Genomic DNA, 53,583 nt, shown 5'->3' on the forward strand with positions numbered 1-53,583 from the left:
CCGTCACCGCGGCGCCCGCGCCCAAGCCGGCACCGCCTGCGCCTGTGGTCGCCTCCGTCGTAGCGCCCGCGCCGACCGCGGTGGCGCAGACGATCCGGGTCGACCTCGACAAGCTGGATCGCCTCGTCAACCTGGTCGGCGAGCTGGTGATCACCCAGGCGATGCTGGCTCAGCGCCTGTCCGAGAACAACATGGCGGGCATCTCCGAGCTCACCGACCTCGATCACCTGACGCGCGAGCTGCAGGAATCGACCATGGCGATCCGCGCCCAGCCAATGAAGACGGTGTTCAGCCGCGTGCCGCGGATCATCCGGGAGCTTGAGGGCGAGACCGGCAAACGCGTCCGCCTCGACATCGAGGGCGAGATGACCGAGGTCGACAAGACCGTGGTCGAGCGGATCGGCGAGCCGCTGACGCACCTCATCCGCAACGCGGTCGACCACGGGCTGGAGACGCCCGAGGAGCGGATCGCCGCGGGCAAGCCGGCCGAGGGTGTGGTCACGCTGTCGGCGGCGCACCACTCGGGCCGCATCGTCATCACCGTCAGCGACGACGGTCGCGGCATCGACCGCGCGCGCGTCCGCGCCAAGGCGATCGAGCGCGGCATCATCCTGCCCGACGCGGTGCTGAGCGACGAGGAGGTCGACAATCTGATCTTCGCGCCCGGCTTCTCCACCGCGGCGACGGTCTCGAACATCTCGGGGCGCGGCGTCGGCATGGACGTGGTGCGCAAGAACGTCCAGGCGCTCGGCGGCCGGATCGGCATCCAGTCCAAGTTCGGTTCGGGCTCGAGCTTCTCGCTCAGCCTGCCGCTGACGCTCGCGGTGGTCGACGGCATGATCGTCACCGTCGGCGACCAGACCTTCGTCATCCCGCTGAGCCATATCGTCGAGAGCCTGCGCCCTACCGACGGCGCGGTGACCGCGATCGGCGTCGACGGATCCGTGCTCGACGTGCGCGGGTCGTACGTGCCGATCTATCCGGTGGCGGAGCAGCTCGGCCTCGGCGGCGGCGAGCGCGATCCCGCCAATGCGGTGCTGATCGTGGTGGAGGCCGATCACGGCCAGGCCGCGCTGCTGGTCGACTCGATCCAGGACCAGCGCCAAGTCGTGGTGAAGAGCCTCGAGGCCAATTACCAGGCGATCGACGGACTCGCCGGCGCGACCATCCTCGGCGATGGCCGCGTCGCGCTGATCATCGACGTCGACGCGCTGACCGCGCACCGCGTCCGCACGCCGCGCCCGGTGCTGGCACACGCGGCATGATCCCGGCGATCGCCCTCCCGAGCGAATCGTCGCTCAAGCGCGAGTTCCACTTCGTGCCGGCGGATCATCAGGCGATCGCGCGGATGGTCTATGACGAGCTCGGCATTCTGCTGCCCGACGGCAAGGCGCAGCTGGTGTACGGCCGGGTCGCGCCGCGCGTGCGCGCGTGCGGGCTCGACAGCGTCGGCGCCTATATCAAGTTGATCGAGCAGGACGCGGACGAGCGGCTGCGCATGTTCGACGCGATCACGACGAACCACACCGCCTTCTTTCGCGAGGCGCATCATTTCGAGGATTTCGTCGAGCGGCTGTGGCCCAAGCTGTCGCAGCGCGTGCTCGGCGGCGGGCGCGTGCGGCTGTGGTCGGCGGCCTGTTCGAGCGGCGAGGAACCGTACAGCTGGCTGATGGCGAGCTTCGGCACCGATCGCAACCTGGCGCAGCGCGTGCTGCGCGCCGACTTCAAGCTGCTCGCCACCGATGTCTCGCCCAGCGTGCTCGCCACCGCGCGCGCCGGCATCTATCCGGCGGCGACGCTGCGCACGGTACCGCCGGCGCTGCGTAGCGCGTGGCTGAGCGGGCCGAGCGAGCGCCAGACGGTCGATCCGATGCTGCGCGACGCGATCGCCTTCCGCCCGCTCAACCTGCTCGGCAATTGGCCGATGCGCGGTCGCTTCGACGCGATCTGCTGCCGCAACGTGATGATCTATTTCGACGAACCAACAAAAGCGCGGCTGCAAGCACGGCTCGCTGACCATCTGGAGACGGGCGGCATGCTCTACATCGGCCATTCCGAGCGGCTCGCCGACGAGGTCGCGCACCGCTTCGAGAGCGTCGGGCGCACCGCTTATCTGAAGGTGGCGGCATGAGCGTCCGCACCCTCGTCGTCGACGACTCGCTCACGATGCAGGCGTTGATCCGGCGCACGCTGTCGACCGATCCTGCGATCGAGGTCGTCGGCACCGCCGGAAGCGCCGAGGAGGCGCGCGCCAAGATCAAGGAGCTCGACCCCGACGTCGTCACGCTCGACATCGAGATGCCGGGCATGAACGGGCTCGACTTTCTCGAGCGGCTGATGCGGCTGCGCCCGACTCCCGTGGTGATGCTGTCGACGCTCACCTCGGATGGCGCGGAGGCGAGCATCGCCGCGCTGGAGCTGGGCGCATTCGAATGTTTCGACAAGCTCTCGCTGCGGCGTGAGGGCGACGCGATCCGGCTCCCCGCGCTGGTGCGCGCTGCCTCGGGCACGCGCCGCCGCCTCGCGCCGCTGCCGCCCAAGGCCGAGACGATCGACGGTGACTATCGTCCGCGCGACAACGCGCTGATCGCGGTCGGCGCCTCGACCGGCGGGGTCGAGGCGCTGATCGAGCTGCTGACCGGCTTCCCCGCCAATTGCCCCCCGACCGTCATCGTCCAGCATATGCCGGCGAGCTTCACCGCGAGCTTCGCCGCGCGGCTCGACCGGCTGTGCCGCCCGAGCGTCGAGGAGGCGCGTGCCGGCGCGCCGCTCCAGGTCGGCAAGGTCTATCTCGCACCGGGCGGCGACCGCCATCTCGAGATCGCGGGCAGCGGCGGCAAACGCCACTGCCGCCTGCTCCAGGGCCCCAAGGTGAGCGGGCATCAGCCCTCGGTCGACACCCTGTTCCAGTCGGTCGCGCGCTGCGCCGGCGCCGACGCGGTCGGCGCGCTCCTCACCGGCATGGGCGCCGACGGGGCCGAGGGCATGCTCGCGATGCGCACGACCGGCTCGGTGACGATCGGGCAGGACGAGGCCACCAGCGTCGTCTACGGCATGCCCGCGGTGGCGCATCGTATCGGCGCGGTGGTACAGCAGCTGCCGCTGCGTCGCATCGCGCCGCGGCTGCTGCAAGAGTGTCGCGCATGAACAGCCTCACGCTCCGCGACGGCTTCCGTCGTCTCACCGTGGCGCAGGGCGAGACCAAGGTCAGCGACCGTGAGGACGTGGTGCTGACCACCGTTCTGGGTAGCTGCGTCGCTGCTTGCTTCTATGATCCGGTCGCCAAGGTGGGAGGCCTTAACCATTACCTGTTAGCCGAGGGGAATGTGTCCGATCCCGCCTCGATGCAGCGCTACGGTGTCTACGCCATGGAAGTGCTGATCAACGCCATGCTCTCGATGGGCGCGGTGCGGTCGCGCATGAAGGCGCGTATCTTCGGAGGGGCGACGATGCGCTCGGGCTTCCGCGACATCGGCGGCGACAACATCGCGTTCGCACGGCGCTTCCTGCGCGACGAGAAGATCTCGCTGGTCGGCGAGGACGTCGGCGGCAACGGCGCGCGACGGGTCGAGTTTCGCGCCGCTCTGGGTCTCGCGCGCTGTCGCGTCGTCACCGAGGGCGCGCCGCCGCCGCTACTGCGGGTCGCCCCCGCCCCCATTTCCGCGATCGCCCATGTCGGCGACGTCGAGTTCTTCTGATTTCCAGCATTGCCCAGGAGCCCTTTCCCGTGACCAAGACGATCATGACCGTGGACGACTCGCCCAGCATGCGAATGCTGCTGCGGGCGGCGCTCACCGATCTCGGCTACAATGTCGTCGAGGCCGAGGACGGGGTGCACGCGCTCGAGACGTTGCAGAATTTCGAGCCCGAGGAGGAGCCCGACCTGCTCATCACCGACATCAACATGCCGCGCATGGACGGTTTCGGATTGATCGAGCAGGTCCGCGCCGACGGTCGCCGCTCGCTGCCGATCCTGGTGCTCACCACCGAGAGTTCGGACGAGAAGAAGCAGCGCGCGCGCGACGCCGGCGCCACCGGCTGGATCGTCAAGCCGTTCCACCCCGAGAAGCTCGCCGCCGCGATCCGACGCGTGCTGCACTGATCCCCAGCGTATCCGAGGAATCACCCATGTCCCGTCAGCTCATCACCTTCCAGCTCGGCGACCAGCATCTGGGCGTCGACATCATGGCGATCCGCGAGATCCGCGCCTGGTCGCCCGCCACGCCGCTGCCCAACGTGCCGAGCCATGTGCGCGGCGTCGTCAACCTGCGCGGCGTGGTGCTGCCGGTGCTCGACCTGCGCCACCGGCTCGGCTGGGGGGTGACCGACCCGACCGCCCGCCACGTCATCATCGTCGTGCGCATCGGCGAGCAGTTGCAGGGCATTATCGTCGACGCGGTGAACGACATCGTCACGGTGCAGACCGAAGACATGCAGCCGCTGCCCGACATGGGCGACGCCGCGGCGTCGCAGTTCCTCGACGGCCTCGCGACGATTGACCAGCGGCTGATCCTGGTGCTCGCACTCGAGCGGCTGGTCGAGCGCAGCGTGATGGCGGACGCCGCTTGATCGAAGTGATAAAAGTTACGTTTACGCTTTTCGCCTAGGACGCGGTCATGGCTGGAACGAAAGTATTGGTGGTCGACGATTCGTTGACCATGCGCGCGCTGATCTCGGGCGCGTTGGAGCGGATCCCGGGCGTGGAGGTGGTCGGCATGGCCGACGGCGCCGCCGAGGCGCGCGCGCTGGTCGCCTCGACCTGGCCCGACGTAATGACGCTCGACGTCGAGATGCCCGGCATGAGCGGGCTCGAATATCTCGCCGAGATCATGGACACCAAGCCGATGCCGGTGATCATGTTCTCGACCCGCACCCAGGACGGCGCCGCGGAGTCGATCGAGGCGCTGCGTCTCGGCGCGATCGACTGTTTTCCGAAACCGCGCGTCGCCGCTCCGGCCGAGCTCGACGCGATCATCGCCAAGCTCGCCAAACGGCTGAAGGCGGCCAAGAAGGCCGACATCAAGCCCAAGGCGCCGCCCAAGACCGCGAAGGCGCCCGCGATCGACTGGAACGGGCGACTGTTGCTGGTCGGCGGCGACGCGTCGAGCACCAAGTCGATCTTCGACCTGTTCTCGACCTTCCCCGCCAATTGCCCGCCGACCGTGGTGGTGCAGCATCTCGGCCCGGGCCTGGTCGAGAGCATGGCGGCAAAGCTCGCCGAGCAGGTCGCGCCCAAGGTCGTGGTCGCCGCGGACGGGATGAAGCCCGAGCAGGGCACGATCTATCTCGCCCCGCACGGCGACGCGCATCTCGTGATCGACAGCTGGCCCAACGGCACGCTTCGGCTGCTGCCGCGCGATCCGGTCGCCGGCGAGCGCCCCTCGATCTCGCTGCTGTTCGCCTCGGCCGCCAAGGCGGCGGCGAGCAACGCGGTGGGCGTGCTATTGCTAGACTCCAACGAGGATGGTGCCGGCGGGCTCAAGGCGCTCAACGCCGCGGGCGGTTACGCCTTCTCGCCATCGGACGAGGGCGGCTACACGCTGGCGCGCGGGATGGTGTCGCAGCCGGTCGCGAGCGACGCGCTGGTCACGAGCGTGCTCAAGATGTGCTCGAAATGAGCGCGGGCGCGATCTCGCGACCGCTCGCGCTGGCGCTGGCCGAGGAGCTGGTGTTCGCCTCGAACGAACTCAACGAGCTCGCTTATGATCTCGGCAGTAACGGCGAGACGCTGCGCCGCCACATGGCGAGCATCCAGCGCATCGACTATGTCACGCAGATCCAGCTCGCGGTCGCCACGCTCCTCCGCGTCGACGGCGCGTCGGAGGCTGATCTCGGCGCAGTGACCCTGCAGGACATGGTCGACCGTCTCCGCGCGACCTTGGCCTCGCTGCAGCAGCAAGCCGCCGCGGCCTGACGGGAGCGGCGAGAACCGGGCTCTAGTCGATCGCGATCACGCGGTCGCCGAGTCGCTCGGCCTCGCCGCGGTCGTGCGTGACCATCAGGATCGGGACCGCGCGGGAGTCGCGCACCCGCTCGATCGCGCGCGCTGCCTCCTCGCGCCGCGCCGGATCAAGCGAGGACAACGGCTCGTCGAGCAGCAGGAAGGCGGCGTCGCTCAGCAACGCGCGTCCGATCGCCACCCGGCGCGCCTCCCCGCCCGATAACGTACGCGGCCAGCGGTCGAGCAGGTGGCCTACGTCGAGCATCACCGCCACCTCGGCCAACCGCGTCGCGTCGCGCGCGCCGTACAGCAGGTTGGTACGCACCCGGCGGTGCGGGAACAGTCGCATGTCCTGAAAGACATAGCCGGCGCTACGCTGCTCCGGCGGCAGGTCGATACCCATCGCGGAGTCATATAACGTTCGCCCGTCGACTCGAACATGCCCGTGCAGCGGCCGCAGCAGCCCGGCGATCATGTCCAGCACGCTGGTTTTGCCAACGCCCGACGGACCGACGAGCATTGTGAGCCCCTCGCCCACCACGAAACGCGCGCCGACGGTGGCGCCACCCCGCGCCGCGGTTACGTCGACGTCAAAGGACACGGACGCCCCGCCCCGCGCGCCGCACCAGCCACTCCGCCGTCACCAGCGCCGCGAGCGACAGCGCGACCGATGCCGCGGCGAGCCGCCCGACCGCAGCCTCCCCGCCGGGCGTCTGCAGCGCCGCGTAGATCGCGAGCGGTAGCGTCTGCGTCTCGCCCGGCACGTTGGAGACGAAGGTGATGGTCGCCCCAAACTCGCCGATCGAGCGCGCGAAGCCGAGCACCGCGCCTGCCGCGATCCCCGGCCCGGCGAGCGGCAGTGTCACGGTCGCAAAGGTCCGCCACTTCCCCGCGCCGAGCGTGCGCGCGGCCTGCTCGAGCCGCCGGTCGACCGCCTCGAGCGACAGCCGGATTGCACGCACCATCAGCGGCAATGCCATCACCCCCGCGGCGATCGCCGCGCCGCTCCAGCGGAACAGCACCGAGACCCCGAACCAGCGCTCAAGTGCGCCGCCGATCGGACCGGCGGGCGCGAAGGCGAGCAGCAGCAGCCAGCCGGTCACTACCGGCGGCACCACCAGCGGCAGGTGGATCAGCCCGTCGAGCAGCACCTTGCCCGGAAATTGCCAGCGCGCCAGCACCCAGGCGAGCGCGACAGCGAGCGGCAGCGTCGCCAGCGTCGCGGTGCCCCCGACCAGCAAGGTCAGCCGCACGATCGCGGCAAGCTCGCTCACCGCGTTGCGAAGCCGCGGCGCGCCAGGATCGCCTGCCCCGCACGCGACAGCAGGAAGCGGCGAAAACCCTCGGCCTCGCGCGGCGCCGGGCCGTTGGCGAGGCGCGCCAGAGGATAGACGATCGGCGGATGGCTCGCCGCGGGGAAGACGCCCGCGATGCGCACCTTCGTAGAGGCGCGCGCGTCGGTAGCGTAGACGATGCCGTAGGGTGCCGCCCCCCGCTCCACCAGCGCCAGCGCGGCACGGACGTTCTCGGCACGCACGATGCGACCGCTTACCGCGTTCCAGGCGCCGAGCGTCCGCAGCGCGGCCTCGCCGTACCTGCCCGCGGGCACCGCCGCTGGATCGGCCATCGCCAGCGGCGCGGCACCGAGCCGGCGCGCCAGCGCGGCGCCGCGCATCGCGCTGATGTCGGGCGTGCCGGCGCGCGCCACCACGACCAGCCGGTTGCGCGCGAGGATCGCGCGTGTGCCGGAGATGATTCGGCCGCGGCGCTCAACCTCGTCCATCCAGTCGCCGTCGGCCGAGGCGAACAGGTCGGCGCGACCACCCGCGCTGATCTGCCGCGCCAAGGCGGAGGAGGCAGCAAACGATAGCACCGGCCGTGGATGCCCCTGCCGAGACCAGGCGTCAGCGGCGTCCGTCATCGCCTCCTGCAGGCTGGCGGCGGCGAGCACGAGGGGGGCGGCACGCTCCTGCGCCATCGCAGGGCCGGCGAGCAGCAGCAGGAGCAGCGAGAGAAGGACACGCATGAGCGTGCCATCGCACCGCATCCGCACGGATACAACAAGCGGACTCGCGCCGCCGCGCTGTTGACTCATCTCGCCGCGAGCGACGGAACGCGCGCGGGCGATGGGCGCTCACCCCCTATGCGCATGCACCGCCCCGCCTCGTCGCTGATCGACCGGCTCGTCTATGACGACGAGGCGTACACGCTCCTCGTGACCTTCCGCAAAGGCGGCCGCTATCTGTATCGCGACGTTCCGCGCGCGACCTATGACGCGCTGGTCGCCGCACCGTCGACAGGCAGTTACTTCAACGCCGAGCTGCGCGATCGCTTCGCCGGCGCACCCGCAGACGGGCGACGACGCTACCCACTCGACGAGCGCGCCGCCTGAGCGTCAGTTCTCGTCGCCCATGCGGAGCGCCGCGATAAAGGCTTCCTGCGGGATGCTGACGCTGCCGTATTCGCGCATCTTCAGCTTACCCTTCTTCTGCTTTTCCAGCAGCTTGCGCTTACGCGTCGCGTCGCCGCCATAGCATTTGGCGGTAACGTCCTTGCGCATCGCGCTGATCGTCTCGCGCGCGATCACCTTGCCGCCAATCGCGGCCTGGATCGGGATTTTGAACAAGTGGCGTGGGATCAGCTCCTTAAGCCGCTCGCACATGCCGCGCCCGCGCACCTCGGCGGTGCCGCGGTGGACGATCATGCTGAGCGCGTCGACCGGCTCCTCGTTGACGAGGATCGACATCTTGACGAGATCGCCCTCGCGGTAGCCGATCTGGTGATAGTCGAAGCTGGCATAGCCCTTCGACAGCGACTTGAGCCGATCGTAGAAGTCGAACACCACCTCGTTGAGCGGCAGCTCATAGGTCGCCTGCGCGCGCCCGCCGACATAGGTGAGGTTCTTCTGGATGCCGCGGCGATCCTGGCAGAGCTTCAGGATCGAGCCGAGATATTCGTCGGGGACGTAGATCACCGCCTCGATCCACGGCTCGCTGATGCTCTCGATCTTGTTGGGATCGGGCATGTCCGCCGGGTTATGGAGCTCGATGTGTCCGCCGCCGTGGGTCAGCTCGATCTGATAGACGACCGAGGGTGCGGTGGTAATCAGGTCGAGATCATACTCACGCGTCAGCCGCTCCTGGATGATCTCCAGATGCAGCAGCCCGAGGAAGCCGCAGCGGAAGCCGAAGCCGAGCGCGGCGCTGGTCTCCATCTCGAAGCTGAACGAGGCGTCGTTCAGTCGCAGCCTGGAGATGCTCTCGCGCAGCTTCTCGAAGTCGTTGGCGTCGACCGGGAAGAGACCGCAGAAGACGACCGGCTGGACTTCCTTGAAGCCGGGCAGGGCCGCGGTCGCCGGGCGCTTGGCGTCGGTCAGCGTGTCGCCGACGCGTGCCATCGCCACGTCCTTGATCTGCGCGGTGATGAAGCCGATCTCGCCCGGGCCCAGGTCGGTAAGCTGCTCGATCTTAGGGCGGAAGCAGCCGACGCGGTCGACCAGATGCTGCGTCCCCGCCTGCATGAAGGTGACCTGCTGGCCCTTTCGCAGCATCCCGTCGATCACGCGCACCAGGATAACGACGCCGAGATAGGGGTCGTACCAGCTGTCGACCAGCATCGCCTTGAGCGGCGCGTCGGCGTCGCCCTTGGGGGCCGGGATCTTGCGCACGATCGCCTCGAGGATGTCGGCAATGCCGATGCCGGACTTGGCGCTGGCGAGCACCGCCTCGGAGGCGTCGAGGCCGATGACATCCTCGATCTCCTGGCGCACCTGCTCGGGCTCTGCGGCGGGAAGGTCGATCTTGTTGATCACGGGCACGATCTCATGGTCGTGCTCGATCGACTGATAGACGTTGGCGAGCGTCTGCGCCTCGACGCCCTGCGCCGCGTCGACCACCAGCAGCGCGCCCTCGCAGGCGGCGAGGCTGCGGCTCACCTCATAGGCGAAGTCGACGTGGCCCGGCGTGTCCATCAGGTTGAGCGTGTAGGTCACGCCGTCCTGCGCCTTGTACGAGAGGCGCACGGTTTGCGCCTTGATCGTGATCCCGCGCTCCTTCTCGATATCCATGTTGTCGAGCACCTGCTCGCTCATCTCGCGATCGGTGAGGCCACCGGTGGCCTGGATCAGTCGGTCGGCGAGGGTCGACTTGCCGTGGTCGATATGGGCGATGATCGAGAAATTGCGGATCGTGTCGAGCGGGGTGGCCATGATCCGCGGGTGCCTAGCGCAGCGTGACCGGCCGCGCCAGCCATTCGGCGGGCATCCCCCGTCTCACGCCGCGGCGTGGATGGCGTCCAGCGCGTTGAGGTAGCGACGGCTCCCCTCGCCGCTCACCAGCGCCCAACGCACGCCGCGGCGCTCCAGCTCGCGCCGGGAGAGATCAAAGAAGCGTTGCCGCGCCGCACGATTGCCGAACAGCCGCGTGCCGTCGGGCTGCCATGGCAGGTCGATGTCGAACAGCAGGTAGAGGTCCGCCACATTGTTCCAGCGCGCGAACCAGGGATCGCGGCGGCCGAACATCATGTCGGCCCAGACCGCGCTCATCAGCGGATCGGTGTCGAGGATCACCGGGTGCGCGCCCGAGTCGACCGCCTTGCGCGCCTTCATGTCCTGCGTGTGTGCGATCACCACCAGGTCGGCCATCGTGAGATCGGTGCCGTAGCGCTCGCAATAGGTCCGGCCGAATTCGGCGACGCAGACCGAATCGAACTGCTTGGCCAGCCGCGGCGCCATCGTCGACTTGCCCGTGCTCTCGGGACCGTGGAGGCAGATCGTGCGCAGCGTCACGCCGGCACCGCCAGCACCGGCGCGTGGTGGCGTGCGCGGCGCCACTCGACCAGCCCGATCACCGCGAGCGCAAGATAGACGAGGTAAAGCGCGGCGAAGAGGTACAGCTGCTTGGCGAGGTAAAGCGGCACCGAGGCGAGATCGACCGCGATCCACAGCCACCAATTCTCGATCTTGCGCCGCGCCATCAGCAGCTGCGCCACGACGCTGGCCGCGGCGATCGCCGCGTCCCACCAGGGATAGCTCGCGTCGGTGAGACGGTGCATCGTCGCGCCCCACAGCACCGCCGCCGCGACGATCGCGCCCGCCCAGCCGAGCCGCGCCGGTGCGCCGAGCCGCTCCACTGTCACCTCGCCCGCGCGCCGTCGCTCGCGCCGCCACGTCGCCCAGCCGTAGATGTTGGCGACGACGAAAAAGCCCTGGAGCAGCGCGTCCGAATAGAGCCGCTGCTCAAACACCACTGCGCCCAGCAGCGTCACCGCGCCGATACCGGTCGGGAAGGTCCACACGCTGCGCCGTGCCGCGAGCGCGACACAGGCGATTCCCAGCAGCGTGGCGACCCATTCGATCAGCGACATGGGATCGGTCTTTCCACGCTCGCGCGACGCCGCCAAGAGGCTTGCGCACGTTCACGTACAGCAATCGTCGTGAAGGCGCGAATAGCCGCTTGCGCGCCGACGAACCACTGATATAAGCCGCGCCCTGTCACCGGCTCTGGCCGGACGGCACCCTGGTCGGGGAATAGCTCAGCCTGGTAGAGCACTGTGTTCGGGACGCAGGGGCCGGAGGTTCGAATCCTCTTTCCCCGACCAATTATCTCCTTGTGAGATCAGCTTAAAAGTAAACAGCGAGATACGGGCCGAGGGTTCAATTGGGTCCCATGGCTTGAGCTGCACTTGCGGGTGTTAAGGAGCCGCTACGGTTCCGATCATCGCGCTTCCGGCCGGATCCGCACCATCATTCAGGAAGCTAGGCCGGCCCATCGCGACGCATGGCGGCGCCCGCCAGACCAAATCCCAGGACCATCGTCCTCCAGGTGGACGGTTCGGGGGCGCTCGCCGTCGAGAGGGTAAGCGACGACAGGCGCAAGCGACCGTATGGCCCTTCGCCACTCTCGTCGAACGTGAACGAACCCTCGCAGCGCACCGCGCGCTTGCAGAGGTAACCGTCGGGTGACCCATCGAAGAGACTGGTCGGTGCACCTGACGCGAAGCGTCCGGCATCGGACGACAGGCTGCTGCTCTCGCTTAATCAAGCTGCGCCGGACGTGGTCCCGACCGCCACGCCAGTGCTCGGGCATAAGCCTCGGCACGTTTGCGGGCCTGCAGCACAGGCCGGACCCGTTACGGGAACAAAGCGGGTGCGATACGGTTGTTCTCCCCACGACGAGCGACAGATGTCCTGTCCCGTTATGAGGTTAGCCATGAAGAGCACGACGCTGAGCCTGTTCCGCACCAAGCCCGCCGCTAACGCCACCAAGCGCATCAACGATGATCCGCGCACCGGTCTGACGCCGGTCGAAGCGGCGATGCTCGAGCGGGCGGTCAGCGCCCGCGCCTAAGCGTCGCCTCCGTCACATCGTCGCGGCCGCGCCATTCCAAGTGATGGCGCGGCCGTTTCGCGTCAGGCCAAGACGCGTGCCGACCGCCGTTGCATCCGCCAGCAGGTGCGCGCCACCGCCGTTAGCGTGAAGCCAAATCCGATGGCATAGCCGGCAGCGATGATCATCCCGCGTCCCTCCATCGCACCCGAGTGCGTCGAGACAGTTGATCCCACATCAGGGTAAATTTTCTCTGACCGTCTCGCGCGGCACCGACGCCGGGCTGGTGCGTATTCTCCCCTCACCCCATCGAGGAGCCTCGCGTGAGCGGACCCAAGCTATTCGAACCATTCGAGGTCGGCGGCCTGTCGCTGGCCAATCGGATCGTCATCGCGCCGATGTGCCAATATTCGGCCGAGAACGGGTGCATGACCGACTGGCACCTGATCCACCTCGGCCAGCTCGCGCTCTCGGGTGCGGCGCTGCTGACGATCGAGGCCACCGCGGTCGAGCCTGACGGTCGCATCACCTACGCCGACGTCGGCTTGTGGGACGACGGGACCGAGGCGGCGATGGCGCGCGTGCTCGAGACGGTGCGGCGCCACTCGGACATGCCGATCGCCATCCAGCTGGCGCATGCCGGGCGCAAGGCGTCGACCGACCTGCCGTGGCACGGCGGTGCACAGCTCGCGCCCGATCACGCCAACGGCTGGCAGACGCTCGCCCCCTCACCGCTCGCCTTCGCCGCGGCGGAAAACCCACCCGCCGCGCTCGACCGCGATGGCCTGGCGCGGATACGCGACGCCTTCGTCGCGGCGGCGCGCCGGGCGGCCCGGCTCGACATCGACGCGGTGCAACTGCACGGCGCACATGGCTACCTGCTCCACCAGTTTCTCTCGCCGCTGTCGAACCGGCGCGACGACGAATATGGCGGCAACCTTGAAAACCGGCTGCGCTTTCCGCTCGAGGTGTTCGACGCGGTCCGCGCTGCCTTCCCCGCCGAGCGCGCGGTGACGATGCGGGTCTCGGGCAGCGATTGGGTCGAGGGCGGGTGGGACGCCGAGCAGACGATCGCCTTCGCCCAGGCGCTGGAGGCGCGCGGCTGCGCCGCGATCCACGTTTCGAGCGGCGGGCTCGATCCGCGCCAGAACATCCCGGTCGGTCCGAGCTACCAGGTGCCGCTGGCGCGGGCGGTCAAGCAGGCGGTGTCGATCCCGGTCGTCGCGGTCGGGCTGATCACCGACTATGAGCAGGCCGAGGCGATCGTCGGTACCGGCGACGCCGACCTGATCGCGCTGGCGCGGACGATCCTCTACGACCCGCGCTGGCCGTGGCACGCCGCGGCGCATCTCGGCGGACGGGTGAAGGCGTCCGACCAATATCTGCGCTCGCAGCCACGCCAGTACCGCTCGCTGTTCGATGTCGAGGGCAGCGCGGAGAGCTGAACAGGTGCGGGGCGGTGAGGTCCGCCCCGCTAACTTCGCCGCGCCCGCGCGTAGATCGAATCGAGCAGCGCGGCGGTGCGCACGAAGCGCTCCGCGCCGTCGTCGAAGCGTGCGCCCCCTGCGAGCCGCTCGGCCCAATCGACCGCGGCGCGGCCGCCCCAATCATCGGGCGGTAACGCGAGCGTCTCGCGCGCCGTGCCGCGGAAATGCTCCGCCGTGAAGTCGTAGAAGGAGCCGCCGACGTTGCGCAGCGCCGCGCCGCCCGCCGCGCCGTAGAAGGCCGCCTCGATCACCGCGTCCTGCCCGGCGTGGAGCCGCCAGGAACAGGCCAGCCGCAGCGTCACGCCGACGCCCAGCCGCACCGTGGCGACCGCATAATCCTCCACGGCGCCGTCGCCCAACGGCGCTCCGCCGGCGTAGAGCGCGGCGTCGGTCACCTCGGCGTCCGGAAAATCGGTGAGCCACAGCGCCAGGTCGGCGAGATGGATGCCAAGGTCCATCACGCAGCCGCCGCCCGATTGGGCCTTGTCATAGAACCATGGCTTGTCCGGGCCATAAGCGTTGTGAAAGGTGAGATCGATCGCGAACAGGCGGCCGAGCGCGTCGCGCGCGAGCAGCTCGCCGATCTGGCGCACCCCCTCGGTGAAGCGGTAGGACAAGTCCAGACCGAGCAGCCGATCGGCCGCGCGCGCCGCGGCGACCACCGCCGCGGCCTCGCCCGCGTCGCGCCCCAGCGGCTTCTGGCAGAACACCGCCGCGCCCGCCGCCAGCGCCTCGATCGATTGAGCGGCGTGGAGCGCGCTGGGCGTCGCGATCACCACCCCGTCGAGACCGAACGCCAGCAGCTCGTGCAACGTTGCCACCGCGCGCATCCCCGGCGCGAGCGCCAGTGCCTCGCGCAGATTGTCCGTCCCCGGTTCGCACACGGCGACCGGCTCGATGCAATCGGTCGCGATCATCGCCGCCATGCGGTGCCGACCGATCCAGCCGGTCCCGAGGAAGCCGACGCGTGGCTTGGCCGCCCTACCCAAGGTCGATCACCGCCTTGACGAAGCCGTGCGGCTTGTCGCGCGTCGCGGCGATCGCGTCATTGAGCGCGCCCAACGGAAAATGATGCGTCAACAGCGGCGCAAGATCGATCCGTCCGCTCGCGACCGCCTCGACCGCTTCCTCCAGCCCGCGTCGGTTGACGCGCGGGTCACGCTCGTGCGCGTTGATCACGTCGATCCCTTTCCAGTTCCAGTCCTGCATGTTGACCTGGCGCGGTCCGTCCTGGTGATAGCCTGCCACGATCAGGCGCCCGCCGAAGCCGGTGATCGCCGAGGCGAGATCGAGCGGCCATTGCTTGCCGACTGCCTCGATCACGCGCGCACACAACGCCTCGCCGGTGAGCTCCTTGACGCGCTCGATGATCGCCCAATGATCGTCCATCGCGATCGTCTCGGCGGCGCCGTAGCGGGTCGCCAGCGCGAGCGACTCGGCACGCCGCGAGATCGCGATCACCCGCGCCCCCGCATCGCTCGCCAGCTTCGTCAGCACCGCGCCGAGAAAGCCGATGCCGACGATCGCCACGGTCTGGCCGGGTTCGATCGCGCTACGACGAAAGATGTTCATCGCGCACGCCAGCGGCTCGCCCGGGAAGGCGCGCCCGTCGAGCCCGGCTGGGAGCCGCACCAATTGATCGACCGCCGCCACGTCATAAGGCGCGAAGCTGTGTCCTGACAGCATCGTCACTCGGTCGCCGAGGGCGACATCGCTGACGCCCTCGCCCAGCGCGTCGACCACGCCCCAGCCCTCATGCCCCATCCCGCCGGCTTCGCTGGGGTAGGTCGACCACGGCTGCCCCTCCCACGGTTCGACGTTCGACGCGCACACGCCGCAGCCCTCAAGACGTACGCGCACCTCGCCCGTGCCCGGCCGCGGCACCGGTGCCTCGCGCAGCTCGAACCGTCGCGGCGCCATCAACACCGCCGCGGCCATCATGCTTCCATTATCGTACGACAATCGTTGGACTTTCCATGAATGAACCGCATGATCTCAACGGCGCGCTCGCCACTAACATCCACCGCCTCGCCGCGCGCCAGCGCCGCGTCGAGGCCGAGGCGCCGTGGTCGGAACGGCTGGCAGGGCGGATCACCGCCTTCACCGGGTCGATGATCTTCGTCGCGCTGCACCTGACCTTCTTCGGCGGCTGGATCGTGTGGAACCTGTGGCTGTCGCCCAAGTTCGACCCAACCTTCGTCGTGCTGGCGATGATGGCGTCGGTGGAGGCGATCTTCCTCTCCACCTTCGTCCTCATCAGCCAGAACCGCATGGCCGCGCAGGCGCAGGCCCGCGCCGACCTGGACCTCCACATCAACCTGCTTGCCGAGCACGAACTGTCGCGACTCACCGCTCTGGTTCGGCAGGTCGCCGAGCGGGTCGGCGTCGAGCCGCCGGACGATATCGCCGAGATCGAGCGCGACGTGCGCGCCGAAGACGTGCTCGACACGCTCGACCGGGTTACGCCAGCGCCGCCTGACGCGTGACGTCCGCGGGCGCGTAGCGGTCGATCATCCACGCGCAAAAATCCGCGAAAGCCTGCGGGTCGCGCGCCGCGCTCGTGTGATGCGGCTGGATGCCGAGATGCTCGGGCGTGAAGCAGAAGGTGACCGTCGTATCAAAGTCGGCGAGCGCCTCCATCTGCCGGTCGAACCAGTCGACTGCGTTGGGGCGAAAACTGTCAGCCCAGCTCAGTCCGGTGCGCAGCTTCTTGGTGCCCAGCCGCTTCATCCACTTGACGGCATCATCGAGCCGCGGATCCTCGAAGTGGAACCATTGCATCAGCCCCATCTCGTCCGCCACCTTGGCGTAGCTGTCGAGCGCGGGCTTGGGCGTGCCGTCGGCGCGGATCAACCCCATGTAGAAGTGGCGATAGTAGCTCGATCCTTCCGCCTCGCGATGGCGCGTGGTGGCGCCCCATTCCTGCGGAAGGTCGAACAGCGAATACCAATAGACGCGCGGCACGCGCCCGATCAGCAGCTCGGCCGTCTTCTCGACGCCGAACACCTGCACCTCTTCCGCGCCGAAGGAGCCGACGCCCACCTCGGTGACCCACACCGGCTTGTCGGTGACCGCCTCGATCTCGGCCACCTTGGCAGGCCAGTCGTGGATCGACCACAGGTTCCAGTCGAGCGGGAAGCCGTGCACCGCGAGCACGTCGACCGCGTCGAGGCAGCCGTGCGCCTCGAGCCGCTTCACCCAGAGCGGGTCGATCGGCGACATACCGCCGAGCACGCGGGTCACGTCGGGGTTGACCGACGCGATCGCCGCGCCGGCGCGCGACACGGTATCGGCGAAGATGCTCCAGTCGGGATCGACCTCCGGGTCCCAGTGCGACTTGTTGTTGGGCTCGTTCCAGATCATCGCGGCTTCGATCACGCGCTCATTCCCCTCACGCTCGTGGCTGGGCCGGATAGACGGCGGCGGGCCCATGCTGCGCATAGGGCACGTCGGCGACGCGGCAGAGATAGACGTCGTCCTGCGGGTGCATCACCACGGTGAAACCCGAGGCGCGCAGCATCGCCTCCGAGCAGGCACGGTTGGGCGCCCACCAATTGGTCCAGTCGCCCGCAAACCTGCGCTCGATGAAGTGCATCTTCGGATAGGCCGGTTCGTCGAAATAGGGCGGTGGCGTATAGGTGCCGGGCAGGAAGAAGGGATGGTCCTCCGGCACGTCGCTCAGCCCGGTCGACCCCTGCTGCATTGTCTGGAACAGCATCAGGTCGCGCGCGACATGCTCGCGGATCAGGTCGAGGGCGAGCAGTGGATGGCGTAGGTGGTAGAGCACGCCCATGAAGATCACCAAGTCGAAGCGCTCGCCCAACGTCGCCACGTCATAGACCGACAATTGGCGGAACTCGACGCTGTCGCCGAACCCGAGCGCCTGGGTCGCGAGTCGCGCCTGGGCGAGATAGCGCTCGTCCCAGTCGATTCCGACCACGCGCGCCGCCCCTCGACGCTTCATCTCGACCGAATAGAAGCCGGCGTTGCAGCCGATGTCGAGCACCGACTTGCCGGTGAGATCCGCGGGCACGCAGCCGGCGAATGCAGCAAACTTGTCGCGCGGATAGTCGCCGAGGAAATGGTCGGGTGCGGTGGTCAACCCGCCGCCGAGATCGATATTGTGAAACCATGGCGCTAGCGCGTCGACCCGCTCGCGCAGCCCCTCCCCGGCAGATGGCATTCTTTCCCCTTCACCCGTTCGTTACGCCAACGAACGAATATAGAAGATGTTCCATCTACTTAGCCGCCAAGCGCAATCCCGTCCGCCACGGTGCCGGCCGATCGCCCGCGACGAGCCGGACAAAGCAGCGACCGCCGCGCGCGCGATAGCCGCGGCACAGCTGGATCGCGTCGCCGCGAGCAACGCCGCCGACCGACAGCCGGTACAGCGAGCTGCTCCGGTCCGCGGGGATGCCGGTGGGGCGAAGACGGCCGAGCACGGGCCAGCGCCGCAGCGCACCGCGCCAGCCGTCGCGCGCCACCGCGGCATTCTCATAGGCGCCGAGCTGGAGATAATAGCCGCCGGGCGTGAGCGGCCGCGGGCGCGTCGCGACCGCGGGCCGTGAGGCCGGAACGACCGCGGGCCGTGAGGCCGGAACGACCGCGGCGGGCGGCACCGGGCGCGACACCAGCGGCGGCGCCGCGGGCGGGACGATCTGCGACACGAAGGCGGGCGGCGGCGGGGCGGCCACCGCGATCGTCGTCGCGACCGGCGCAGGCGCGACGAGCGCGAGCGCGAGGGGGAGTCCGGGGTCGCTGGCCGGCGTGATGCCGAGCAAGGCGGCGACCTGATCCGACGACGCGCGCGGTTGGGCCAACGCCGCCCAGGTGGCGAGCCGGCGGTCGACCGCCTCGACGGGCAGGTCATAGGCGGCAAGCGCGCGGGCCTGCGGCCACTGGCCCGCGAGCGCGAGCGTGAGCGCGAGGTTCTGCCGTGTCTTGGCATCGGCCTCGGGCAGGCGCGCGGCGGGCATCAGCACTTGCAGCGCACCCGGCAGGTCACCCGCAAGCGCGAGCGCCAGCCCGCGGTCGGGCGCGGCGATCCCGCCGGCATGCGCGGCGAGCGTGCCACGCGCGCGATCCCATTGGCCGAGCGCGACCTGGGTGAGTGCGAGGTTGAGCGCGGCGGCGTGATCGTCGTCACGAAGCGTCAGCGCGTCCTCGAACGCACGCGCCGCCGAGGCGAAGCGCCCCGCGCGCAGATAGGCGACGCCGAGCAGGCGACGATGCTCGCCGTCCGCTGGCGTGTCGGCCACCGCCATCTCGCTCTCGCGCACCGCCCGATCCCAGCGGCGCTTGACGAGCGCTTTGCGCGCGCGTTCGGCATGACGCGCGGCGTCGGTGGCGCGCACGCGACCATCGCTCGTCGCCGCCGCGGGCAAGACCACCCCGGCCAGGCTGGCGCCGAGCAGCGCGAGGCTGAGCGCGCCGATCATTGCGACGCGCCTCATGCCGCGTCCACCGCGAGCCGGTCGAGCGCCGCGGTGAGCAGCGCCTGCGCCGAGACGCCGCGCGTCGCCGCTGCCCGGCGCAACCACTCATGGCGCTCGCCGTCGAGCCGAAGCGTGAAGGCGACGCGCTTTCCCGGCGGCGGCGCCACCGCACGCGCGTCGGGCGCCGCCCCGAGCTCCGCCGCCAGCCGCTCGCGCGCGGCGAGCACCGGCGGCAGCGCGGCAGACGCTCCCTCCCCCATATCGCTGCGGCCGAGCTCGTCGCCGGCGCGCGCCAGCGTGGTGAGCGTGTCGCCGCAGCGCGTCGCCGGGCGCGCCTCGCCCTTGCGCGCGAGCAGGCCTGGGCTGAGCGCCGCCATCGGCTTGGTGCCGCCCATCAGGCCACCACGCGGCGGCCGAAGCCTGCCCCCTGCGGTCGCGTCGGCGCCGTACCCGGCTTGGGCGCGGCGAAGACGGTGCGGCGGAAGTTCTTTTCGAGCCGGTCGGAGACATAGCTCCACAATTCGGCGATCTCCGCGGCGGAGCGGCCCGCGGGATTGACCTCCATCACGGTACGCCCGTCGATCATCGAGGCGGCGAAGTCGGTGCGCTGGTGGACCGTGGTCGGCGCCACCGTGCCGTGCTGCGACAGCGCGATCGTGGCGTCCGAGGTGATCCGCGCTTTGGGCGTGGCGGCGTTGACGACGAAAAGCAGCGGCTTGCCCGAGCGCTCGCAGAGATCGACGGTGGCGCCGACCGCGCGCAGATCGTGCGGGCTCGGCCGGGTCGGGATCACGAGCAGCTCGGCGACCTGGACGACGATCTGGATCGCCATGGTGATCGCAGGCGGCGTGTCGATCACTGCCAGCTTGAAGCCTTGCGCACGCAGCGCGTCGAGGTCGGCGGCGAGACGCGACACACTGGTCTGGGCGAAGGCGGGGAACTCGTCCTGCCGCTCGTTCCACCAGTCCGCCAGCGAGCCCTGCGGGTCGATGTCGATCAGCACGACCGGCCCGGCGCCGACCAGCTGAGCCTGCACCGCCAGATGCCCCGAGAGCGTGGTCTTGCCCGATCCGCCCTTCTGCGATGCCATCGCGAGTACGCGCATGTCGCCGCTGTGTCCCCCATTGTTCCGTCGCAGGGCATGCCAGCACGGGGTGGACGAAGCGTTAATGATGACTTCGTACCAGTTGGTGCGAGGAGTCAAAATCCTCCCGGCACCGGGACGATCCACTCACCCCTTCGGCTCGTCGCCGTAATACAGTTCGCCGATGCGGATCTCCTCGCGGCCCTGCGAGACGCGGTGCGCGTTGGTGTCGCGCAGCGAGTAGACGCAACCGCAGTATTCCTGCTGATAGAAGTGCTCGCGCTTGGAGATCTCGATCATCCGCGCCGCGCCGCCGCCCTTGCGCCAGTTGAAGGTCCAATAGCTGATGCCCGGATAATGCGCCGCCGCGCGCTCGCCGCAATCGTTGATCTGCGCCATATTCTTCCAGCGCGAAATGCCGAGCGACGAGGTAATCACCGGGAAGCCGTGTTCGTGCGCGTACAGCGCGGTGCGCTCGAAGCGCATGTCGAAGCACATCGAGCAGCGGATGCCGCGCTCGGGCTCCTGCTCCATCCCCCGCGCGCGCTTGAACCAATTGGCGGTATCATAGTCGGCATCGACGAACGGCACGTCATGCACCTCGGCGAAGCGGATGTTCTCCTCCTTGCGGAGCAGATATTCCTCCTTGGGATGGATATTGGGATTGTAGAAGAAGATCGTATAATCGATCCCGCTCGCGGTCATCGCTTCCATCACCTCGCCCGAGCAGGGCGCGCAGCAGGAGTGAAGCAGCACCTTCTGGGCGCCCTCGGGAGGCGTAAGGATCGGTCGCTGGAGGTCGGTGGTCATGCCCCGCCCCTAGCCGATCGCTGCGCGAAAGTCATCGCATCGCGGCCACCTGACCCCCTATATCGCGCGCGTGAGCGCCGCCGCGAACCGCAAGATCATTCATATCGACATGGACGCCTTCTACGCGTCGGTCGAGCAGCGCGACGCGCCCGAGCTGCGCGGCCGCCCGGTCGCGGTCGGGGGCGCCCGCGCGCGCGGCGTGGTGGCGGCGGCCAGCTACGAGGCGCGCGCCTTTGGGGTACGCTCGGCGATGCCCTCGGTCTCCGCGCTGCGGCGCTGCCCCGAGCTGGTGTTCGTGCCGCCGCGCTTCGACGTCTATCGCGCGGTCAGCCAGCAGATCCACGCGATCTTCGCCGATTATACCAATCTGATCGAGCCGCTCTCGCTCGACGAGGCCTATCTCGACGTCACCGAGGACGTGCGCGGGCTCGGCTCGGCCAGCGCGATTGCCGAGCAGATCCGCGCTCGCATTGAAGCCGAGACCGAGCTCACCGCCTCGGCCGGGGTGAGCTATAACAAGTTCATCGCCAAGCTCGCCTCCGACCAGAATAAGCCGAACGGCCTCTGTGTCATTCCGCCGGGGCGCGGTGCGGCCTTCGTCGCCGCGCTGCCGGTCAAGCGCTTCCACGGCGTCGGCCCGGTCACCGCCACGAAGATGGCACGGCTGGGCATCGAGACCGGCGCCGACTTGCGCGACCGCGACATCGCCTTCCTGCGCGCGCATTTTGGCAGCCACGCCGATTATCTCCACAGCGCCGCGCGCGGGATCGACGAGCGCCCGGTACGCGCGCACCGTGAGGCAAAGTCGGTCGGTGCGGAGCGCACCTTCGAGACCAACTTGGCCGGGAGCACCGCGGTCGAGGAGGCGCTCGAACACGTCGCCGACGCGGCCTGGGCGCGGATCGAGCGCGCCGCGGCGCGTGGCCGCACCGTGACGCTCAAGCTGCGCCGCGCCGACTTCACCACGATCACTCGCGCGCGCTCGCTGACGACGCCGATCGAGGACCGCGCGCAGATGGTGGCGATCGGCCGCGCGCTGCTGGCGCCGCTGCTGCCGGTCGAGGGAGGGATCAGGCTGCTGGGATTGACGCTCTCGGGGTTGCAGCGCGACGAGGCCCCCGCGCAGGCGGCGCTGCCGCTACTGTAAGCGTTAGCGCGACGGCCCGCTTCGGACATCGACTCCAGCCCTCAAGGCGCTCCTGCGTCCGCAGGCGCGCACTCGGTGAGTCCCCGCGCGCTCCCCTTCACATCGTCGCGTGAGTCATCCACCGCAGCACGTGGCGACTCGGCCGGTCCGCCGAGCATCGGCTATCGCGCGCCACGAACGAGGAGAATCACCGATGAAGCCACCGATCGGCCCGACCACCCGCCTGTGCATGTCGCTCGCCGCGCGTCCCGGCACCTTCGGCTCGCGCTTCCACAACCATCTCTACGAAGCGCTCGGCCTGGATTATGTCTATAAGGCCTTCACCACGATAGACCTGGAGGGTGCGGTGCGCGGGATCCGCTCGCTCGGCATTCGAGGCTGCGCGGTGTCGATGCCGTTCAAGGAAGACGTGATCCCGCTGCTCGACGGGTTGCGCGACTCCGCCGCGGCGATCGACAGCGTCAACACCATCGTCAACGACGACGGCACGCTGCTCGGCTACAACACCGATTACAGCGCGGTGCGCACGCTGGTGGAGCCGCTCGCACGCGCGCCGTTCCTGCTGCGCGGCAGCGGCGGCATGGCCAAGGCGACCGCCACCGCGCTGGTCGACGCCGGCTTCGTCGAGGGCGTGATCGTCGCGCGCAACCTGGCGAAGGGGAGCAAGCTGGCGGCTGCACTGGGCTGCGCGTGGCAGGCCGAGGGCGAGGCGTCGCGCGCCGCGGTGCTGGTCAACGTCACCCCGCTCGGTATGACCGGGGCCGACGCCGAGGCGCTCGCGTTCACGCACGCGCAGGTGGAGGCCGCCGAGGTGGTGATCGACGTGGTTGCCAAGCCGGTCGAGACGCCGCTGCTGCGGCTGGCGCGCACGCTCGGCAAGCTCGTGGTCACCGGGGCCGAGATCGCCAAGCTTCAGGCGCTCGAACAATTCGTGCTTTACACCGGAGTGCGACCGACCGAGGCGCAGATCGCGGCGGCGGAGGCCTATGCGGTGGCGCCGTGACGCTGTCCGTCCCGGACGCGAAGCAAAGGGGCGTCATCGGCCCGTAGAACCCCACAGCGGCGCGAATCTGATCAGCAGCGAGCTCCGGCAGGGGCGATGATCTTGTCGGTCGGACCAAGGTGCTGACCAGCCGACCTCCGCGTCGGTATGCGACCGCCGCTTATCCGGGCATCGGACACCCGGCGACGCGAGCTCCGCAACGGAACGTCTCGCTTTGATGCCGCATCGATCCTGTTACCGCGCACTCAGCCGGCGCACCGCTCAGGTGAGGTTGGCGCGGGTGATCACCGTCCGGGAGACTACGTCCGCGCCATAGGTCTTGAGCGCAGCGGCATGAACGAGTTCACGTAGCACCTGAAGCTGCGGCACATAGCCCTCGGCCGGGCCGGCGATCGGCGCGGCGAAGCTGGTGCGGTTGACCGCGTCGGCGAGCACCGGCAGGCCCGAACGTATCTCGTGCTCGCGCCGCACCGGCACTTCGATCTGCGCGTCGAAGCTGAGATAGCCAAGCAGATGACCGTCCGATCCGACGAGTGGAGCCGTGAGTGTGCCGATCGGGACGAACTCGCGCCGCCGGGCGGCGGCGAGGATATTGTCTCCCCCGACGAGGTGGCTGACCTCAAGGGCGCTCAGGCTGCCAACGGCGACGCCGCAGAGCAGGACGAGCAGACGACGCGCGAAGGGTGGCACCGCGATGATCCTTAAGGCTCAGAAACGAAGGCTGACGTCGCGCGGCAGCACGGAGGGTTCGGACAGGACGATGATCGCGATCCGGCGGTTCTCGGCGCGGCTCGGCTGGTCGGGATACACCGGCTGCGTGCCGGCGCGCGCGACGATCTGGGCGAAGCGATCGGGCGAGAGCCCGTCCGCCACCAGGGTGTCGCGTGCGGCCTCGGCGCGGGCGCCCGAGAGCCGCCAGTTTGCCGCGCTCTGCGCGCCGCCCTCGGCGCTGGTATGCCCCTCGATCGCCAGCTGGGCGTCAACGTGCTGGAGTCGCCGCGCGACCTGCGCGAGGAGCGAGCGGCCGTACGCGTTCAACTCGGCGGTGGGCCCGGCGAAGACGCTCTGCTGCGCGGTGTCCATCAGCGTAATCCGAACGCCGTCATGCTCCCGCTCCACCTGCACCGCGCGCGGACCCTGCGTCGCATTGGGCGCGAGTTCGAGCGCGACACGCAGCTCGTCGGCGAGCGCGCGGCGGCTGGCGGCGGCGACATTGGCAGTACCGCCGCGCGACGCCCCGGCAGTACCGGCCTCGGCGCTCAGGGTGCCGAAGGCTCGCATCTGGTCGCCCTGTGCGCGTCGTAGCCGACCACCGGTCCCCGGCTCCAGCTCGGGCTGGTCGGTCTGCGCTGCCGGCGCCATCGTCGTGACCGAGGTGGAGAAATATTGGGCGAGGCCCTTGAGTCGCCCCTTGTCGGGTGTTGCGATCAGCCACATCAGCATGAAAAAGGCCATCATCGCAGTCACGAAGTCCGCATAGGCCACCTTCCACGCGCCGGCATGCCGGGTTGACGCCCCCCGTCGCGAGCGCCGACGTCGAATGACGATCGTCGGCGCGGCATCCTCGCCCGCCGCGCTCATGCTCGCTTCTCCTGATCGCCGTCGCGCTCCTGAGTGACACCGCCGGTCACCTCGTCCGTGGGCGTCGTCGGATCGCCAAGACGCGCCAACGCGTCGGCTGCGCTGCGCCGCGCCTTCTCTCGCGGCGGCTCACCCCGCGCAGTGCCGAGCAGCGCTGCGCGTGCGGCGTCGTACATCGCGCCTGGGCCGTCGATCCGATCGTCCTCATCCGTGCTCATGCCAGCGCTCCGAAGACATGCTCGATCTTCTCGCGCAACGTCGCCGGGGTGAAGGGCTTGACCACGTAATTGTTGACCCCCAGCGCCGCCGCTCGCTCGACCACCGCGCGGTCCGATGAGCCGGTTAGCATGATGAAACCGGTCTTGCCGATGTCCGGATCGCTCCGCACCGCCTCCAGGAAGGCGAGCCCATCCATCTCGGGCATGTTATAGTCCGAGATGACCAGATGGACCCGATCGGCGCGGATCGCATCGAGCGCCTGCGCGGCGCCGGAGCAGTCGCGCACGTCGCGGAATCCGAAGTCCTGCAGCGCGCGGCAGATCATCGCCCGCATGCTGGTCTGGTCGTCGACGACCATCACTTTGATCGCTGAAGCTTGTACCATAAGCGCTTTCCAGCTCCTCCTGGGAATGTACCGAGCTGCGCGCTGGTCAGGCTGCTTGGGCGAGGTTGAAACGCTGCTGCGCGTCGTCGAGCGACGCCTCCAGCTCGGCGAAGCTGGGCGCGGCTTCCGAGGGCGTCATACGACGCGCCAGTTCGATCGAGAGCTGGGTCGGCATGCCCTGCGCATGCGCGACGATGGCCGCCTTGACGATCGAATAGGGCTTGCAGTCCTCGTCCACGACCTGCGCGAGCTTCGCGCCCAGCGGGCCGACGAAACAATAGGACAGAAGCACGCCCAGGAAGGTGCCCACCAGCGCGCCGCCGATCATCGCACCCAGGATGTCGGTCGGCTGATCGATCGAGCTCATCGTCTTGATCACGCCGAGCACCGCCGCGACGATGCCGAGTGCGGGAAGGCCGTCCGCCATCGTCTGCAGCGCGTGGACCGGCTGCGCCTCCTCGGCGTGATGGCGATCGATGTCGCTCTCCATCGCCTCCGATAGCTGGTGCGGGTCGTCGAGGTTGACCGTCATCGCGCGCAGATAGTCGCAGATGAACTCGATCAGCCCGGCATCCGCCAGCAGCCGCGGATAAGCCGCGAAGATGCTGCTGTTCTCCGGATCATCGATATGGTTCTCGATCTTCGCGGCACCTCCCTTGCGGAACAGCAGCAGCAGCGAAAAAAGCAGCGCGAGCAGGTCGCGATAATCGGCGGTGCGCCAGTGCGGCCCGCGGAACGCGCGCGCCACACCGTTGAGCGTGCGCTTTGCGATCGCCACCGAATTACCCAGCATGAACGCGCCGATCGCCGCGCCCGAGACCGCCAGCAGCTCATAGGGCATCGCATGAAGCACGACCGCCAACTTGCCGCCCGACAGCACGAAGCTGCCGAAGACGCAGACCAGCACCACCACTATTCCGATACTGTTGAACATCGCCATCCTGCCCAGAGCGCGGCTGAGGCCGCTGCCTGTTTATAGGAGGATTGGCCCGGGCGACGGCGCTTCGCGCAGAAATTCCACGGGCTCGTCCGGTCGTTCCAAAGCCTTCGCGTCGCCTCGGCTCGATCGGCGACTATAATGAAGCGTCAGACCGTTACGAGGAGATCACCGTGTCCGTCCAAGCCTATGTCAAGGCGCGTGCCTATGCCGAGACGCCACGCATGAGCGAGCTGCGGCTCATCGCTGAGGTGACGCACGAGCTGGTCTCCGCAGCGGAGCAGCGGCTCACCGGCGCGGCCCTGATGGCGCCGCTCCACCGCAACCGCGAGATGTGGGCGCTGTTCGCGACGATGTGCGCCGACGATGCCAACCAGCTACCGCCCGAGCTGCGCGCGCGGATCGTCTCGCTTGGTCTTTGGGTCGATCGCCACACCAGCGCGGTGATGCGCGGTGAAGACGACCTCGACGCACTGATCGACGTCAACCGCACGATCATGGAAGGCCTCACCGACAACCCGGGGGGGGCGGGTCAGCGAAGCTGACAGCGGCCGCCCGCACGTCAGCGGGCGGTCGCTGTCGCGGGGCCCTGAGAGCGGCGCGGCTCAGCCGAAGCTCTTCACCAGCGAACCCGCGACGAGCGCCCAGCCGTCCACGAGCACGAAGAAGATGATCTTGAGCGGCAGCGAGATCGAAACCGGTGGCAGCATCATCATGCCCATCGCCATCAGCACCGCCGATACCGCCAAGTCGATCACGAAGAAGGGCAGCAGCAGCAGGAAGCCGATCTCGAAGGCGCGGCGCAGCTCGGAGATCATGAAGGCGGGCATCAATGTCGTGAGCGGCACCGCCGCGCGCGACGGCGGCCGATGACCGGAGAGCTGGACGAACAGCGCCAGATCCTCGCGCCGCACGTGTGCCAGCATGAACTGCTTGAACGGTGCGCTCGTCTGTTCGAACGCTTGGGTCTCGCTGATCTTGCCCGCGCTATAGGGCGCCACGCCCTTCTGCCAGGCGATGTCGAAGGTCGGCGCCATGACAAAGAAGGAGAGGAAGAGCGCCAGGCTGATGATCACCGGGTTGGGCGGCACGCCCGGCGCGCCGATGCCGCTGCGCAGCAGCGAGAGCGCCACCACGATGCGGGTGAAAGCGGTCACCGTCATCAGCAGCCCGGGCGCGAGGCTCAACACCGTCATCGCCAGGACGAGCTGCATGGCATGGCCCGACAACGAGTTCGCCACGCCCTGCGGCAGCACCGCCTGCGCATGGGCGGCGACCGGATAGGCGAGCACGGCGGAAGCGCCGACGGCGATCAGGACGGAGCAAGCGCGACGGCGCAGCGAACGATCACGCATGCGCCGCCTCCCCGCCCCACGTGACCGAAGCGACGCGCGTCTCGGCTGACGCATCGGGGTCGAGCCGCAGCACCTGGTCGCCCGACAGGAGGATCAGATGCTCGCGCGAGTCATGCCGCACCAGCAGCAGTGCGCGGCGCTGGTCGAGGGCGAGCCGCTCCACCACGTGCAGCCGCCGCTCGTCCGCCCCGCCGGCACCACCCGGCAGCGCCAGCCGCAGCGCGCCGGTACCATAGCGCCGCACGCCCCAGGCGCCGGCGGCGAGCAGGCCGAGGACGAGCGCGAGCGCGCCGAGCGACCTCAGCAAGGCGATCAGGTCCATCGCTCAGGCGGCCGGGCGCACGATGCGGCTCACCTCGAACGACAGCGCTTCGCCGCTGAGTACGACGCGCCCCTCGGCGATCACGGAGTCGCCGACCTGGATCTGGCTGGGATCATTGTGGCCGCAATCGAGCGTGACCATCGTCCCGCGGCTCAGTTTCAACACCTGGCGGATCGGCAGGTCAACCGACCCGAGTACGACCGATAGTTCCACGACGATCCCGTCGAGCGCGCTCATGCATGTCCTCCTGTGTTCGCCAGATTGTAGGAAGAATTCCGCGCCGGACGGCGGTTGCGGCGAAATTTGCCTATAACAGGAGCGACAACGGATAGCGGGAGCAGCCGATGAGCTTCAGAAATGCGGTCGAGATCTCGGCCACTGGTCTACACGCGCAGTCGCTGCGCATGCGTGTGATCGCGGAGAACCTCGCCAATAGTGACTCGCTCGCCACCACCCCTGGCGGCAAGCCGTATCAGCGCCGCGTCGCCACCTTCCAGACCGCGCTGGATCGCGCCAGCGGCGCCCAGGGCGTCCGCATCCGCTCGATCACGCCCGACAAGGCGCCCTTCTCGCGCGTCTACGCGCCCGGCACGCCCGCGGCGGACCCGGCCGGCTACGTGCTGCGCCCCAACGTCGACGGCCTGATCGAGGCGGCCGACATGAAAGCGGCGCAGCGCGCCTACGAGGCCAATCTCAGCGCCATTGAGGCCGCACGCGGCATGGCGGCGCGCACGCTCGACGTGCTGCGCTGATCCCATATTTTTAGGGAGATAGACGATGTCGATCCAGGCGCTCGACGCGCTCAACGCTTACGGGCGCACCGCGCGCTCGATCATCGCCGGGCTCGGCGAGGCAGCGCCGACCGCGGCGCGTACCGAGGTAGAGAGCGGCGGCGGCTTCGCCGCTTATGTTGCCCCGCTGATCGAGCAGACCGGCACCGCGCTACGGACTGCCGAGACCGCCAGTGCGCGCCATGTCGTCGGGCAGGGCGACATCATCGACGTGGTGACCGCGATCGGCGCCGCCGAGACCGCGCTCAACACGATGGTCGCCGTGCGCGATCGCGTGGTGAACGCGTACAATGAGATCATGCGGATGCAGATCTGAGGTCCACGCGATGACCGGGACCGAAGCGATCGAGATCACGCGCGCGGCGATGATGCTACTCCTGACGCTCGCGGGGCCGCTGCTGATTGCCTCGCTGATCGTCGGCGCGGCAATCGGGCTGCTCCAGGCGCTCACCCAGATCCAGGAAATGACGCTCACCTTCGTGCCGAAGATGATCGTGCTCGCGCTGGTGCTGCTGGTGACGCTGCCGCTGATGGGTCAGTCGATGGCGCGCTTCATGGATCGGATCGTCGACCTGATCGTCGCCGGTCACTGATGCTCGACGCGCCGCTCGAGTTCACCGCCTGGCTCATCGTGTTCGCGCGCGTGGGCGCCATGACGATGGTGCTACCGGGTTTCTCGGAGGATGCGCTGCCCGGCCGCGTGCGGCTGTTGCTGGGCATCGGGCTCAGCATCGGCATCGCCGGCATGGTGCACGCGCGCGCGATTACAGCGGCGCGCGGGGACGTCGGGCTGGTCGCGGTGCTGCTGGCCGAGCTGCTCACCGGGCTCGCGATCGGGCTGATCGTCCGGCTGCTCTACCAGGCGATCAACATCTTCGGCGGCATTGCCAGCATGCAGGTCGGGCTCGGCTCGACGCTGATCGTGGACCCGGCGCAGGGCGGACAGGTGCCGCTTCTCGGCCGCATCGCCGCGCTGGCCGCGCTGATCACGTGCTTCGCGGCACAGCTGCACCATGTCTGGATCGGCGCGCTGCTCCACTCCTATGTCACGTTCCCGATCGGAGGAATGCCGCCGCCGGCCGATTTCGCGCGGCTGGCGGTGAGCAGCGCGGGCGCGACGATGCGGATCGCACTGAGTCTCAGCGCGCCGCTGCTGCTGTACGGCATCGCCTTCAACGTCGCGCTCGGTCTCGCCGGGCGGATGGCGCCGATGCTGCAGCTCTTCTTCATCACCCAGCCGCTCAACCTGCTGCTCGGGCTCGCTCTGTTCGCCACAACCGCGGGTGTCGTCATCACCGGCTTCACCGCGGCGATGGGCGGCGCGCTGCGCGACAGCGGGCTGATCTGAGCGATGGCCGACGCCGAGCAGAGCCAGAAGACCGAGGAACCGACCGATCGCCGGCTCGAGGAGGCGCGCCGCCGCGGCGAGCGCGCGGTCACGGGCGAGGTACGCCACGCCGCGATCGCCGCCGCCGCGCTCACGCTGACCGGCACGGTCGGCGCGATGGTGGCGATGCATCTGGCGCGGCTGTTCGTCCGCCTTTGGGGCGCCGCACAGGATTACCCGCTCGAGCCGCGCGATGCTCCCGCCTTCGCGCGCGGCTTCCTCGCGGAGACCGGCTGGGCGCTGGCGCCGATCGCGGCAGTGCTGGTGGTGGCGGCGCTGCTCGCGGCAGTGATCCAGGCGCGCCCCAGCCTTTCGTGGACGCGGGTGGCGCCGCGCTGGTCCAAGGTCTCGCCCGGCGCCGGGTTCAAGCGGATGTTCGGCACGCGCGGCCTCGTCGAGTTCCTCAAGACGCTGGCGAAGAGCTGCTTCGTCGCGGTGATCGCCTTCGCCGGGCTGTGGCCGCACGTCGTCGCGTTCGACCAGCTGGTCGACGCCGCGCCCGACGCGCTGCTGCACGCCGCGGTCGGTCTGGTAGCGGCGCTGCTGCGCTGGACCACGATCGCGCTGGTGGCGCTGGCGCTCGCCGACGCGGTCTATCAGCGCCGCGCGTTCCTGCGCGGTCTGCGGATGACGCGACAGGAGGTGATGGACGAGCACAAGGACAGCGAGGGCGACCCGCGTTTCAAGGCCCGCCGACGCGCGATCGCGCTGCAGCGTGCGCGCCGCCGCATGATCGCTGCGGTCAAACAGTCGACGGTAGTGGTCACCAACCCGACACATTATGCGGTCGCGCTCAAATATGAGGTCGGCGACCAGCACGCACCGCTCGTGGTCGCCAAAGGGGTAGACGCGCTCGCGCAGCGTATCCGCGAAGCGGCGCAAGAAAACGGCGTGCCGATCGTCGAGAGCCCGCCGCTGGCGCGCGCGCTGTTCGCCAGCGCCGAACTCGACCGGCCGATCCCGGTCGACCATTATGCCGCGGTCGCCGAGATCATCGCTTATGTCGTCCGCTTGAGCCGCAGCCGCCGCAGCGTCGAGAAAAGGGGCGATCAACACCCGGCGGGCGGCGGCCGCATCCTATAAACCGTGTGATGCGACTGACCCTGCTTCCCCGCCCGCGCGACCGCCGATCGGTCGGCCGCCGCTCGCCGTCGGCCCTGGCGGCCATGACGCTGCTGCTCGCGCTCAGCCTCTCTCCAGCGACCGCGCGCACCGTCGCGCGGATCAAGGACGTGGTCGACGTCGAAGACGTCCGCCCCAACCAGTTGGTCGGCTACGGGCTGGTGGTCGGGCTGGCGGGCACGGGCGATCGCACCCGCAACGCGCCCTTCACCGAAGAGTCGATGCCCGGCAAACAGATGGCGATCGACGCCGATTTATCCGCCGGGATGATCACCGAGGAGCAGGCGCGCGCCAAGCGTGCCGAGTTGGAGGCCGAGAGCGGCTTCTACGGCGCGATGGACGGCGCCTCCAAGTTCGTGAAGGGCGACGCGATCGCCTGCGTCGTAATCACCGGGATCAACATCCTGGTCGGGCTGACGATCGGCGTTGTGCTGCACGGGCTACCGTTCGGCGAGGCGTTCCGCACCTATACGATCCTCACCGCAGGCGAGGGCCTGGTCAGCCAGATTCCCGCGCTGATCGTCTCCACCGCGGCTGGTCTGCTTGTCTCCAAGGGTGGTGCGCGCGGCAAGACCGGCATGGCGCTGAGCGAGCAGCTCGGGCGCTATCCCCAGGCGTTCGCGATCGTCGGCGCGCTGCTCGCCGCGCTCGCACTCGCGCCGGGCCTGCCGTTCCTGCCGTTCGCGCTGCTCGCGGCGGGCTGCGGATGGCTGAGCTGGTCACTCGGCCAGACCGCCGCGCGTCGACGCGCCGACGAACTCGCGGTTTCGATCATTGAGGCGGAGAGGAGCGCGGCCGAGGCCGCCGAGCCGATCGCCGAGACGCTCGTGATCGACGCGGTGCGGATCGAGCTCGGTTACGCGCTGCTGCCGCTCATCAACGATTCGAATAGCGAGCCGCGGCTGGACGATCAGGTCCGCGCGCTGCGCCGCCAGCTCGCCGCCGATTACGGCTTTGTGCTGCCCGCGGTTCGCATCCTCGACAACATGACCCTGCCGCCGCACCAATATCTCGTCTTCGTGCGCGGCACCGAGGCAGCGCGCGGCGAGATCCGCATCGACAAGCTGCTGGTGATCAACCCGGGCGGCGCACCGCTCGGCCTCGCGGGCGAGGCGGCGCGCGAGCCGGTCTTCGGACTGCCCGCATTGTGGATCGACCGCAGCCTGCGCGACGAGGCGGCGCTGCGCGGCCTCACCACGGTGACTTGCGGCACGGTGGTGACGACCCATCTCACCGAGGTGGTCAAGGCCAACCTGCCCGACCTGCTCACCTACACCGAGACGCAGAAGCTGCTCACCGAGGTGCACCGCGACGTCGAGAAGCTGGTGGCGGAGATCATTCCGTCCAAGATCACGGTCTCGGCGGTGCAGCGCATATTGCAGACGCTGCTGGCAGAGGAAATCTCGATCCGCGACATACCGACGATACTCGAGGGGATCGCGGAAGCCGTGAGCTTCACCCAGTCGATCCGCTTCATCGCCGAACATGTGCGCGCGCGCCTGGCACGCCAGATCTCGGCGCAGAACTTGCGCGACGGCGCGATCCCGGTGGTGCAGCTCGGCGCACGCTGGGACGAGGCTTTCTCCGAGGCAATCGTCGGCCAAGGCGACGAGCGGCAGCTGGCGATGGCGCCCGACCTGGTGCAGCGCTTCATCGACTCGGTCGCGCGCGCGCTTGATCGCTGGGCCGAGCGCGGCGAGATACCGTGCCTGCTCACCAGTCCGGCGCTGCGCCCGTTCGTTCGCTCGGTCATCGAGCGCGCGCGTCCTGCCACGGTGGTGCTGTCACAGAGCGAGATCCACCCGCGTGTGCGCGTGCGCGCCCTCGGCACGCTGGACGATGATTCCGCCACCGCCGCCGCTGCCTGAGCGAGCGGCATCCTATGAAGATAGGACGTGAACCTTGGATTGTGGAGCGAGCGTACCGGTGATCAACGTCCATTCCGCCGCGACCAGCGGCCAGCTCGCGCCTTCGTTCAAGCTATCCGACGAGGATAACGGTCCGACCGCGGGTCGCTTCGATCAGCTGCTCGCGAGTGAGCTTGCCGTCGAGGGCGAGGCGCTGAACGCCCGCGACAATGCGACGGTCGCGGAGATGGCGTCCGGCCGCGCCCAGGTCCCCGCGAACCCCAACGGTGTCCAGCCCGGCAGCGACACTCCCAAACTCGGTGCGGCGTCGGCACCGCTTCTTGTCACCGAGCGAGCAGCGCCACCGGCTTCGGCGAACGTAAGTGCGGTTGATGACGCGGTCGCGGCGCTCAGCGGCCACGGTGACACGATCGTCGCGACCTCTGCCGAACACGCGCGTCCGGCTGCCGCCCCGGTCGCGGGGTCGAACGGCACAATGGCGCCGCGCACGACGCCGGTGGCTGCCACGATCAGCCTTGGCGGCGGTCCGATTCTCGGCGCATCGGTGACCGACGGGTTGACGCGGGTCGCCGACGCAGATCCTGCCGCACCCCAGAACGGCAGCGGCGCCATGGTGTCCAGCAGCAACACGTCACCCGAGGATCAGGGAACGATGGTCGCCGATCTCGACGGCTCGACCGGAGAGGAAGGCGACGCCGGGGGGGCGGCCGGGGCGTCGCTTGCGACGCTGATCCCGCTGGTCGCAGCGATGCATATCGGCAAAGCGATCGGCCAGGTGCTGGCCGAGACGACCGTCACGACGGGCAAGCTGGCCTCAACGTCGCTGGCAACGAAGGCGCCTGCTGGCGCGCGCAAACTGATCGAAGCGGCCGACGCGTCCGAGAAGGCCTCGGGGCAAGCGAAGCGCGCCGAGTTGGCTGACAGGACGCCGCCCTTCGAGATGGCGGCGGATATGCCGGCCGGTGCCGGCCCGCATCGCGCCGGTTCCTTGTCTGCGCTCACCGCTGTCCCGCTTGGCCTCGCTACGGCGCCGGTCGCCGCCACGCCCCTATCCGCTGCCGTCGCGCAATCCGGGCCGGCGGCGGCGGATACCGCCGCGCTACGCCACGTCGAGCGGCTCTACGCTCCGCATGACGGGGCAGCACAGAGCGGTAGCGCCGGTGTGTTCGCTCGCCTCGGCACGATCGGGCAGGATACGGGCGTGGCGCTCGCGCGCGGCGTCGCGGACGGGCGTGACCATGTCGCGATCCGGCTGGACCCGCCCGACCTCGGCCGAATCGACGTGCAGTTGAGCTTCGGCCAGGACGGCGGGCTTCGCGCCGTCGTCGCGAGCGACAATCGCGCCGCTCTCGACCTGTTGCGCCGTGACCTCGACCAACTGCAACGCGCGCTGGCCGACGCGGGTGTACGCGCAGACGCGCAGTCGTTTCATTTTTCGGAACGGCAGCCGGGTGGCAGTCAGCGGTGGGACGCGCCAGTCGCGCGCGACCAACGCCATGCCGCGCTCACCGACCCCGCCGCCGAGCGACCGAGCGCCGCTCCCATCCCTCGCCGGCTGCGTTCGAGCGGCCTGATCGACGTCTTCGCCTGAGGAATTGCCACCATGACCGCCCCGATCAGCACGTCCGACGTGAGCAGCGTCACCGAGAAAGTCGCCGCGCAGAAAGCCGCCGCACAGAAGGCGGCGGCCGACCGCGCCGCGCTCGACAAAAACGGTGAGGCCATCGCCACACCGGAGAGCAAGCCGGTGATCAGCGCCGACTTCAACATGTTCTTGAAGCTGCTGACGTCGCAGATCCAGAACCAGAATCCGCTCAGCCCGATGGACACAGCGCAATTCACCAACCAGCTGGTGCAGTTCGCGCAGACCGAGCAGTCGATCCAGCAGAACAGCACGCTCAAGACGATCCTCGCCAAGCTGACGTCGCAGGAGCTGGCGCAGGCCTCCTCCTATATCGGGCGCGAGGCACGGTTCGACGCGCAGGTCGCGGGACTGACAGCCGACAAGCCCGCGACTTGGTCGTATCAGTATAGCCAGAAGCCGGCGGCGCTGTTGGCGGAGATCAAGGACAGCAAGGGCTCCGTCATGAAGACGATTGCGCTGAATCCCGCCACCAAAGGCAAGATCGTGTGGGACGGCAGCAGTGCGCTCGGCGGCAAGGCGCCCGAGGGCAATTACACGCTCTCGCTCGTCGCCAAGGACGTCAACGGCGCGACGATCAACGGCGCGGTCACCGCGGCCGGGACGATCACGTCGGCGATGATGCTCGACGGCCGGGCCATCGTCACGGTCAACGGCGCCAATTACCCGCTCGACGCGCTGCTCTCGATCGACAACGCCGGCGCTGCCGCCAACACCACTGCCTGAAGAGGACTATCCGCGCGATTCTTCCGCCCTCGACAAAGTCAGAAATGCCTTGGTTCGGGATCCACTTTGCCGCGTTCGCCGAAGGCTTCGGTTCGCGGGACGGTAAGTCTGTAGAACAGGTCCGTGATGACGGAAGATCGTGAGTCCCCCATGGGGGGTCGCAGAGAAATCCTGAATTCGGAGCACCGTCTCGTTCACGAGGGCTAGCGACGTCTACCGATTCGCGCATAACCGTGTTTCAGTGATGCGCAGACCGGTCCGGCAGCGTCACGCTTTGCCGTACCGCCGGTCACGATCGCTCAGCCTCGGCCGTTCATGCCATGCCGCAGGAGTCATCGCGGCTCACCCGCGCCCGCGACCCGCATTACCGAGCACGAGCGCAGCGAGCAGCCGGCCAGTATAGCGCAGGCATAGTTCCTGGTGGATCGCCGCGGCCGCGTCGCTGCTGGCGACGATGGCGCGGACCGCCTCCGTGCGCGCTCGAGCGGCGTGATAGTCGGCGTCGTGGTCGTGGTACATGGGCGATCTCCTCGCGCCCTTCCTCGCCTCCCCGCTTGTCACCGGCATGTCGGCGATGTTGCGCCCGCGTCATCATTGTCGCGCGGCTGAGCGTTTGTCGCAGCGGGCGCGTGACGAAAGGTTGCGCGACGGAACCCATCGTCTCGCGCGTCATTGAAGCCGGCGTCCCACAGCACAGGAAGTTGATCCATGCGTAAGATTCTCCTCTCCAGCCTGCTCGTCGCCGGCGCGGTGAGCATGTCAGCCTGTTCGACTCTGCGCGGCGCGGCGATCGGTGGCGCGGGCGGCGCCGGTGTTGCGGCGGCAACGGGCAAGAATGTCGAGAAGGGCGCGGCCGTCGGCGGCGTCGGTGGCGCGGTCGTCGGCACCGTGGTCGACTGAGACCAATCAGCACGGCGAGGATGGGGAGACGGCAACCGTCCGGCGTCGACGTGACGCCTGCGCTGAACGTCTCCCCGTCCCGCCATCAACAACAGGAAGGTCGATCGGCGCAGTCGCGGAGCAGATCAGCCCAAGCACGATCCTTGGGTCGGCCGAACAAGACGAACATCGCCTCGAGCTCCGCCAACCCGGGCACGTAGACGTTGCCGACCGATCGCCGCGTGGCGGGCTGGACCGGCACCCATCGACCCGAAGAGTAGACGTGAAGCCCCGCCATCAGCTCGATCGGCAGCGTCGCACCGTCCAGGCGGGCAAACAGGGACGAGCGGAAGCGCGCGCCCGGCCCGCCGACCACCACAGCGCCACGCCACGCCGCCATCGCGTCATGCGCGTCGCGCAGACCGAGCACCACGTCGACGTCGGCGACCGACGTCGCCGCCCCATGAAGGCACGCCGCCGCGCTGCCGATCACCCACCACGGATCGCGCGCGCCGCGCAGCAGCGTCGCCACCTCGTCCAACGCGGCGGCGAGCGGCATGACGCGCCTCAGTCGCCGGTCAGGATGCGATCAACCAGTTGCTGCACCGTCGGTACGAAGCCATTCGAGTAGAACGGATCGCGCTTGAAATTGTACGCGGCGTGACCGGCGAACATGAGATTCTGGTCGGTGTCGCCGCCGTGCGCGATCTCCTGCAGCGTCTTTTGAATGCAGAAGCTGCGCGGGTCGGCGAGACGCCCTGTCGAGTTGGTCTCGGTGTCGGCCCAGCTCGAGAACAGGCACTGGCTGAGGCAACCCATGCAATCGGCCTGATCCTTGCGGATCTCGGCCTTCTCGCCGGGTGAGACAAAGACGAGCGTGTTGTCGGGCGTCTTAAGCGCGTCGGTGAAGCCCTCGCCGAACCATTGGCGCGCGCGCAGCAGGTCGTTGCGCGTCACCCAGAAGTTCTTGCCCTTCACGCCGACGTCGAGTTGGAACACGTGATCGCCGGCCTCCTGGGTCGAGAAGGCGATCTGGCGCTCCGATCGCGCCTCGAGCGAGCGCAGGAAGGGGTTGCGTACCGCGGAGGAGTAGAAGCCGGTCGGCGAGAAACGGTGGAGGAGCACCTCGCCCTCCTCGATCTCCATCAGCTTGGCCTTCCACGGCTCGGGAATCGGGCTTTCGCGCGTCAGCAGCGGGCGCGTGCCGTACTGGAAGGCGATCGTGCCGAGCTCGGGATTGTCGATCCAGTCATTCCAGTCGCGCAGGTACCAGACGCCGCCCGCCATCACGATCGGCGTGCTGTCGGGGATGCCGCCCTCGCGCATCGTCTCGCGCAGCGCCTTCACGCGGGGATACGGATCCTCGGGCCTGAGCGGATCCTCGGCGTTGGACAGGCCATTGTGCCCGCCCGCGAGCCACGGATCCTCATAGACCACCGCGGCGAGCCACTCGCTCGCCTTGGAATAAGCACGCTTCCACAGCGCGCGGAAGGCGCGGCCGGAGCTGACGATCGGCAGGTAGCTGACGTTGTACGAGGCCGCGATCTCGCTAAGCTTATAGGGCATGCCTGCGCCGCAGGTTACGCCCGAGACCAGCCCGCGGGTCCGCTCCAGCACACCGTGCAGCACGCGCGGCGCGCCGCCCATCTCCCACAGCACGTTGATGTTGATCGCGCCCTTGCCGCCCGCGATCTCCCAGGCGCGCTGCACCTGCTGCACCGCTCCCTCGATCGCATAGGCGATCAGTTCCTCGTGGCGCTCGCGCCGGGTGAGCGCGCGATAGATCTGCGGGATGATCTTGCCGTCAGGGTCGTAGCTGTCGGCGTTGACCGCGGAGACCGTGCCGATCCCGCCCGCCGCGGCCCAAGCTCCGGCCGAGGCATGGTTGGTCGCGGCGACGCCCTTGCCACCTTCCACCAGCGGCCACACCTCGCGGCCTCCATAGACGATCGGCTTCAGCCCCTTGAACACGCTCTTCCCACTTCCATCACTGACGTAGTGCGCGTCCGTATAAAGCAATCAGGCAGAAGCGCGACAAAATTGCGATTCAACCGAGACAAGTGGGTCGCCCCGCCGCCTCGGCGTAGAGCGCGGCGTAGCGGGCGATCATGTCCGTTTCGTCGTACTCGGCGCGGGCTTTGGCGCGGTTGGCGGCCCCGATGCGGGCGCGCAGCGCAGGATCGCCGGCGAGCGCCTGGATCGCGTCGCGCAAGCGCACTTCACCGTGATGCTCGGTGACGAAGGGCAGGTTCTCGGACGCGACCATCTCGGCGACGTCGCCGACCGGTGGGCTCACCACCGGCAGCCCCGTCGCCATCGCCTCAATCACGCTGGTCGGCGACTGCTCGCTCGTCGAGGATAAGGCGAGCAGGTCGAACAGCCCCATGTAGCGGTAAGGTCGCTCGACTGCGCCGGTGAGCACGACCCGATCGTCGATCCCCATCGCCAAAGCGGCGCGCTCGATGGCGCCGCGCTCGGGCCCGTCGCCGACAATGAGGAGGCGGAAGCGGGTCGACAGACCGCCGACCGCGCGCACCAGCGCGGGCAGGTCCTTGTGCGGCAGCAACGCGCCGACCGCGCCAATCGTAAGCTCGCGCTCATTGCGGACGAAGCCGGGCAGCGCGCGGGGGTCGGGCCGTTCGGCATAGAGCGCGGTGGCGACGCCGTTGCCGATGCGATGGACGCGCGCGCGCGGCTGCTTCCACGTCCCCAGCGCAATGCGTTCGAGCGCGCGGCTCGGCACCACCAGTGCGTGCGCGGCGGACAGCGCGAGGCGGCGGTAGATGGTATGATCGCGGCGCAGACCGCCGGCCTCGGCGCCGACGAAGCCGTCCTCGTGATGAATCACCGGCGGCAGCCCGCGCGCGAACACCCGCCGCGCCATCACCGCGTCGATCGCGGTCCAATCATAGGTGAGGACGAGGTCGTGGCCGCGCATCAGCTTTGCCAGCGTCTCGTAGCGCGCGAGCGACGGCTTGCCCGCGAGGGGCGGCACCTCCTGCGCGATCTCGTACCGCACGCCCTTGCCGACACGGTACCGCGCCGCGAGCCGGGTGGGGTCGGCCACCACCAGCCGGTGCCGCGCGCGATCGCCGAACGCAGCCATCAACCGCGCCACGCGCGCACCACGCGCATCGAGGTCGAAGCTCGGCAGGACGTGGAGGAGCGAGAGCGGCTGTGGCATGGTGGCCACATAGCGGCGTCAAAGCACGCGCGCATCATGTTGCCGGCGATTTTCGCTCGATTCTCGTGCTTAAGGTAAATGGCGAGAGACCTGGCTCGTGCCGTCGCTCGCGGAACCAAGGGAGTTCTTTTTATGCTGAAGTCGATCATCGCCGCCGGCAGCGCGCTCGCGCTCACCGCGACCCCGGCGCTCGCCGCCGCCAATCCCGCCGCCTCGCTGTCGGTCGCTAAGTCGGCCCGCGCGTCGGCTGCGGGCAAGAGCAAGAGCGAGCTTGCTGGCCCCGGCGCGATCGTCGGCCTGGTGCTGGCCGCTGCGGTCGTGGTCGCCGGCGTGATCATCGCAGTCGACAACGGCGACGATTCGGACAGCAACTGAGCCGTCCTCCGGCACCGCCGCTGCGCGGTGCCGGCCATTCTGGCGGTCAGCCGATCGCGCGCTTCGGCACGTGCGTGATCCGGCACGCCAGGTCCGCCTCCCCGCTCGCCACCACCCAGTGATCGCCGCCGTCGGCGATGCCCGTGGTGAAGACGACATTGTCCAGGTACATCTGCTCCTTTAGCGGCTCGGTCAGCGCCGGCGCCGGCTCGAGCAGCGCGTCATCGCTGGTGGCGAGCGTGCGCGACGGGTCGTCGCGCTCGAGCAGCGTCCAATAGGTGCGGTAGATGCCGACGACGCCCGAGGGCTCGACGCCGTGCCACAGCGTCAGCCAGCCCTCCTGCCCGTTCACCGTCGTCAGCACCGGCGGCGCCCCGCCCCCCATGCGCGCGGTCGCCATCGTCTTGGCATGGGGGCGGATGCCGGGGGCGTCGAGCGGCTTCCAATGGAGCGCATCGGGCGATGTGGCGAGATTGATCGAGGGGCCGGCGCGCCACGCGCTATCGGGCGGATAAGCGAAATACAGGTCGCCGAGCGGCCGCGTCTGCGCCCAGAACGCGCCGCGCACCTTGCCCTCGAAAATCAGCATGTCCTTGTTCTGATGATCGAGCACGATGCCCTCGAGCCGCCAGTCGAGCGCGTCGTCACTGGTGTAGAGCGTGGTGCAGTGGCGCTCCGGGCTGACCGAGCAGCTTGTCATGTAATAGCGCCCGTCGACGCGGCTGATCCGGGCGTCCTCGACGCCATAGCATTGGTAGGCGGCACGTGGCGCGATCGCGCGATCGTAGTGGACCGCCTCCACGCGCGTTCCGCTCGGGTCGAGCTCGACCGGCAGCAACCACGACAGCGAGGTCAGCGCCATCACCTTCCAGCCGCCGCCCCGCATCATGAACTTGCGCGGATCGGAGGTATCGACCAGCGACAGCGGCCAGGCGTCGAGCACGTAACGCTCGCCATCCCACCGGATCGCGTGGATCTGCTGGTCAAGCACCGGGTGGCGCAGCGCCTCGGCGATGCGCACCATCAGCAGCAGGTTGCCGTTGGCCAGCCGCGTCATGCCGGGGTTGAAGGCGCCAAGCACATAGGTCTCCGCGTCGAGATGCCCAGCTAACGGCGAGCGCGACAGATCAACGTCGCCGGGACCGAACACGAGAGCGTCGTGGGAGAAGTTGGTGGCCATGGCGTTCAGTCCCCATCCTGCACGCGCGGGCTGATCGTCAGCCGCTGGATCACAGCGCGGCGCGGCTGGGTGAGCAGGTAATGCACCCCCACCGCGATGTCCTCGGCGCGCAGCATCTTCTCCTCGCCGATCATCTCGCGCTGCTTCTCGGGCGGAATGTCGGGCAGCTGCATGTCCGAGCCGGTGAGCCCCGGTTCAACCAGCGCGACGCGTACCCCTTTTGGTCCGAGCTCGCGCCGCAGCGCGATCGAGAAGCCCTGCAGTCCGCTCTTGATCCCGGCGTAAACGGTGGAGTGCGGCCCGAGCACATAGGCGCTGGTCGAGCCGATCATCACCACGTCGCCCTCCGTCATGTCGCGCGCGGCGCGCTGGGTCAGCAACAGATAGTGCGTGAAGTTGAGTGCGATCGCGTGCAGCAGCGCGGCCTCGTCCATCTCGGTCACCCCGCCCGCGGCCTCGGCGGCGTTGGCGACCACCACGTCATAGCCGCCGAGCGCCGCCTTGGCGGCGTCGACTGCGGCGCCGACCTGGTCGGGCTGGCTCAGCTCGAACAGCCCGCCGTCGCCCGTTCCGACCTCGCGCACCCGCGCCAGCGCCTCGTCGAGATGCGCCTGATCGGTGCCGACGACATAGACATGTGCGCCCTCGGCGGCCAGCAGCACCGCAACCGCGCGGCCGATCCCGGTGGTGCCGCCGGTAACGATCGCGCGCCGCCCCTTGAGCGACGTCTGCGCGGTATGCGCGTCACTGATCTCGGTCATGCTGATCCTCTCGCTCGCCCCGACCGACCGAGACGAACCGCTAGCGCGCGGGTTCCGCGGTCGCGGCGAGCAGTCGGTCGAGCGCGGGCAACAGCGTCGCCTCGTCGAGCAGCGGCGCGTGCCCCACGCCGGGCACCGTCACCAGCTCGGCGCGCGGCAGCGTCTCGACCATACGCCGCGCGGTGGCGTCGCTCAGGATATCGCTGCGCTCCCCGCGCGCAACCACCACCGGCGCGTCACCCAGCGCCGCCCAGGCGCGCCATAGGTCGGGTCCGGCCTCGCCGCCCGGGAGGCGAAACGGCTCGGCGATCTTGAGGTCATAGTCGAGCACGATCCGACCCGCGCTGTTGAGCCGGTAGAGTCGCTTGGCCATCGCCAGCCACTGGTCGATGCGCCAGCGCGGATAGACGTCGGCGTTCGCCTCCTGCAGACCGCGCGCGGCATGGAGCCAGGTGGGATAGACGCTGGGCTTCCCGACATAGCCGCGGATCCGCGCCAGCCCGCCCCGCTCGATCGCCGGGCCGATGTCGTTGAGCAGCGCGCCGGCGATCTGCCCCGGCAGCATGCCGGCGAGCAGCATCGTCACGATCCCGCCGAGCGACGTACCCACCGCGACGACGCGACCCAATCGCTGATCGGCAAGCAGCGCCACCACGTCCTGCGCGTACGTCAGCGGCACATAGGTCATCGGGTCCTTGGCATAGCCGCTCTCGCCGCGGCCGCGGAACTCGACCGCGAGCACGCGCCGCCGCCCGCCGAGCGCGGCGACCAGCGGCTCGAAGTCGCGAACGTTGCGGGTCAGGCCAGGCAGGCACAGCAGCGGTGCCGCGGCGTCGCCGTCAGGGCCGGGGTAGTCGCGCGCGTGCAGCCGCAGTCCGTCGGCGGACCACCAGTAGACGTCGCGAAATCCCGCCATGCTTGCTTCCCCGTTCCCGCGCCCCCCATATTCACGCATGCCCTTCGACCCGCAAGCATATCGCCCCGAGCGCCGGATTACGTCGCTCGGCGAACCTTTCTACGATCCCGTCCGCGCCGCGGCCTTCCCGGAGACGCGGCTGCGCTTCCGCAACGATCGCGCCGCCGCCGAGGTCGGCTTGGACGGGTTGGACGGGGCGGCATGGGCCGCGCATTTCGGCCGCTTCGCGCCGCTGCCGGACAACCTGGAGCAGCCGCTGGCGCTGCGCTACCACGGGCACCAGTTCCGCGCCTACAACCCCGATCTCGGCGACGGTCGCGGCTTCACCTTCGCGCAGCTGCGCGATCGCGCCGGGCGCCTGCTCGATCTCGGCACGAAGGGATCGGGGCAGACGCCGTGGAGCCGCTCCGGTGACGGGCGGCTGACGCTCAAGGGCGGGGTCCGCGAGGTGCTCGCGAGCGAGATGCTCGAGGCGCTCGGCGTGCCGACCTCGCGCAGCTTCTCGCTGATCGAAACGGGCGAGGCGCTGGAGCGGAACGACGAACCCTCGCCGACGCGCGCGGCGGTGCTGGTGCGGCTGAGCCACGGCCATATCCGCATCGGCACCTTCCAGCGCCTCGCCTACCATCGCGACGAGGACGCGATGCGGCGGCTGGTACGCTACGTCCTCGCCGGCCTGTACGGTGAGGACGGCGACGACCCGGTTCGACTGCTCGAGCTGGTGGTGGCGCGCACGGCGGTGCTGGCGGCGCGCTATATGGCGGCGGGGTTCGTCCACGGCGTGCTCAACTCGGACAACATCAACGTCACCGGTGAGAGTTTCGACTACGGCCCATGGCGGTTCGCCCCGACCTGGGACCCGGCCTTCACCGCGGCCTATTTCGATCACGCGGGACTGTACGCCTTCGGTCGCCAACCCGAGGCGATCCTGTGGGACGTGATGCAGCTCGCCTCCTCGCTGCGGCTGATAGCGGAGAGCGATCCACTGGTGGCGGCGCTCGACCGGTTTGCGGAGGCGTATCAGCCCGCCGTGGCCGAGGCGCTGCTGTGGCGGATGGGACGCGCGCCGCGCGATGAGGCGACCGACCGCGCACTGGTGCAGAAGGTCGAGCGCGCGCTGCGCGCGAGCGGGGTCGGGCTCGACCGCTTCTTCTTCGACGTGTTCGCGCAGGAGCTGCCGGGAAGCTACGGCGCCGAGTGGGACGCCGTGCGCGCGGCGCTGTCCGATCACGTGCCGCGCAAATCGCGCGATCACGCTTACTGGGAGAGCGAACCGTGCGCGATGCTGATCGACGAGGTCGAGGCGATCTGGGCACCGATCGCCGACTGCGACGATTGGCGCGTTTTCGAGGCCAAGCTCGCCGCGATCCGGCAGATGGCTGAGGCGCTGGATTAGGGCGGCGGACCGGACTCGCGCTCGCCGGGCCCCTGCGCACGCAGGGGCCCAGAGCAATCAGCGCGTCGCTCCACGACACTGGGCTCCTGCTTGCGCAGGAGCGCTGACGATAAGGGACACCTCATCCCCTGGCGTCACCCTGAACTCATTCCAGGATCCACCGGGCCGCGAACACCGGATCGTCCGCTCCTGCCGCCCCGCGGATCCTGAAACGAGCTCAGGATGACGCTACCAGGGCAGAGCGAACGCCCCTCCCCCCGCGCCCGATTGGCAAGTTACGCAAAGTGCGCGAAGAGGGCGCCATGGCAGAACTGATCTCGTACGAGCCCGCCACCGGCGCCGAGCTCTGGCGCGGCCCGACGAGCGACGTCGATCAGGAGGTCGCCGCGGCGCGCGACGGCTTCGTGCCCTGGGCGGCACGCTCGCTTTCCTACCGCATCGAGACGCTCCGTCGCTTCGCCAACGTGGTGCGCCAGCGCGCCGACGCCTTCACGGAGGTGATTGCGCGCGAGACCGGCAAGCCACTGTGGGAGGCGCGCACCGAGGTCGACAGCGTCATCGCCAAGGTCGACATCTCGGTCACCGCCTATGCCGAGCGCACCGCGCAGCGCCGCATGGACGCACCGATGAACAGCCGCATGGCGCTGCGCCACAAGCCGCACGGCGTGCTCGCGGTGCTCGGGCCGTACAATTTCCCCGCCCACCTGCCCAACGGCCATATCGTGCCCGCGCTGATTGCGGGCAATGCGGTGGTGTTCAAGCCGTCCGAGAAGACCCCTGCGACGGGGTTGTTCCTGGTCGAGTGCCTTCACGCCGCCGGCGTGCCGGCGGAGACGATGCGCGTCGTCATCGGCGGACCGGCCGAGGGGCGCGCGCTCGCGGCGCACCCCGACATCGACGGGCTGCTGTTCACCGGCTCGGCGCGCACCGGCATCGCGCTCAACCGCGCCTTCGCCGAGAAGCCCGAGAAGATCCTTGCGCTCGAGATGGGCGGCAACAACCCGATCCTGGTGTGGGACACGCCCGACCTCCACACCGCCGCGGTGCTGGTAGCGCAGTCGGCCTTCACCACCGCGGGCCAGCGCTGCACCGCGGCGCGGCGGCTGATCGTGCAGGACGCGCTGGCCGACGGACTGCTCGCCGAGCTGACCAATCTGACCAACCGGCTGATCATCGGCGCGCCGCACGACGAGCCCCAGCCCTTCATGGGTCCGGTGATCGACAATGAGACCGCCGACGGGCTGAGCGAGAGCTTCCTGGCGCTGATGATGAAAGGCGGCCGCCCGATCCGCCATATGGCGCGCCCCGACCCCGAGCGGCCGTTCCTTACCCCCGGCATCATCGACGTCACCGACGTCGCCGAGCGGCCCGACTTGGAGCTGTTCGGCCCGCTGCTCCAGGTCGTGCGCGTGGACGATTTCGACGCCGCGATCGCCGAGGCCAATGCCACGCGCTACGGCCTGTCCGCCTCGCTGATCAGCCAGACGCCCGCGCTGTTCGACCGCTTCTGGGCGGGCGCGCGCGCGGGCATCGTCAACTGGAACAAGCCGACCAACGGCGCCTCCTCCTCGGCACCGTTCGGGGGAGTCGGTTGGTCTGGCAACCATCGCCCGAGCGCCTATTACGCCGCCGATTACTGTGCCTACCCGGTCGTGTCGAACGAGGCCGAGGCGGCACGCGCCTCGATCGGCATCGGCCTGGCCGAAGGCTGAGCGCCCGCCACCTCTCGACAGCCCCGGGTGCGCCGGGCATCAGCACGCGCGAACAGGGAGATAGATGATGCCCAGCGGATTGGTCGCGCTGCTCGACGACGTGGCGGGCCTGACCCGGCTCGCCGCCGCCTCGCTCGACGATGTCGGCGCCGCCGCGGCCAAGGCCGGGACCAAGGCGGCGGGCGTGGTGGTCGACGATACCGCGGTGACGCCGCGCTACGTCACCGGCCTGTCGCCGCAGCGCGAGCTGCCGATCATCGGCAAGATTGCTTTGGGATCGCTGCGCAACAAGATCGTCTTCCTGCTGCCGATCGCGATCGGGCTGAGCGCCTGGGCGCCCTGGGCGATCACGCCGCTGCTGATGCTCGGCGGCGCCTATCTGTGCTTCGAGGGCGCCGAGAAGGTGATCGAGGCGCTTACGGGCCAGCACCACGACGACGACGCGGACGCCGCGACCGACCCGGCCGAGCTGGAGCGCCAGAAGGTCTCAGGCGCGATTCGCACCGATTTCATCCTCTCCGCCGAGATCATGGCAATCGCGCTCGGCGAAGTCTCCGACACCCCGCTGCTGACCCAGGCGATCACGCTGGCGGTGGTGGCGGTGGCGATCACCGCGGGGGTCTACGGCGTGGTGGCGCTGATCGTGAAGGCCGACGATGTCGGGCTGCACCTCGCCGAGAGTTCGTCCTCGCCGTTGCGCGCGATCGGGCGCGGGCTGGTCAAGGGCGTGCCGGTGCTGATGCGCTGGCTCGCGGTGATCGGCACCGCGGCGATGCTGTGGGTGGGCGGCGGCATCCTGCTCCACGGCGCCGAGACGCTGGGTTGGCGCGCACCGCAGCATCTGGTCCATCATCTCGCCGAGCGGGTCGAGCACGGCGCGCCGGCGTTCGGCGCGGTGCTTGGCTGGCTGCTCACCGCGACGCTGTCGGGCGTGGTAGGGCTGGCGGTCGGCGGCGCGATCGCGGGGCTGCTCCACCTCTTCCATCGCGGCGACGCGGCGGCGCATTGAGCCGCGCCCGCGCTGCCGGTGCTTCACCGCTCCGCCCGGCCGCGCTAAGGCGAGCGGCATGACCGATCCCAGCGACCTTCCTTATCGCCCCTGCGCGGGCGTGATGCTGCTCAACCGCAAGGGCGAAGTCTTCGTCGGGCAGCGGCTCGATAACGTCCTCGAGGCCTGGCAGATGCCGCAAGGCGGGATCGATCCCGGCGAGGACGCGCTGACGGCCGCGACCCGCGAGCTGTGGGAGGAGACCGGCGTCACCGCGGACAAGGTCACGCTGATCGCCGAGGCGCCGGAGGAGTTCTTCTACGACCTGCCACCGGAGATGATCGGCAAGGTGTGGAAGGGGCGATACCGCGGCCAGCGCCAGCGCTGGCTCTTGTTCCGCTTCGACGGCACCGACCCGGACATCCGCATCGACACGCCGCACCCCGAGTTCCGCGCCTGGCGCTGGGCCGAGCCGGCCGAGCTGCCGTCGCTGATCGTACCCTTTAAGCAGCAGCTGTACCGCGACGTGCTGCACGCCTTCGCGCCGCACCTCAATCTGCCGGGCTGACGCCCGGCTGGCCTCGCGCCGCGGACCCCGCTAGGCTGCCCGACATGGGGGAACTCACGAGAAGGGAGAGCGGCGCGGTCGAGCGGCTCGACGCGGCGCGGATGCTGGCGCGGGTCGAGCATTGGTGCGCGATCAACAGCGGCACGCGCAACTTGGCGGGCTGCGCCGCGATGGGTGAGACACTCGCCGACGCTTTCGCCGCATTGCCTGGCGAGGTGACGCTGGTCGAGCCCGGCGCGGCGGAGAGCGTCGGCGCCGACGGCAGCGTCGCCGCGCTGGCGCACGGCCGGCACCTGCGCGTGACGGTGCGGCCCGAGGCGCCGGTGCGGCTGCTGCTGACCGGTCACCTCGACACCGTCTATCCGGTGGATCATCCGTTCCAGGCGCTGACCTGGCGCGAGGCCGGCGTGCTCAATGGCCCGGGCGTCGCCGACATGAAAGGGGGCATCGCGCTGATGCTCGAGGCGCTGCTCGCGGTCGAAGCCGAAGGGGCGGGCTTCGGCTATGACGTGGTGATCAACTCGGACGAGGAGACCGGGTCCTTCTCCTCCGCGGCGCTGCTCGCCGAGGCGGCGCGCGGCAAGGTCGCGGCGCTCACCTACGAGCCCGCGCTGCCCGACGGCACGCTGGCGGGCGCGCGCGGCGGCACGGGCAATTTCTCCCTCGTCGTACGCGGGCGCGCCGCGCACGCCGGACGCAACCCGGCTGACGGGCGCAACGCGGTGGTAGCCGCGAGCGCGCTGGCGCTGCGGCTCCACGCCGATCGCTCGCCGCGGCTCGCGGTCAATCCGGCGCGGATCGACGGCGGGGGCCCCAACAACGTCGTGCCCGATCTCGCCGTGCTGCGCGTCAACTTCCGCCCCGCCGACGCGGGCGAGATCGCGCGCGCGCAGGCGCTGGTCGAGCGGGCTGCGGCCGAGGTGGCGGCGGTGCACGAGGTAAGCGTCGAGGTGCACGGCGGGTTCAATCGCCCGCCCAAGCCGATCGACCCGGGCGCGGCGCGGCTGTTCGAGCTGGTGCGCGCGAGCGGCGCCGACCTCGGCCAGGCGATCGCTTGGCGCGACACCGGCGGCGTGTGCGACGGCAACAACATCGCCGCCTGCGGCGTACCCGTGGTCGACACGATGGGCGCGCGTGGCGGCGCGATCCACTCGGCGGAGGAATATTTGATCGTCGACAGCCTGAGCGAGCGCGCGGCCCTGTCTGCGGTGACGATGCTGCGAATCGCCGAGGGAGCGCTGGCATGACCTTCGTGATCCGCGCCGCGCGCGAGGGCGACCTGCTGCATCTGTACGAGATGGCCAAGCTGACCGGCGGCGGTTTTACCAACCTGCCGCCCGATCGCACCGCGCTCGGCGCCAAGCTGGCGCGCTGCGGCGAGGCGTTCGGGCGCGACGACGCGACGCTGCGCGACGAACTGTTCGTGCTGATGCTGGAGAACACCGCCACCGGCGACGTGCGCGGGACCTGCCAGCTGATCACGCACGTCGGGCAAAAGCATCCCTTCTACAGCTATCGCATCGGCACGCTGGCGCAGCACAGCCGCGAGCTGGAGCGGACCTTCCGCGCCGAGATGCTGACACTCACCACCGACCTGGAGGGCGCGAGCGAGGTCGGCGGCCTGTTCCTCCACCCCGGCGAGCGCGCCGGCGGGCTCGGGCTGCTGCTCGCGCGCAGCCGCTATCTCTTCATCCGCGCGCACCGGCAGCGCTTCGCCGAGCGGACGCTGGCCGAGCTGCGCGGCGTGATCGACGAAGCCGGCGGGTCACCCTTCTGGGACGGTCTGGCGGGGCGCTTCTTTGGCATGAGCTTCCAGCAGGCCGACGAGTTCAACGCGATCAACGGCCACCAATTTATCGCCGACCTGATGCCCAAACACCCGATCTACACCGCAATGCTGACCGAGGGCGCGCGTGCCGCGATCGGCCTGCCCCATCCCTCCGGTCGCGCCGCGATGCGGATGCTCGAGCACGAGGGGTTCGCCTTCGAGAATTACGTCGACATCTTCGACGGCGGCCCGACCATGACCGCGCGCACGGACCAGATCCGCACCGTCCGCGGCGCGCGCGACGCCGAGCTGGTGACGATCGACGCGGTTGGTGGTGGGATCGAAGCGCTGGTCGCGACCGGGCGGCTCGGCGCGTTCCGCTGCGCCTATGGCGCGGTCCGGGAAGTCGGGGGCGGGGTCGCGCTCGACCGCGCCTGTGCCGCCGCGCTCGCGATCGAGCCGGGCACGACGGTGAGCTGGATCGCTCGGATATGACGGTGCTGCGCGAGATCAACTTCGACGGCATCGTCGGGCCGAGCCACAATTACGCCGGACTCAGCCCCGGCAACCTCGCCGCCACCGCCAACGCCGGCGCGGTGGCGCACCCGCGCGCCGCGGCGTTGCAGGGCGTGGCGAAGATGCGCGTCAATCTCGCGCTCGGGCTGGTGCAGGGCGTGCTGCTGCCGCACCCTCGCCCCGATCACGACTGGCTCGCCGCGCTCCATACCGATTATGCCGCGGCGGCGCCGTTTCTGCGCGCGCGCGCCTTGTCCGCCTCGGCGATGTGGGCCGCCAATGCCGCGACCGTCTCGCCCGCGGCCGATACCGGCGACGGCCGCTGCCATCTTACCGTGGCGAACCTGGTGACGATGCCGCATCGCAGCCACGAGTGGCCAGCGACGCTGGTGCAATTGCGGCTCGCCTTCGCGCACCCCGCCTTCGCGGTTCACGCCCCCATCCCCGCTCCCTTCGGCGACGAGGGGGCCGCCAATCACATGCGGCTGTGCGCCAGTCATGGCAGCGCCGGCGTCGAGCTGTTCGTTTACGGCGCCACGGGCGGCCCCTTCCCCGCGCGCCAGCACCTCGAGGCGAGCCGCGCGGTGGCGCGCGCGCACCGGCTCGACCCGGCGCGGACCTTGTTCGTCGAGCAGGCCGAGGCGGCGATCGCGGCGGGCGCCTTCCACAATGACGTCGTCGCGGTGGCGAGCGAGCGCGTGCTGCTGGCGCACGAACAGGCTTTCGCCGATCGCGCCGGCGTGCAGCGGGCGCTCGCCGCGCTGCTGCCCGAGGCGGAGATCGTCGAGGTCCCCGCCGCCGAAGTGACGTTGGAGGACGCGATAAGCTCCTATCTGTTCAACGCGCAACTGGTGACCCCGCCCGACGGCGCCACGACGCTGGTCGTACCCGAAGAGGCGCGCGCCAACGCGCGCGTGTGGGGCTGGATACAGCGCCATCGCGCCGGCAACGGCGCGATCCGACGGGTCGAGGTGGTCGACGTGCGCGAGTCGATGGCGAACGGCGGTGGACCGGCGTGCCTGCGGCTCCGCGTCGTGTGCGATCCCGCGACGGTCGACCCGCGCTTCTTGGTCGACGCCGCCCGGCTCGATGCCATTGCGGCGGTGATCGAGCAGCACTGGCCCGAGTCGATCGCGCCCGACTCGATCGGTGACCCGCGGCTGATTGCGCAGATCGAGACGGCGCGGCGCGCGTTGCTGGAGGTGCTGGCGCTCGAGGAGCTGGGGTGAATTCGTGTGTGACGCGGCACGCTACTCTCCCGTGCCGCGGCGGAGGCCGGGGCCCTGCTGGACGCCGACTGTGCCTCTCACTACCGGCTTCCCAGCTCGGCCCGGCCTCCGCCGGGGCACGATCGTCAGAATAAGCCGGCGCGGCAGGCGCCCCGTGTTTCCGCTTGATTGACACTCCACCGTTATGAGCCACGCGTGACCCGCCGCCGCCCCCCCTCGACCCAGAGCGCGCCCCCTCGCGCCAGCCTGTGGCACCGGTTAAAGCGGCTGTTCGCGGTCAAAACCAAGTTCGAGGCCTTTCTCGTCATCTACGCCCTCGCGACCGGCGCGGTGGAGCGGGGCTTCAACTATGTCCACCATCTGCCCGGCATTGGTGGCTGGCTGATGTTCGCCGCCTGCACCGGGGTTGTCTTCATCGCCGGCGGCAAGATACTCGATGCGGTGGAACGCGACGAGCACGACCGCAACGCTGGTCTTGATATGTTGTAACATTGCGCTAGAGGGGCGGCTCCAGTCGGAGTCGTTCATGAAGAAGATCCTCCTTGCCGCGGTCGCTCTCGCGCCGCTCGCCTCTCCCGCCGCCGCACAGCTGGCCTCGGACCAGCCCGCGCCCGATCCGGCGGCCTCCCGCCAGTCCACCACCACCGCCGCCGCCACCGCCACTGGCGGCGCACGCCAGCGCGATCCGCACCGCTCCGACGACGTGATCGTCACCGCGCCGATCCGCCAGAGCGAGTCGGACGTGCTGCAAGGCACCTCGGTGCTGAGCGGCAGGGAGCTGACCCGCGAGCTGCGCCCGACGATCGGCGAGACGCTGGCGCGTCTCCCCGGTGTCTCCGCCACCTCGTTCGGCCCCAGCGCCTCGCGCCCGATCCTTCGCGGTTTCCAGGGCGACCGCATCCGCGTGCTGACCGACGGCATCGGCTCGATTGACGTGTCGAACACCTCGGTCGACCATGCGGTGGTGATCGACCCTCTGCTCGCCGAGCGGGTCGAGGTGCTGCGCGGCCCGTCGGCGCTGTTGTACGGCTCGTCCGCGATCGGCGGCGTGGTCAACGTGGTCGACCGCCGCATCCCGCGCGCCATTCCCGAGAACGGCTATCGCGCCGACGCGATCGGCAGCTACGGCAGCGCCGCGGACGAGCGTTCGGTCGGCGCCACGGCGGACGCGCAGGTCGCCGGGCCACTCGTGCTTCACGTCGACGGTTCGTACCTGAAGAGCAACGACCTGCGCACCGGGCGCGGCTATCTGCTGTCGCCGCAGGCTCGCGCCGCCGCGCTAAGCCAGGTTGGTTTGCGGCAGGACAGCGACGAGCCGATCGACTTCGCCGGCTCGGCCGCGCTGCGCGACCGCCTTCCCAACTCGTCGGCGGAGACCTGGACCGCGGGGGTCGGCGCCTCGATCATCACCGACACGGGCAACCTGGGCGTGTCGTACAGCCATTATGACAGCCTCTACGGCGTGCCGATCCGCTACGCCACCGCGGTCGGCCAAGGGCAGGAGGCGCCGCGGCTCAGCGTCGTCCAGAACCGAGTCGACCTGCGCGGCGAGGTGCAGACCGGCGGCGGCTTCCTCGATCGTATTCGCGTCCGCGTGGGTCACGCCACCTACCGCCACTTCGAGCTGGAGGAGGACGGCAGCGTCGGCACCGCCTTCTACAACAACGGCCTCGAAGGCCGGCTCGAGCTGGTGCAGGCCAATCGCGGCGGCTGGCAGGGTGCCAGCGGCGTGCAGTTCTTCAACCGCCAGTTCAATGTGGTGGGTGACGAGGCCTTCCTGCCGCGCAACGAAACCAACCAGGTCGGGCTGTTCACGCTGCAACAGGTGACGCTGGGCGGCCTCCGCGCCGAGGGCGGCCTGCGCTACGAGACCACCGACCTTGCCGCGCGCGCACCTGGCGCAGACACGCGCTTCTTCAACGGCACGCGCTCGTTCGATGCCTTGTCCGGCTCGCTCGGCGCGTCCTACGAGGTCGCGCCGGACGTGCGCATCGGCGTCAACGGCTCGCATACCGAGCGCGCACCCTCGGCGGAGGAGCTGTTCGCCAACGGCCCGCACGCGGGTACCCAGGCCTATGAGCTCGGCAGCCCCGACTTCAAGGTCGAGAAGTCCTGGGGACTGGAAGCGACGCTGCACGCGCATGGCGACGGGTTTAGCCTCGACGCCTCCGCCTATTACAATTGGTTCAGCAACTATATCTCAGAGAATCAGGTGGATCAGTCGGTCTGCCTGGCGCGATCGGACGCGGTCGATCTGCCCTGCTTTCAATATCAGCAGCAGGCCGCGCGCTACTACGGCTTCGAGGCGGACGCATCGCTGCGGCTGGCGCAGGTGGGGGGCTATACGATCAACGCCGACCTGCTCGGCGACTATGTCCGCGCCAATATCGTCGACGAGGGGCCGGTGCCGCGCATCCCGCCGGCGCGCGTGCTCGGCGGCATCGAGGCGCAGGGCGAGCGGCTCGGCGGACGGGTCGAGGTGGAGCATGTCTTCCCGCAGAACCGCACCGCCGCGTTCGAGACCCGCACGGACGACTATACGA

General features: G+C 69.4%; 64 protein-coding genes and 1 tRNA gene (1 of these 65 only partly in view). 35 read left to right on the plus strand and 30 right to left on the minus strand.

Annotated elements, in window-relative coordinates:
- From QBJ89_RS16815 to QBJ89_RS16850, 8 genes are all read left to right on the plus strand, one after another.
- Positions 1-1,265, plus strand: a 1,265-nt coding sequence (locus QBJ89_RS16815; protein WP_277981627.1) for a chemotaxis protein CheA, incomplete at its 5' end; no start/stop codon positions are given.
- Positions 1,262-2,131 carry a CheR family methyltransferase gene (locus QBJ89_RS16820; protein WP_277981628.1) on the plus strand — a complete coding sequence of 290 codons (870 nt, stop codon included), beginning with the start codon at positions 1,262-1,264 and terminating at the stop codon, positions 2,129-2,131. The genes QBJ89_RS16815 and QBJ89_RS16820, both read left to right, overlap by 4 nt.
- On the plus strand, positions 2,128-3,147 hold the full coding sequence (locus QBJ89_RS16825; protein WP_277981629.1) for a protein-glutamate methylesterase/protein-glutamine glutaminase: 1,020 nt from the start codon (positions 2,128-2,130) through the stop codon (positions 3,145-3,147). Before QBJ89_RS16820 ends, QBJ89_RS16825 begins: the two co-directional genes overlap by 4 nt.
- Entirely contained in the window at positions 3,144-3,698 is a 555-nt protein-coding gene (locus QBJ89_RS16830; RefSeq protein WP_277981630.1) for a chemotaxis protein CheD, read from the plus strand. The genes QBJ89_RS16825 and QBJ89_RS16830 overlap by 4 nt, the downstream gene beginning before the upstream one ends.
- A 29-nt stretch (positions 3,699-3,727) precedes the next feature.
- Positions 3,728-4,102 carry a response regulator gene (locus QBJ89_RS16835; protein WP_277981631.1) on the plus strand — a complete coding sequence of 125 codons (375 nt, stop codon included), beginning with the start codon at positions 3,728-3,730 and terminating at the stop codon, positions 4,100-4,102.
- A 26-nt stretch (positions 4,103-4,128) separates the two neighbouring features.
- A complete protein-coding gene (locus QBJ89_RS16840; RefSeq protein WP_277981632.1) occupies positions 4,129-4,569 on the plus strand; it encodes a chemotaxis protein CheW in 441 nt (146 codons plus the stop codon).
- A gap of 47 nt (positions 4,570-4,616) precedes the next feature.
- The gene (locus QBJ89_RS16845; protein ID WP_277981633.1) at positions 4,617-5,618 is read left to right on the plus strand and encodes a chemotaxis protein CheB; all 1,002 of its coding nucleotides are present in this window, start codon (positions 4,617-4,619) and stop codon (positions 5,616-5,618) included.
- Positions 5,615-5,914, plus strand: coding sequence for a hypothetical protein (locus QBJ89_RS16850; protein WP_277981634.1), 300 nt, complete (start codon positions 5,615-5,617; stop codon positions 5,912-5,914). The genes QBJ89_RS16845 and QBJ89_RS16850 overlap by 4 nt, the downstream gene beginning before the upstream one ends.
- A 22-nt stretch (positions 5,915-5,936) precedes the next feature.
- Here QBJ89_RS16850 and QBJ89_RS16855 read toward each other — a convergent pair whose 3' ends face one another.
- Genes QBJ89_RS16855 through modA form a run of 3 tightly spaced genes read right to left on the minus strand, consistent with a single transcriptional unit; the run spans position 5,937 to position 7,967 of the window.
- Positions 5,937-6,542: an ATP-binding cassette domain-containing protein gene (locus QBJ89_RS16855; RefSeq protein ID WP_277981635.1), complete on the minus strand. Its 606-nt coding sequence runs from the start codon at positions 6,540-6,542 to the stop codon at positions 5,937-5,939.
- Positions 6,532-7,215: a molybdate ABC transporter permease subunit gene (modB, locus tag QBJ89_RS16860; protein ID WP_277981636.1), complete on the minus strand. Its 684-nt coding sequence runs from the start codon at positions 7,213-7,215 to the stop codon at positions 6,532-6,534. The genes QBJ89_RS16855 and modB overlap by 11 nt, the downstream gene beginning before the upstream one ends.
- Complete coding sequence (modA, locus tag QBJ89_RS16865; RefSeq protein WP_277981637.1) at positions 7,212-7,967, minus strand: molybdate ABC transporter substrate-binding protein; 756 nt, start codon at positions 7,965-7,967, stop codon at positions 7,212-7,214. Before modA ends, modB begins: the two co-directional genes overlap by 4 nt.
- A 117-nt stretch (positions 7,968-8,084) precedes the next feature.
- Here modA and QBJ89_RS16870 point away from each other — a divergent pair, with 117 nt between their 5' ends.
- Positions 8,085-8,333 (plus strand): KTSC domain-containing protein, encoded by a 249-nt coding sequence (locus QBJ89_RS16870; RefSeq protein ID WP_277981638.1) that lies wholly within the window; start codon positions 8,085-8,087, stop codon positions 8,331-8,333.
- Positions 8,334-8,336: 3 nt separating this feature from the next.
- Here the strand turns inward: QBJ89_RS16870 and lepA are convergent, their stop codons facing one another.
- The 3 genes from lepA to pnuC form a co-directional block, all read right to left on the minus strand.
- On the minus strand, positions 8,337-10,148 hold the full coding sequence (lepA, locus tag QBJ89_RS16875) for a translation elongation factor 4 (protein WP_277981639.1): 1,812 nt from the start codon (positions 10,146-10,148) through the stop codon (positions 8,337-8,339).
- A 63-nt stretch (positions 10,149-10,211) separates the two neighbouring features.
- Entirely contained in the window at positions 10,212-10,727 is a 516-nt protein-coding gene (locus QBJ89_RS16880) for an AAA family ATPase (RefSeq protein ID WP_277981640.1), read from the minus strand.
- Positions 10,724-11,305 (minus strand): nicotinamide riboside transporter PnuC, encoded by a 582-nt coding sequence (gene pnuC, locus QBJ89_RS16885; RefSeq protein ID WP_277981641.1) that lies wholly within the window; start codon positions 11,303-11,305, stop codon positions 10,724-10,726. Before pnuC ends, QBJ89_RS16880 begins: the two co-directional genes overlap by 4 nt.
- Positions 11,306-11,462: 157 nt before the next feature.
- Between pnuC and QBJ89_RS16890 the strand changes: the two genes are divergently transcribed.
- Positions 11,463-11,539, plus strand: a tRNA-Pro gene (locus QBJ89_RS16890).
- Positions 11,540-11,696: 157 nt separating this feature from the next.
- Here the strand turns inward: QBJ89_RS16890 and QBJ89_RS20270 are convergent.
- Positions 11,697-11,873 (minus strand): PEPxxWA-CTERM sorting domain-containing protein, encoded by a 177-nt coding sequence (locus tag QBJ89_RS20270; RefSeq protein WP_431522550.1) that lies wholly within the window; start codon positions 11,871-11,873, stop codon positions 11,697-11,699.
- 277 nt (positions 11,874-12,150) lie between these two features.
- On the opposite strand from QBJ89_RS20270, the gene QBJ89_RS16895 reads away from it, so the two are divergent.
- Positions 12,151-12,288, plus strand: coding sequence for a hypothetical protein (locus tag QBJ89_RS16895; RefSeq protein ID WP_277981642.1), 138 nt, complete (start codon positions 12,151-12,153; stop codon positions 12,286-12,288).
- Positions 12,289-12,590: 302 nt separating this feature from the next.
- Positions 12,591-13,712 (plus strand): NADH:flavin oxidoreductase/NADH oxidase, encoded by a 1,122-nt coding sequence (locus QBJ89_RS16900; RefSeq protein ID WP_277981643.1) that lies wholly within the window; start codon positions 12,591-12,593, stop codon positions 13,710-13,712.
- A 29-nt stretch (positions 13,713-13,741) separates the two neighbouring features.
- Here the strand turns inward: QBJ89_RS16900 and QBJ89_RS16905 are convergent, their stop codons facing one another.
- Complete coding sequence (locus QBJ89_RS16905) at positions 13,742-14,743, minus strand: Gfo/Idh/MocA family protein (protein WP_277981644.1); 1,002 nt, start codon at positions 14,741-14,743, stop codon at positions 13,742-13,744.
- Positions 14,736-15,692: an MDR/zinc-dependent alcohol dehydrogenase-like family protein gene (locus tag QBJ89_RS16910; RefSeq protein WP_277981645.1), complete on the minus strand. Its 957-nt coding sequence runs from the start codon at positions 15,690-15,692 to the stop codon at positions 14,736-14,738. The genes QBJ89_RS16905 and QBJ89_RS16910 overlap by 8 nt, the downstream gene beginning before the upstream one ends.
- 38 nt (positions 15,693-15,730) lie before the next feature.
- Here QBJ89_RS16910 and QBJ89_RS16915 point away from each other — a divergent pair, with 38 nt between their 5' ends.
- Positions 15,731-16,240, plus strand: coding sequence for a DUF1003 domain-containing protein (locus tag QBJ89_RS16915; RefSeq protein WP_277981646.1), 510 nt, complete (start codon positions 15,731-15,733; stop codon positions 16,238-16,240).
- On the opposite strand, the gene QBJ89_RS16920 is transcribed toward QBJ89_RS16915, so the two are convergent.
- The 6 genes from QBJ89_RS16920 to QBJ89_RS16945 form a co-directional block, all read right to left on the minus strand.
- Positions 16,215-17,132, minus strand: a complete 918-nt coding sequence (locus QBJ89_RS16920; protein ID WP_277981647.1) for a glycosyl hydrolase — start codon at positions 17,130-17,132, stop codon at positions 16,215-16,217. The genes QBJ89_RS16915 and QBJ89_RS16920 overlap by 26 nt on opposite strands.
- 13 nt (positions 17,133-17,145) lie before the next feature.
- On the minus strand, positions 17,146-17,937 hold the full coding sequence (locus QBJ89_RS16925; RefSeq protein WP_277981648.1) for a TIGR04290 family methyltransferase: 792 nt from the start codon (positions 17,935-17,937) through the stop codon (positions 17,146-17,148).
- A gap of 55 nt (positions 17,938-17,992) precedes the next feature.
- Positions 17,993-19,207 carry a tetratricopeptide repeat protein gene (locus QBJ89_RS16930; RefSeq protein WP_277981649.1) on the minus strand — a complete coding sequence of 405 codons (1,215 nt, stop codon included), beginning with the start codon at positions 19,205-19,207 and terminating at the stop codon, positions 17,993-17,995.
- The gene (locus QBJ89_RS16935; protein WP_277981650.1) at positions 19,204-19,584 is read right to left on the minus strand and encodes a hypothetical protein; all 381 of its coding nucleotides are present in this window, start codon (positions 19,582-19,584) and stop codon (positions 19,204-19,206) included. The genes QBJ89_RS16930 and QBJ89_RS16935 overlap by 4 nt, the downstream gene beginning before the upstream one ends.
- Positions 19,584-20,294 (minus strand): ParA family protein, encoded by a 711-nt coding sequence (locus QBJ89_RS16940; RefSeq protein ID WP_277981651.1) that lies wholly within the window; start codon positions 20,292-20,294, stop codon positions 19,584-19,586. The genes QBJ89_RS16935 and QBJ89_RS16940 overlap by 1 nt, the downstream gene beginning before the upstream one ends.
- Before the next feature lie 126 nt (positions 20,295-20,420).
- Complete coding sequence (locus QBJ89_RS16945) at positions 20,421-21,083, minus strand: epoxyqueuosine reductase QueH (protein ID WP_277981652.1); 663 nt, start codon at positions 21,081-21,083, stop codon at positions 20,421-20,423.
- Between the two features lie 61 nt (positions 21,084-21,144).
- Between QBJ89_RS16945 and dinB the strand changes: the two genes are divergently transcribed.
- A complete protein-coding gene (gene dinB / locus QBJ89_RS16950; protein WP_431522551.1) occupies positions 21,145-22,230 on the plus strand; it encodes a DNA polymerase IV in 1,086 nt (361 codons plus the stop codon).
- A gap of 193 nt (positions 22,231-22,423) precedes the next feature.
- Positions 22,424-23,233: a shikimate 5-dehydrogenase gene (locus tag QBJ89_RS16955; RefSeq protein WP_277981654.1), complete on the plus strand. Its 810-nt coding sequence runs from the start codon at positions 22,424-22,426 to the stop codon at positions 23,231-23,233.
- A 261-nt stretch (positions 23,234-23,494) separates the two neighbouring features.
- On the opposite strand, the gene QBJ89_RS16960 is transcribed toward QBJ89_RS16955, so the two are convergent.
- The 5 genes from QBJ89_RS16960 to motA all read right to left on the minus strand — a co-directional run bounded on the left by QBJ89_RS16960 (position 23,495) and on the right by motA (position 26,352).
- Positions 23,495-23,923 carry a hypothetical protein gene (locus QBJ89_RS16960; RefSeq protein ID WP_277981655.1) on the minus strand — a complete coding sequence of 143 codons (429 nt, stop codon included), beginning with the start codon at positions 23,921-23,923 and terminating at the stop codon, positions 23,495-23,497.
- Between the two features lie 18 nt (positions 23,924-23,941).
- Entirely contained in the window at positions 23,942-24,814 is an 873-nt protein-coding gene (locus QBJ89_RS16965; protein WP_277981656.1) for a flagellar motor protein MotB, read from the minus strand.
- The gene (locus QBJ89_RS16970; protein WP_277981657.1) at positions 24,811-25,032 is read right to left on the minus strand and encodes a hypothetical protein; all 222 of its coding nucleotides are present in this window, start codon (positions 25,030-25,032) and stop codon (positions 24,811-24,813) included. Before QBJ89_RS16970 ends, QBJ89_RS16965 begins: the two co-directional genes overlap by 4 nt.
- Positions 25,029-25,391: a response regulator gene (locus tag QBJ89_RS16975; protein ID WP_277981658.1), complete on the minus strand. Its 363-nt coding sequence runs from the start codon at positions 25,389-25,391 to the stop codon at positions 25,029-25,031. The genes QBJ89_RS16970 and QBJ89_RS16975 overlap by 4 nt, the downstream gene beginning before the upstream one ends.
- A 73-nt stretch (positions 25,392-25,464) precedes the next feature.
- The gene (gene motA / locus QBJ89_RS16980; protein ID WP_277981659.1) at positions 25,465-26,352 is read right to left on the minus strand and encodes a flagellar motor stator protein MotA; all 888 of its coding nucleotides are present in this window, start codon (positions 26,350-26,352) and stop codon (positions 25,465-25,467) included.
- A 176-nt stretch (positions 26,353-26,528) separates the two neighbouring features.
- Here motA and flaF point away from each other — a divergent pair, with 176 nt between their 5' ends.
- A complete protein-coding gene (gene flaF / locus QBJ89_RS16985) occupies positions 26,529-26,900 on the plus strand; it encodes a flagellar biosynthesis regulator FlaF (protein WP_277981660.1) in 372 nt (123 codons plus the stop codon).
- A 60-nt stretch (positions 26,901-26,960) separates the two neighbouring features.
- On the opposite strand, the gene fliP is transcribed toward flaF, so the two are convergent.
- Genes fliP through QBJ89_RS17000 form a run of 3 tightly spaced genes read right to left on the minus strand, consistent with a single transcriptional unit; the run spans position 26,961 to position 28,269 of the window.
- Positions 26,961-27,710, minus strand: a complete 750-nt coding sequence (gene fliP / locus QBJ89_RS16990) for a flagellar type III secretion system pore protein FliP (protein ID WP_277981661.1) — start codon at positions 27,708-27,710, stop codon at positions 26,961-26,963.
- Positions 27,703-28,032, minus strand: coding sequence for a flagellar biosynthetic protein FliO (locus QBJ89_RS16995; RefSeq protein WP_277981662.1), 330 nt, complete (start codon positions 28,030-28,032; stop codon positions 27,703-27,705). The genes fliP and QBJ89_RS16995 overlap by 8 nt, the downstream gene beginning before the upstream one ends.
- A 3-nt stretch (positions 28,033-28,035) precedes the next feature.
- Positions 28,036-28,269, minus strand: coding sequence for a FliM/FliN family flagellar motor switch protein (locus QBJ89_RS17000; protein ID WP_277981663.1), 234 nt, complete (start codon positions 28,267-28,269; stop codon positions 28,036-28,038).
- Positions 28,270-28,376: 107 nt separating this feature from the next.
- Between QBJ89_RS17000 and flgC the strand changes: the two genes are divergently transcribed.
- From flgC to QBJ89_RS17040, 8 genes are read left to right on the plus strand one after another with little or no spacing between them, the layout of a single operon-like run.
- Complete coding sequence (flgC, locus tag QBJ89_RS17005; RefSeq protein WP_277981664.1) at positions 28,377-28,784, plus strand: flagellar basal body rod protein FlgC; 408 nt, start codon at positions 28,377-28,379, stop codon at positions 28,782-28,784.
- A 25-nt stretch (positions 28,785-28,809) separates the two neighbouring features.
- Positions 28,810-29,139: a flagellar hook-basal body complex protein FliE gene (locus tag QBJ89_RS17010; RefSeq protein ID WP_277981665.1), complete on the plus strand. Its 330-nt coding sequence runs from the start codon at positions 28,810-28,812 to the stop codon at positions 29,137-29,139.
- 10 nt (positions 29,140-29,149) lie between these two features.
- On the plus strand, positions 29,150-29,416 hold the full coding sequence (locus tag QBJ89_RS17015) for a flagellar biosynthetic protein FliQ (protein WP_183919725.1): 267 nt from the start codon (positions 29,150-29,152) through the stop codon (positions 29,414-29,416).
- A complete protein-coding gene (locus QBJ89_RS17020; RefSeq protein ID WP_277981666.1) occupies positions 29,416-30,171 on the plus strand; it encodes a flagellar biosynthetic protein FliR in 756 nt (251 codons plus the stop codon). The genes QBJ89_RS17015 and QBJ89_RS17020 overlap by 1 nt, the downstream gene beginning before the upstream one ends.
- A 3-nt stretch (positions 30,172-30,174) precedes the next feature.
- A complete protein-coding gene (locus tag QBJ89_RS17025) occupies positions 30,175-31,293 on the plus strand; it encodes an EscU/YscU/HrcU family type III secretion system export apparatus switch protein (RefSeq protein WP_277981667.1) in 1,119 nt (372 codons plus the stop codon).
- 8 nt (positions 31,294-31,301) lie between these two features.
- Positions 31,302-33,200 (plus strand): FHIPEP family type III secretion protein, encoded by a 1,899-nt coding sequence (locus QBJ89_RS17030; RefSeq protein WP_277981668.1) that lies wholly within the window; start codon positions 31,302-31,304, stop codon positions 33,198-33,200.
- A 58-nt stretch (positions 33,201-33,258) separates the two neighbouring features.
- Positions 33,259-34,791: a flagellar hook-length control protein FliK gene (locus tag QBJ89_RS17035; RefSeq protein WP_277981669.1), complete on the plus strand. Its 1,533-nt coding sequence runs from the start codon at positions 33,259-33,261 to the stop codon at positions 34,789-34,791.
- Positions 34,792-34,803: 12 nt separating this feature from the next.
- Entirely contained in the window at positions 34,804-35,568 is a 765-nt protein-coding gene (locus QBJ89_RS17040; protein ID WP_277981670.1) for a flagellar hook assembly protein FlgD, read from the plus strand.
- A gap of 342 nt (positions 35,569-35,910) precedes the next feature.
- On the opposite strand, the gene QBJ89_RS17045 is transcribed toward QBJ89_RS17040, so the two are convergent.
- A complete protein-coding gene (locus QBJ89_RS17045; protein WP_277981671.1) occupies positions 35,911-36,087 on the minus strand; it encodes a hypothetical protein in 177 nt (58 codons plus the stop codon).
- Positions 36,088-36,276: 189 nt separating this feature from the next.
- Between QBJ89_RS17045 and QBJ89_RS17050 the strand changes: the two genes are divergently transcribed.
- Complete coding sequence (locus tag QBJ89_RS17050; RefSeq protein WP_277981672.1) at positions 36,277-36,468, plus strand: hypothetical protein; 192 nt, start codon at positions 36,277-36,279, stop codon at positions 36,466-36,468.
- Between the two features lie 85 nt (positions 36,469-36,553).
- On the opposite strand, the gene QBJ89_RS17055 is transcribed toward QBJ89_RS17050, so the two are convergent.
- The 3 genes from QBJ89_RS17055 to QBJ89_RS17065 all read right to left on the minus strand — a co-directional run bounded on the left by QBJ89_RS17055 (position 36,554) and on the right by QBJ89_RS17065 (position 39,631).
- Positions 36,554-37,006: a hypothetical protein gene (locus QBJ89_RS17055; RefSeq protein WP_277981673.1), complete on the minus strand. Its 453-nt coding sequence runs from the start codon at positions 37,004-37,006 to the stop codon at positions 36,554-36,556.
- Between the two features lie 8 nt (positions 37,007-37,014).
- Positions 37,015-38,418 carry an NAD(P)H-dependent flavin oxidoreductase gene (locus tag QBJ89_RS17060; RefSeq protein ID WP_277981674.1) on the minus strand — a complete coding sequence of 468 codons (1,404 nt, stop codon included), beginning with the start codon at positions 38,416-38,418 and terminating at the stop codon, positions 37,015-37,017.
- 76 nt (positions 38,419-38,494) lie between these two features.
- Entirely contained in the window at positions 38,495-39,631 is a 1,137-nt protein-coding gene (locus QBJ89_RS17065) for a glycosyltransferase (protein WP_277981675.1), read from the minus strand.
- A gap of 132 nt (positions 39,632-39,763) precedes the next feature.
- Between QBJ89_RS17065 and QBJ89_RS17070 the strand changes: the two genes are divergently transcribed.
- Positions 39,764-40,006: a hypothetical protein gene (locus QBJ89_RS17070; RefSeq protein WP_277981676.1), complete on the plus strand. Its 243-nt coding sequence runs from the start codon at positions 39,764-39,766 to the stop codon at positions 40,004-40,006.
- A gap of 46 nt (positions 40,007-40,052) precedes the next feature.
- On the opposite strand, the gene QBJ89_RS17075 is transcribed toward QBJ89_RS17070, so the two are convergent.
- From QBJ89_RS17075 to QBJ89_RS17085, 3 genes are read right to left on the minus strand one after another with little or no spacing between them, the layout of a single operon-like run.
- Positions 40,053-41,186 (minus strand): glycosidase, encoded by a 1,134-nt coding sequence (locus tag QBJ89_RS17075; protein ID WP_277981677.1) that lies wholly within the window; start codon positions 41,184-41,186, stop codon positions 40,053-40,055.
- A 5-nt stretch (positions 41,187-41,191) separates the two neighbouring features.
- Positions 41,192-41,947, minus strand: a complete 756-nt coding sequence (locus QBJ89_RS17080) for an SDR family oxidoreductase (protein ID WP_277981678.1) — start codon at positions 41,945-41,947, stop codon at positions 41,192-41,194.
- A 40-nt stretch (positions 41,948-41,987) separates the two neighbouring features.
- A complete protein-coding gene (locus tag QBJ89_RS17085) occupies positions 41,988-42,863 on the minus strand; it encodes an alpha/beta fold hydrolase (RefSeq protein WP_277981679.1) in 876 nt (291 codons plus the stop codon).
- Between the two features lie 37 nt (positions 42,864-42,900).
- Here QBJ89_RS17085 and QBJ89_RS17090 point away from each other — a divergent pair, with 37 nt between their 5' ends.
- From QBJ89_RS17090 to QBJ89_RS17130, 9 genes are all read left to right on the plus strand, one after another.
- Complete coding sequence (locus QBJ89_RS17090) at positions 42,901-44,259, plus strand: protein adenylyltransferase SelO family protein (RefSeq protein WP_277981680.1); 1,359 nt, start codon at positions 42,901-42,903, stop codon at positions 44,257-44,259.
- 302 nt (positions 44,260-44,561) lie between these two features.
- Positions 44,562-45,971 carry a succinylglutamate-semialdehyde dehydrogenase gene (astD, locus tag QBJ89_RS17095; protein ID WP_277981681.1) on the plus strand — a complete coding sequence of 470 codons (1,410 nt, stop codon included), beginning with the start codon at positions 44,562-44,564 and terminating at the stop codon, positions 45,969-45,971.
- A 67-nt stretch (positions 45,972-46,038) separates the two neighbouring features.
- Positions 46,039-46,980, plus strand: a complete 942-nt coding sequence (locus tag QBJ89_RS17100; RefSeq protein WP_277981682.1) for a DUF808 domain-containing protein — start codon at positions 46,039-46,041, stop codon at positions 46,978-46,980.
- 58 nt (positions 46,981-47,038) lie between these two features.
- Positions 47,039-47,527, plus strand: coding sequence for an RNA pyrophosphohydrolase (locus QBJ89_RS17105; protein WP_277981683.1), 489 nt, complete (start codon positions 47,039-47,041; stop codon positions 47,525-47,527).
- A 44-nt stretch (positions 47,528-47,571) separates the two neighbouring features.
- Positions 47,572-48,774: a hydrolase gene (locus tag QBJ89_RS17110; protein ID WP_277981684.1), complete on the plus strand. Its 1,203-nt coding sequence runs from the start codon at positions 47,572-47,574 to the stop codon at positions 48,772-48,774.
- Positions 48,771-49,790 carry an arginine N-succinyltransferase gene (locus QBJ89_RS17115; protein WP_277981685.1) on the plus strand — a complete coding sequence of 340 codons (1,020 nt, stop codon included), beginning with the start codon at positions 48,771-48,773 and terminating at the stop codon, positions 49,788-49,790. The genes QBJ89_RS17110 and QBJ89_RS17115 overlap by 4 nt, the downstream gene beginning before the upstream one ends.
- Positions 49,787-51,040 carry an N-succinylarginine dihydrolase gene (locus QBJ89_RS17120; RefSeq protein ID WP_277981686.1) on the plus strand — a complete coding sequence of 418 codons (1,254 nt, stop codon included), beginning with the start codon at positions 49,787-49,789 and terminating at the stop codon, positions 51,038-51,040. Before QBJ89_RS17115 ends, QBJ89_RS17120 begins: the two co-directional genes overlap by 4 nt.
- Positions 51,041-51,286: 246 nt before the next feature.
- Positions 51,287-51,529 carry a hypothetical protein gene (locus QBJ89_RS17125; RefSeq protein ID WP_277981698.1) on the plus strand — a complete coding sequence of 81 codons (243 nt, stop codon included), beginning with the start codon at positions 51,287-51,289 and terminating at the stop codon, positions 51,527-51,529.
- Between the two features lie 37 nt (positions 51,530-51,566).
- Positions 51,567-53,583 carry the 5' portion of a TonB-dependent receptor gene (locus QBJ89_RS17130; RefSeq protein ID WP_277981687.1) on the plus strand. Its footprint extends 176 nt past the window's final position, so the window shows 2,017 of its 2,193 coding nt (coding positions 1-2,017); its start codon is at positions 51,567-51,569; its stop codon lies off the right edge, out of view.

Origin of the sequence: Sphingomonas phyllosphaerae, assembly GCF_029623345.1 — a bacterium.
Lineage (GTDB): Bacteria > Pseudomonadota > Alphaproteobacteria > Sphingomonadales > Sphingomonadaceae > Sphingomonas > Sphingomonas phyllosphaerae_C.

Excerpts from the sequence above, each read along its gene's own strand:
- QBJ89_RS16820 (WP_277981628.1), top strand. The coding sequence starts at position 1,262 with ATGATCCCGGCGATCGCCCTCCCGAGCGAATCGTCGCTCAAGCGCGAG.
- QBJ89_RS16825 (WP_277981629.1), top strand. The coding sequence starts at position 2,128 with ATGAGCGTCCGCACCCTCGTCGTCGACGACTCGCTCACGATGCAGGCG.
- QBJ89_RS16830 (WP_277981630.1), top strand. The coding sequence starts at position 3,144 with ATGAACAGCCTCACGCTCCGCGACGGCTTCCGTCGTCTCACCGTGGCG.
- QBJ89_RS16840 (WP_277981632.1), top strand. The coding sequence starts at position 4,129 with ATGTCCCGTCAGCTCATCACCTTCCAGCTCGGCGACCAGCATCTGGGC.
- QBJ89_RS16845 (WP_277981633.1), top strand. The coding sequence starts at position 4,617 with ATGGCTGGAACGAAAGTATTGGTGGTCGACGATTCGTTGACCATGCGC.
- QBJ89_RS16850 (WP_277981634.1), top strand. The coding sequence starts at position 5,615 with ATGAGCGCGGGCGCGATCTCGCGACCGCTCGCGCTGGCGCTGGCCGAG.
- modA (WP_277981637.1), bottom strand. The coding sequence starts at position 7,967 with ATGCGTGTCCTTCTCTCGCTGCTCCTGCTGCTGCTCGCCGGCCCTGCG.
- QBJ89_RS16870 (WP_277981638.1), top strand. The coding sequence starts at position 8,085 with ATGCGCATGCACCGCCCCGCCTCGTCGCTGATCGACCGGCTCGTCTAT.
- lepA (WP_277981639.1), bottom strand. The coding sequence starts at position 10,148 with ATGGCCACCCCGCTCGACACGATCCGCAATTTCTCGATCATCGCCCAT.
- pnuC (WP_277981641.1), bottom strand. The coding sequence starts at position 11,305 with ATGTCGCTGATCGAATGGGTCGCCACGCTGCTGGGAATCGCCTGTGTC.
- QBJ89_RS16895 (WP_277981642.1), top strand. The coding sequence starts at position 12,151 with ATGAAGAGCACGACGCTGAGCCTGTTCCGCACCAAGCCCGCCGCTAAC.
- QBJ89_RS16910 (WP_277981645.1), bottom strand. The coding sequence starts at position 15,692 with ATGGCCGCGGCGGTGTTGATGGCGCCGCGACGGTTCGAGCTGCGCGAG.
- QBJ89_RS16915 (WP_277981646.1), top strand. The coding sequence starts at position 15,731 with ATGAATGAACCGCATGATCTCAACGGCGCGCTCGCCACTAACATCCAC.
- QBJ89_RS16925 (WP_277981648.1), bottom strand. The coding sequence starts at position 17,937 with ATGCCATCTGCCGGGGAGGGGCTGCGCGAGCGGGTCGACGCGCTAGCG.
- QBJ89_RS16930 (WP_277981649.1), bottom strand. The coding sequence starts at position 19,207 with ATGAGGCGCGTCGCAATGATCGGCGCGCTCAGCCTCGCGCTGCTCGGC.
- QBJ89_RS16935 (WP_277981650.1), bottom strand. The coding sequence starts at position 19,584 with ATGGGCGGCACCAAGCCGATGGCGGCGCTCAGCCCAGGCCTGCTCGCG.
- QBJ89_RS16940 (WP_277981651.1), bottom strand. The coding sequence starts at position 20,294 with ATGCGCGTACTCGCGATGGCATCGCAGAAGGGCGGATCGGGCAAGACC.
- QBJ89_RS16945 (WP_277981652.1), bottom strand. The coding sequence starts at position 21,083 with ATGACCACCGACCTCCAGCGACCGATCCTTACGCCTCCCGAGGGCGCC.
- QBJ89_RS16955 (WP_277981654.1), top strand. The coding sequence starts at position 22,424 with ATGAAGCCACCGATCGGCCCGACCACCCGCCTGTGCATGTCGCTCGCC.
- QBJ89_RS16965 (WP_277981656.1), bottom strand. The coding sequence starts at position 24,814 with ATGAGCGCGGCGGGCGAGGATGCCGCGCCGACGATCGTCATTCGACGT.
- QBJ89_RS16970 (WP_277981657.1), bottom strand. The coding sequence starts at position 25,032 with ATGAGCACGGATGAGGACGATCGGATCGACGGCCCAGGCGCGATGTAC.
- QBJ89_RS16975 (WP_277981658.1), bottom strand. The coding sequence starts at position 25,391 with ATGGTCGTCGACGACCAGACCAGCATGCGGGCGATGATCTGCCGCGCG.
- motA (WP_277981659.1), bottom strand. The coding sequence starts at position 26,352 with ATGTTCAACAGTATCGGAATAGTGGTGGTGCTGGTCTGCGTCTTCGGC.
- fliP (WP_277981661.1), bottom strand. The coding sequence starts at position 27,710 with ATGCGTGATCGTTCGCTGCGCCGTCGCGCTTGCTCCGTCCTGATCGCC.
- QBJ89_RS16995 (WP_277981662.1), bottom strand. The coding sequence starts at position 28,032 with ATGGACCTGATCGCCTTGCTGAGGTCGCTCGGCGCGCTCGCGCTCGTC.
- QBJ89_RS17000 (WP_277981663.1), bottom strand. The coding sequence starts at position 28,269 with ATGAGCGCGCTCGACGGGATCGTCGTGGAACTATCGGTCGTACTCGGG.
- flgC (WP_277981664.1), top strand. The coding sequence starts at position 28,377 with ATGAGCTTCAGAAATGCGGTCGAGATCTCGGCCACTGGTCTACACGCG.
- QBJ89_RS17010 (WP_277981665.1), top strand. The coding sequence starts at position 28,810 with ATGTCGATCCAGGCGCTCGACGCGCTCAACGCTTACGGGCGCACCGCG.
- QBJ89_RS17015 (WP_183919725.1), top strand. The coding sequence starts at position 29,150 with ATGACCGGGACCGAAGCGATCGAGATCACGCGCGCGGCGATGATGCTA.
- QBJ89_RS17020 (WP_277981666.1), top strand. The coding sequence starts at position 29,416 with ATGCTCGACGCGCCGCTCGAGTTCACCGCCTGGCTCATCGTGTTCGCG.
- QBJ89_RS17025 (WP_277981667.1), top strand. The coding sequence starts at position 30,175 with ATGGCCGACGCCGAGCAGAGCCAGAAGACCGAGGAACCGACCGATCGC.
- QBJ89_RS17030 (WP_277981668.1), top strand. The coding sequence starts at position 31,302 with ATGCGACTGACCCTGCTTCCCCGCCCGCGCGACCGCCGATCGGTCGGC.
- QBJ89_RS17040 (WP_277981670.1), top strand. The coding sequence starts at position 34,804 with ATGACCGCCCCGATCAGCACGTCCGACGTGAGCAGCGTCACCGAGAAA.
- QBJ89_RS17045 (WP_277981671.1), bottom strand. The coding sequence starts at position 36,087 with ATGTACCACGACCACGACGCCGACTATCACGCCGCTCGAGCGCGCACG.
- QBJ89_RS17050 (WP_277981672.1), top strand. The coding sequence starts at position 36,277 with ATGCGTAAGATTCTCCTCTCCAGCCTGCTCGTCGCCGGCGCGGTGAGC.
- QBJ89_RS17055 (WP_277981673.1), bottom strand. The coding sequence starts at position 37,006 with ATGCCGCTCGCCGCCGCGTTGGACGAGGTGGCGACGCTGCTGCGCGGC.
- QBJ89_RS17065 (WP_277981675.1), bottom strand. The coding sequence starts at position 39,631 with ATGCCACAGCCGCTCTCGCTCCTCCACGTCCTGCCGAGCTTCGACCTC.
- QBJ89_RS17070 (WP_277981676.1), top strand. The coding sequence starts at position 39,764 with ATGCTGAAGTCGATCATCGCCGCCGGCAGCGCGCTCGCGCTCACCGCG.
- QBJ89_RS17075 (WP_277981677.1), bottom strand. The coding sequence starts at position 41,186 with ATGGCCACCAACTTCTCCCACGACGCTCTCGTGTTCGGTCCCGGCGAC.
- QBJ89_RS17080 (WP_277981678.1), bottom strand. The coding sequence starts at position 41,947 with ATGACCGAGATCAGTGACGCGCATACCGCGCAGACGTCGCTCAAGGGG.
- QBJ89_RS17085 (WP_277981679.1), bottom strand. The coding sequence starts at position 42,863 with ATGGCGGGATTTCGCGACGTCTACTGGTGGTCCGCCGACGGACTGCGG.
- QBJ89_RS17090 (WP_277981680.1), top strand. The coding sequence starts at position 42,901 with ATGCCCTTCGACCCGCAAGCATATCGCCCCGAGCGCCGGATTACGTCG.
- astD (WP_277981681.1), top strand. The coding sequence starts at position 44,562 with ATGGCAGAACTGATCTCGTACGAGCCCGCCACCGGCGCCGAGCTCTGG.
- QBJ89_RS17100 (WP_277981682.1), top strand. The coding sequence starts at position 46,039 with ATGCCCAGCGGATTGGTCGCGCTGCTCGACGACGTGGCGGGCCTGACC.
- QBJ89_RS17105 (WP_277981683.1), top strand. The coding sequence starts at position 47,039 with ATGACCGATCCCAGCGACCTTCCTTATCGCCCCTGCGCGGGCGTGATG.
- QBJ89_RS17110 (WP_277981684.1), top strand. The coding sequence starts at position 47,572 with ATGGGGGAACTCACGAGAAGGGAGAGCGGCGCGGTCGAGCGGCTCGAC.
- QBJ89_RS17115 (WP_277981685.1), top strand. The coding sequence starts at position 48,771 with ATGACCTTCGTGATCCGCGCCGCGCGCGAGGGCGACCTGCTGCATCTG.
- QBJ89_RS17120 (WP_277981686.1), top strand. The coding sequence starts at position 49,787 with ATGACGGTGCTGCGCGAGATCAACTTCGACGGCATCGTCGGGCCGAGC.